This is a genomic window from Hymenobacter sp. B81, assembly GCF_044628455.1.
Lineage (GTDB): Bacteria > Bacteroidota > Bacteroidia > Cytophagales > Hymenobacteraceae > Solirubrum.
Genome location: NZ_JBIYZW010000004.1, coordinates 25,266 through 81,375 on the forward strand (window position 1 = coordinate 25,266; position 56,110 = coordinate 81,375).

Here is a 56,110-nt window from a genome sequence, read left to right on the forward strand (position 1 = left end):
CTTGGGACGTTTGGGGCTGAGGCTGCTCGGCCATGCGGGCCCAGGCGGGGCCGCAGCGGCCCATCTTTTGGCGGAAACGTTCGCGCTCCTCGTCACTCATGCCCTGCATGCGGGCTTCCATTTTATTGCGCCAGTGCTCCTGGGCCCGGGCCTTCCAGCCGCCGGCCGGGCCGCCCCGGAAGCCGCCGAAGAGAATTTTGCAGAGCACGAGCAAGCCCAGCGCCTGCCCGAAGCTGAGCAGCGGCAAGCCGAAAATGGCCGGCATCAGCCAGTTCCACAGGGCCATGACCACGAAGCCAGCCAGGGCCACGCACAACGCCGCGAAGAGTACAAAGCGCAGGCCGCGAAGCAGCCAAAAGTTGCGGTTCATATGGTTGAGTTGTCAGAGTAAAGTTATCGGTTGTCGGCTCGACATGGCAGCCTGGCTGGCAGCAGTTGGCAAGGCGTACCTGCGGGCCGGCACCTAATCCAGAAAAAGGTCGGTGTAGAGAGCTTGCAGCTTGGTGCGCAGCTGCTGCACGGCGTAGTGCTTGCGCGAAATCAGGGTTTTGAGGGGTACGCCGGTTTCTTCGGCCATCTGCCGGAAGGTTTTGCCGTCGAACTCGTGCCACACGAACACCTCCCGCTGGGCCGGGGGCAATTCGTCGAGCGCATCGAGGATGGCCTCCATGATGGTTTCGCGGGCCATGGCCGTTTCGGTGGAGTCGTCGGGAGCGGGCAGCACGTCGGCCAGCAGCAGGGGCTCGTCGGAGTCGGCGGCCGAGTGGTAGGCGGCGGCTTCTTCCAGCGAGGCCGGCTTGGGGCGGCGGTAGCGGTCGATGATCTTGTTGCGGGCCACGCGGAACAGCCAGGCGGCCATCTGCTCCACGGGCTTGACGAGGCGGTAGCTTTGCACCAGCTCGAAGAACACGTCCTGCAGCACGTCCTCGGCGTCTTCCTGGTCGGGAATGCGCCGGCGAATAAACGACAGCAGCTTGCCGCGCTGCTCGCGCACGGCCTGTTGCAGCCGGTCGTCTTGCTCGGTCATGGCCGCGGCGCTGGGGAGCTGTATGGTCATTGCCTGTTCCATTCTGAGTGAGCAGACGCAGGCGGCGGAAAATTACTTTATCGGAAGCGGAAAAAGTTACGCGCGGCGGCTTCCGCTCCCCAAACACCCGCCGCCCGCCCAACCCCGCCGGTGCGGCAGGGGTTATTCAACGGCAGCGGTCCTACGACTTGGAGCTGTAGTGCCCCTTCGCAGGCGGGACCGGCGCGGCCTTTCCTGTACTTTTCCGCGGGAATTTCCCGAGTTTAGGCCTACCTTTGCCCGCTAATTGGCCCCGCGTGAACGGGGCATTTTTCGGCCGCTACCCCGCCCTGAATGGACCAGACGATACCGGAAGTCATCCGCACCATTCCCCTTCAGCACTACCTGTTCTTCGCCACGGCCCTGTTTGCCATCGGCGTCATCGGGGTGCTCACCCGGCGCAATGCCATCATCATCTTTATGTGCGTGGAGCTGATGCTCAACGCCGTCAACGTGCTGCTCGCGGCCTTCTCGGCCTACCGCGCCGACCCCAACGGGCAGGTGTTCGTGTTCTTCATCATGGCCGTGGCCGCGGCAGAAGTAGCCGTGGGCCTGGGCATCATCGTGATGATTTACCGCAACGTGCAGAACACCGACGTCAGCCTGCTCGACCGGCTTAAATGGTAACGGGTTGATGGGGGGCGCTTCGCAAATGTGCGGAATGTGAAAAATGTGCTCATGTGCTACTACCAGACGACCGTTAGCATCTGACCACATTCAACCTATTCTCCCCACATTCTCCCCATTCCTCTCCCTTAGCCCATCAGCCCATTCAATCACATCAGCACATTCTTACACATGGCTGAACAAGCGCCCCTCGCCGTCTTTGCCGGCTCGCCGCTGCTCTACATTCTGATTCCGCTGCTGCCGTTTCTGGGCTTCCTGCTCAACGGCCTGCTCAACCGCCGGCTTTCGGGCACGGTAGCCGGGCTCATCGGCAGCGCCACCGTGCTGGGCTCGTTTATCATCTCGCTCACGCTGTTCCTGCGGTTCCTGGCCAACCCGGTGCCCTACACCGTGCAGCTGTTCGACTGGATTTCGGTGGGCTCGATGCAGATTCCCTTCGCCTACCAGATCGACCAGCTCAGTCTCATCATGCTGCTGCTCGTGACGGGCGTAGGCTTCCTGATCCACGTCTACAGCATCGGCTACATGCACCACGACGCGAACGTGGGCAAGTTCTTTGCCTTCCTGAACTTGTTCGTGTTTTCGATGCTGGTGTTGGTGCTCGGCTCCAACTACGTGATTCTGTTCATCGGCTGGGAAGGCGTGGGGCTGTGCTCCTACCTGCTCATCGGCTTCTGGAACCAGAACCACAACTACAACAACGCCGCCAAGAAGGCCTTCATCATCAACCGCATCGGCGACCTGGGCTTCCTGCTGGGCATCTTCCTGATTTACTTCACCTTCGACTCGGTGCAGTACGGCGAGGTGTTCCAGAAGGCTTCCACCATGCAAGTGGGCGCCGGCGTGATTACGGCCATTACGCTGCTGCTCTTCGTGGGCGCCATGGGTAAGTCGGCCCAGCTGCCGCTCTACACCTGGCTGCCCGACGCTATGGCCGGCCCCACGCCGGTTTCGGCGCTCATCCACGCCGCTACCATGGTCACGGCCGGCATCTACATGGTGCTGCGCTCCAACGTGCTCTACACCCTCTCGCCCGATACCCTGGAAGTAGTGGGCTGGATCGGCGCCCTCACGGCCCTGTTCGCCGCTACCATCGGCCTGGCCCAGAACGACATCAAGAAGGTGCTGGCGTACTCCACCGTCTCGCAGCTGGGCTACATGTTCCTGGCCCTGGGCGTGATGGGCTACAGCTCCTCGCTGTTTCACGTGCTTACCCACGCCTTCTTCAAGGCCCTGATGTTCCTCGGGGCCGGCTCGGTGATTCACGCCATGAGCAACGAGCAGGACATCCGCCGCATGGGTGGCCTGCGCAAAGCCCTGCCCATTACCTTCCTCACGTTCCTGATCGGCTGCATTGCCATCAGCGGCATTCCGCCCTTCGCGGGCTTCTTCTCCAAGGACGAAATACTGGCCCACGCCTACGAGCACAACAAGGCCCTGTGGGCCATTGGCCTGCTCACGGCCTTCCTGACGGCCTTCTACATGTTCCGCCTGCTGTTCCTCACCTTCTTCGGCGAGTTCCGCGGCACGGAGGAGCAGAAGCACCACCTGCACGAGTCGCCGGCCTCGATGACGCTGCCGCTGGTTGTGCTGGCGGTGCTCTCGGCCATCGGCGGCTTCCTGAACGCCCCGCTGGTGCTGGGCCGCGGCTACCTGGCCGACTTCCTGGCGCCGCTGTTCACCTACTCGCGGCAGCTGAACCCGACGGCCTTCAACCACCAGATCGACCACTCGACCGAGTACATGCTCATCGGTCTCTCGGTGGCGGCGGGCGTGCTGGGCATCGTGCTGGCTTACGTGCTGTACGTGGCCAAGCGTAGCCGCCCGGCCGAGGAAACCGCTCCGCGCGGTTTCTTCGAAAACCTGGTGTACCACAAATACTACGTCGACGAGCTCTACGACGCCCTGTTCGTGAAGCCCAGCATGTTCCTCTCGCGCGGCCTGCACGACGTGGTGGAGAAGCGCGTTGTCGACGGCGCCGTGAACGGGGTGGGCCGCGGCGTGATGGGCGGCTCGCAGCTGCTGCGCTTCCTGCAGACCGGCAAGGTGGAAACCTACCTGCTGCTGATGGTGCTGGGCATCGTGGTGGTGCTGGCGCTGAATTTCATCCGACTGTAATCTGTAAGCAGCTTCCCAGTTGCTCCCGAAGTTCGCATTATGCCGAAAGTCTTTTTGCTGATCGTGCTTATCTGGCCCGTGGCCGCCGCGCTGCTGCTGCACTTTGTGCGGGGCAAGGCCGCGCGGGCGCTGGCCCTTGGCGCTTCGCTGATTGAGCTGGCCCTGGTCGTGGCTATGACCACTCAGTTCGTGCCGAACTCCCAGGTTCAGTTCGAGCTCAACTACCCCTGGCTGGAATCGGCCGGCATCAACTTTCACATCGGGGTTGACGGGCTGAGCCTCTTGCTGGTGCTGCTCACCGCCTTCCTGGTGCCGCTCATCCTGCTGGCCTCGTTCCGCCACGACTACGAGAATCCCTCGGCCTTCTACGCGCTGGTGCTGTTCATGCAAACCGGCCTGCTGGGCGTGTTCGTGGCCCTCGACGCCTTCGTGTTCTACTTCTTCTGGGAAGTGGCCCTGATTCCGATTTACTTCCTGGCCGGCGTGTGGGGCGGCGAGCGGCGCGTGCCCGTCACGCTCAAGTTCTTTATCTACACCGTCGTCGGCTCGCTGTTCATGCTGGCCGGCTTCGTGTACCTCTACTACATGACCGGGGCCAACGGCGCCGTGCGCTCCTCCGACCTCGACGCGTTCTACAACCTGAACTTGTCGGCCGCCGAGCAGTCGTGGGTGTTCCTGCTCATTTTCGCGGCCTTCGCCGTGAAGATGCCCATCTTCCCGCTGCACTCCTGGCAGCCCGATACCTACACCGAGGCGCCCACGCCGGCCACCATGCTGCTCTCGGGCATCATGCTGAAAATGGGCATCTACGGCACCATGCGCTGGGTGCTGCCCGTGCTGCCCAAGGGCGTGAGCATCTGGGCCGACTACGTGATGGTGCTGGCCGTTATCGGCATTATCTACGGCGCCATCATTGCCATCCGCCAGCGCGACATGAAGCGCCTGGTGGCCTTCTCCTCACTCTCGCACGTGGGGCTGATGATTGCCGGCATGTTCTCGCTCACGGCCGTGGGTTTGCAGGGCACCACCATTCAGATGCTGGCCCACGGCGTGAACGTAGTGGGCTTGTTCTTTATCATCGACATCATTCAGCGCCGCACCGGCACCCGCCAGATTCCCGAGCTGGGCGGCCTGACGCGCGCCACGCCCCTGCTCTCGGTGACCTTCCTGGTGCTGGTGCTGGGCACCGTGGCCCTGCCGCTCACCAACGGCTTCGTGGGCGAGTTTCTGCTCCTGATGGGCGTATTCCAGTACAACGCCTGGCTGGGCGCCGTCGCCGGCCTCACCATCATCTTCGGGGCGGTGTACCTGCTGCGCATGTTCCAGCGCGTGATGCTCGGCCCCGACACCTCGTTCTCGGCCCTCATCAAAGACCTGACTGCCTCGGAGCTGGCCGTGCTGGTGCCGCTCATCGTGCTCGTGTTCTGGATCGGCCTGTTCCCGGGCACCTTCCTGCACCTGTCGGAGCCGGCCATCAACAAGCTGCTGGTGCTGATCAACCGCTAAGCCTCCCGACTCATGCTCTCGATCATTCTGCTTTCTGTTTCCGGGCTGGCCAACCTGTTCCTGGGCTTCAACCGCTCCAACCGCCTGATTCTGCCCTTCGCGCTGCTGGTACTCACCGGTGTGCTGGCCGTGACCCTCTCGGGCATCGACACCACCGGCGCGCTGGCGGTGTGGAACAGCTCGCCCTACTTCAAGGGCATGCTCACCTTCGACCGCTACGCGCAGGTGTTCACCGCCGTGATGGTGATGACTACGCTGCTGCTGCTGCCCTTCTCGCACAAGTACGTGCGCGAGCAAAACCCCAACCTGGCCGAGTACTACAGCATCCTGCTGTTCTCGCTGGTAGGCGCCATCATGATGGTGAGCTACAACAACCTGATCGTGCTCTTCCTCGGCATCGAGACGCTGAGCATTGCCATGTACGTGCTGGCCGGCTCCGAGAAAAACAACCTGCGCTCCAACGAGGCGGCCCTGAAGTACTTCCTGATGGGCTGTTTTGCCACCGGCGTGCTGCTCTTCGGCATGGCCCTGCTCTACGGCGCCACCGGCACCTTCGACCTGATTCAGATGGGCCTGGTGCTGCAGGCCCTGCCCGCCGCCGACCCCACCCTGCAGCCCATGATGGCCGTGGGCATTCTGCTGGTGCTCATCGGCATCGGCTTCAAGATTTCGGCCGCGCCCTTCCACTTCTGGACGCCCGACGTGTACGAGGGTACGCCCACGGTCTTCAGCGGCTACATGAGCACGGTGGTGAAGACGGCCGGCATTGCGGGCTTCTTCAAGCTGCTGACGTTTGCCTTCGGCGGTGAAACCAACTCGGTGTGGCTGCCCACGCTCACGGCCATGCTGGTGCTCACGCTCATCATTGGCAACGTGGGCGCCGTGGCCCAGACCAACGCCAAGCGCATGCTGGCTTACTCCAGCATCTCGCACGCGGGCTACCTGCTGCTGGCTTTGGTGGCTTTGCGCAGCGGGTTTCTGTCGATGAACGCCATTTTCTTCTACTCGCTGGCGTACTCGGTGGCCACGGTCATTGCCTTCGGCGTGCTCAAGCTCGTGCACGACCAGCGCGAGCGGGACGACTACGAGGGCCTCAACGGCCTGGCCCGCACCAACCCGCTGCTGGCCTTTGCCATGACGGTTTCCATGCTCTCGTTGGCCGGCATTCCGCTCACCGGCGGCTTTTTCGGCAAGTTTTACCTGTTTGCTGCCGCCGCCCAGGAAGGCTACATCGGCCTGGTTGTTTTCGCCGTGGTGATGTCGGCCGTGGGTATTTTCTACTACCTGCGCCCCATCATGGCCATGTACATGAAGCCCGGCGCGGAAGGCGCCGACGCTCCGGTGGCCGTGAGCGGCTTCCAGTCGGCGGTGCTCATGCTGCTGGTGGGCCTGACGCTGCTGCTGGGCGTGTGGCCTGGCATCGTGGAAGGCGCGCTGAAGCTTCAGTAGATTCAGCTTTCATATTCAACAAAAAAGCGGCCCCGTGGGGCCGCTTTTTTGTTTTCCGGAGCGCCCAGCTTTCGGGCAGCGCCGGCCTACTTTTGGGTCACGCGCAGCCCGATGCGCCGGTTCAGGGCGCGGCCCACGGGCGTTTCGTTGCTGGCCACCGCGTGCTTGGGCCCGTAGCCCTTGGCCTCGATGCGCCGGGCCGCAATGCCCATGTCGATGAGCGCGGCCATGGCCGCCGTAGCCCGCTGCTCACTCAGCTTTAGGTTGCTCAGGTAGGCCCCAGTGCTGTCGGTGTAGCCGCCGATTTTGACGCGAGCCGCGGGGAAGCTATGCAGGATACTGGCCACGTTGCGCAGCTGGGCCAGCGACTCGTCGGTGAGCGTGGCCTTGCGGGCGTCGAAGTACACGCGGTCGAAGTTGATCCAGCCCTTGGTGCGGTTCACCGGGTCGACCTGGGCGCTGGCGTCGGCCAGGAAGCGGTACAGCTGATTTTCGGTGGAGTTTTCACCCACGGTCTGGGTGCTGCCGTCCACCAAAGTCAGCCGTACCGGACGGCCGGTGTCGTAGATGTAGTTGTCGGTGGCCGCGTCGTAGCGCCCGCTCAGCACCGTGGGCGGCGCGGTGGGGCGGGCCGCCGTAGAATTCTCCCCAGCATTAGCCGGCACTGCGGACTCACTCCCGCTGCTGCCGGCAACCAGGGCCGCTGCCGGTACCTGCTCGGCCGGCGCTGGTCGGCTCAGCAGCCACCAGAACCCCAAAGCCACGGCCCCCGCCACCACAAACAAGGCCAGCCAGGAACGCCAGAAGCCCGACTCGGCGCGCGGCGCGGCGGTGGCCGGCTCGCTGGGGATTGGTCGCCGCGGGGACGTGCCCGGTTCCGCAGCGCCGTTGATCGGGCCGGGGCGCACCTCGTCGAGCAACAGGCCCGAGATGCTGCTGCGCTGGGTTTGCAGCCAGCGGCTCAGCCCCAGCGCGTCGAGGTGGCGCTCCGACACGTGGCGGCCCAACACGCTCAGCATCACCGGCGCCGTAATGCCCAGCAGATTTTCCACCGCCGTGGGCTGAATGCCGCTGTCGCTGGCCACGGTGGCCACGCGGCTGCGGTAGCTGTCGGCCAGCAGGGACTTCATCAGTTCGCTGCCCCGGCCCGCGCTGCCCCGGCCTACCGCCGCCGCGGCCGCCACGGCGTCGTTGGGCTCGGCGGGCTCGTTGGCGTGGCTGGCCATGGTCCACACCACTTCGGGGCCGCCGATTTGCTCGGTCAGCTTGATCAGACTGCTAAGCACCAGGGGCACCACCTTCGGCAAGGCCTTGCGCACCCCGGCTTCGCTCTCGCCTACCACCGCACTGGCCTGGCTTACGGCCGGAGCCGTAAAGCAAGCCGAAACTTCCTCCAACACGTTCTGCGTCATGATCGTAGGGGTTTGGCATGTTACAATAACCTATAATACAAATAATTACCAACATATGTCAATAATATACTTCCGCTCAAGTGAAGCCCGTCCACGAAAAAAGCAGCCGGTTGGGGCTGCTTGGTTTCGACTGGTAAAGGGAAGACTGCAAGAGCGGCGGCTGCGGTCAGCTTACGCGCAACACGGCCAGGTCGGGCTGGTCGGCGTACACCACGGCTTCGTCGCCGAAGGGCTCGTCGCCGCGGAATTTCTGCAGCACGCGGGCGGTGGTAATGATGTCCTTCTGGCAGTACTTCACGATGCGCGGCAGGTCGCGCTCCTCGTAGAACACCCGGGCCACGTCGGCGCCGGTGATGTCGTCCTTGGGCGTGGGAATGCCGAACATGGCCGCCAGCAAGGCCAGGGAAGTAAACGATTTCCGGTCGCCAAACTTCCACAGCTCCATGGTGTCGAGGTGGTTGATTTCCCAGGGCTTCTTGCCGGCCACGTCGAGCTGCGGGGGCAGGGGCACACCGGTAATGAGCATGCGCCGCGACAGGTAGGGAAAGTCGAACTCCTTGCCGTTGTGGGCGCACAGCACGTGGCCGGGCTTGCGGCTGAGCACCTCGGCAAACTCGCGCAGCAGCGCCGGCTCGTCGTCCGAAGCAAAGCTCTTCACCCGAAAGCGCAGCTGCTCCTGCCGGTCGTAGTAGAAGCAGCCCAGGGAGATGCACACCACCCGCCCGAACTCGGCGTAGATGCCGGCCTGGTCGAACAGCGACGCGGCCGACAGGCGGTCGGGCATGGGCTCGATTTCCTCGGCGCCCCAGCTGGGGTAGCCCTGCTGCCGGCGCAGGCTGTGGGCCTTGTGCTCCCAGAGGTGCCGCAGCATGTCGTCGAGCTCGTCGTGGCAGCCCACGCAGGGCACGGTTTCGATGTCGAGCACGAAGACGTCGGGTAATTTCAGGTTGCGGAGCAGCTGCATGGGCACGACGGCTAAGGGAAGGACCGTAACGAAGATAGCCCCCGGCAGCGCCAACCGGCAAGCCGGCCCGCAATTATTCGCCCGCCCGCTGCCGCCAGCGCGCTTCGGCTGGTAAGCAGTCCAAGCCCCGTGTAGGATATTTTTTTCCGGCCGATAATAACCACACTGCAGGTAGGCTATTTTTTCTTTTCAGGAATATCCTACCTACCGGGCAGGCTGTTTTCCGCTGGCCGCAACGCCCCTACCCTATTCACGACCGGCTTTTCCGTTGCTGAGCCGCCCGCGTGGCCGGCTCAGGCCAGGGCTGGGCGGTTGGTGAGCCACAGGCCCAGCACGCAAATCAACAGCTGGCGACGAGACTTGGTGGCCATAACCAGGGAACAAGAGGTAAAACGACCGTTTCCGCCGGTGCAGCCCGACTCCAACAAAATCGGCCGGCGCCGGCACCCGCACAATCACATGATGATGTGGCCCCAACGACACCGCGGGGCCCGGCCGGCGGCCAGACCCCGCGGCGCGGGAATTTCTCAAATCAGCTCGGTTCTCACCGGCTAGGTCAGGCCCTGGCGCAGGGCCTTGCTCACGGCCTCGGTCATGGAGCGCACGTGCAGCTTTTCGTAGATTTTCTTGATGTGGGAGCGGACCGTGTCGAGCGAGATGCCGCGGTCGTGGGCAATCATCTTGTAGCTGTAGCCTTCCACCAGCAGGCCCAAGATTTCCTGCTCGCGGGCGCTCAGGTTGGCCGGCGAGTCTTCCTGCTGGCGCGGGGCCACGGGCTTGGGAAACAGGCGCAGCACCTGGCGGGCAATGGCGGGCGTCATGGGAGCACCGCCGGCCTTCACCTCGTTGATGGCGTCGAGCAGCTTGGCGGGCGGGGTTTTCTTGAGCAGGTAGCCGTCGGCGCCGGCGCACACGGCCTGAAACACCCGGTCGTTGTCTTCAAACACGGTCAGCATCACCACGCTCACGCCCGGCGACTTGGCCTTGATGCGCTTGAGACCCTCGATGCCATTCAGGCCGGGCATGTCGATGTCCATCAGCACCACGTCGGGCTTGAGGCGCGGAATGTCGGTTTCCACCTGCTGGCAGTTGCCCAGGGCCCCGGCCAGCTCCAGCCCCGGCGTGCCGCCCAGCAGCTGACTCAGGCTGATGCGCAGGTCGGGGTTGTCTTCGTAAATCAGAACGCGGGTGGCAGTTTCCATGGGCTTGAACGGTGGGTAAATGGGTGCGGGTCAGAACGCTGCGAAGGTACGCAATGCCCGCGGGCGCCCGGGTCGCATAATGATGTGAGCGAGGGCCGCAATAGCCAGTGCGCGGCCGGGCTACTTCAGCGGCACGCGCAGCTCCAGGCGGGTGCCCTGGCCCGGGGCCGTGTCGAGGTTGAGTGTGGCCTTGAGCGCGGCCGCGCGGCTGCGCATGTTGGTCATGCCATTGCCGCCGCCCTGGGCCGGGGCCTGGGGGTCGAAGCCCACGCCGTCGTCTTCCACGCGCAGCACCAGCTGGCGCTGCTCGTAGTCGAGGCGGATGGCGGCGAATTCGGCCTGGGCGTACTTGGCCAGGTTGTTCACGGCTTCCTTGAAGAGCAGGAAAAACTCGCGGCGGGCGCGCATGGGCAGGCGCTGCTCCAGCACCTCGGGCGCCACCTTAAAGGTGAAGTCGATGCCGCGGGCTTCGAGCACGTCGGAGGCGAAGGAGCGCATGCGGGCCGCCACGGCGTCCATGCTGTCGTGGGCCGGGTTGATGGCCCACACGATGTCGTCCATGGAGTCGAGCATGCGCCGCGACGAGTCGCCGATCTGCTCGAGCAGGGCCGAGGCCTGTTCCTGGTTGTTGCGCTGCTGGTGGTTGCGGGCCAGCTGGCTCAGAATGGAAATCGAGCTGAGCGTGGAGCCCATGTCGTCGTGCAGGTCGCGGGCAATGTTGTGGCGCACGCGCTCCAGGGCCAGCAGCTGGCTCACGCGCAGGCGGTAGGCGGCAAACAGCAGCCCGAACACCACCCAGCTGGCCAGGATGCGGAACCACCACGTCTGGTACCAGGGCGGCTCCACCACCACCTTCAGGGCCGCGCCGGTGGGGTTCCACACGCCGTCGTTGTTGGCGGCCCGTACCCGGAAGGTGTAGCTGCCGGGGTCGAGGTTGGTGTAGGTGGCCTGGTGCTGGCCGCCGGCCTCAATCCACTCGTCGTCGAAGCCCTCCATCTTGTAGGAAAAACGGTTTTTGTCGGGCAGGCGGTAGTTGAGGGCAGCAAACTCGATGGAGAAGAAGTAGTCGCGCGGGGCCAAGCGCAGAGTGCGGCGCTCGGTGATGCTGGTGTCGAGGCGGGCGGGCTGGTTGAACTTGCGGAAGCCGGTGAACACCACCACCGGCGGGGCGGGGTTGTAGCGCACGGCCGTGGGCTGAAACTCCACCACCCCGTTGCCGCCGCCAAACAGCAATGATCCGTCGCGGCGGCGGCAGAAGGCCCCGGCGTTGAACTCGTCCTGGGGCAGCCCGTCGCGCACGTCGTAGGTGCGGAAGCGGCGGGTGCGGGGCGTGAAGCGGGCAATGCCCTTGTTGGTGGCCAGCCACAGGTCGCCCTGCCCGTCGGGCAGCATGCCGTAGATAACGTCGTTGGGCAGTCCCTGCGGCTCGCGGAAGGTCTGGAAGCGGCCGGCCTCGGGGTCAAGCAGGCAGCTCAGGCCGCCGCCCTCGGTGGCCAGCCACAGCCGGTTCTGCTCGTCTTCGTACATGCAGCGCACGAAGTTGCTGCTCAGGCTGCGCGGGTCGGCGGGGTTGGCCCGAAAGGCGTGGGAAGTGCCGTTGCGCGGGTCGAAGCGGCAGAGGCCGCCGCCGCCCACGCCCACCCACACGTTGCCGCGGTGGTCCTGGTACACGCAGCGCACGAAGTTGCTGCTCAGGCTACGCGGGTCGCGGGGATTGTGGCGGTAGGCGGCGCAGCGCCCGGTTACGGGGTCGAGCAGGTTCAGGCCGCCCTCGGTGCCCACCCACAGCCGCCCCTGCCGGTCCTGGTAAATGCAGCGCACGTTGTCGTCGGAGAGGCTGGTGGGGTCGGCGGGGTTGTGGCGGTAGCGGCGGAAGCGGCCGGTGGCCGGATCGAGGTAGGCCAGGCCGTGGCTTTGCGTGCCCACCCAGATGCGCCCGTCGCGGTCGGGCAGCACGGCGCGCACAAAATCGTCGGGCAAGCTGGTGGGGTCGGCAGGGTCGTGGCGGTAGCGGGTGAGCTGGCGCGTGACGGGGTTGAGGCGCAGCAGGCCCATGTTTTCGGTACCCAGCCACAGCTGGCGGCCCGCGTCTTCGGCCAGGGCCCACACCGGGCCGGTTTCGTGTTGCGGCACGGGCTGCGAAAAGGCGTTGGGCCGGGGCTCGAAGCTGGCCAGGCCCTGCTCGGTGCCGGCCCAAAGCAAGCCCAGGCGGTCTTCGTAGAGCGTGAGCACGGTGTTGTTGGGCAGGGTGCGCCCGGCGCCGGCGCGGTGTTGCCAGTTGGCAAAAGTGCCCGTGCCGGGGTTGAAGCGACACAGCCCGCTCATGGTACCCACCCACAGCCGCTCCTGCCCATCGACCAGCAGGGAGCGAACGGCGTCGGAGGGCAGCGCGCCCGGGGCCGGACCGGGCTGGTAGCTGCGGCGCTGCCCGCTGCGCAAACCCACGAAGTACAGCCCGGCGTTTTCCACGCCCACCCACAGGTCGCCCTGGGGCGTAGCGGCCAGGGCCGTGATGGGCGCCTGCGGCACCCAGTCGGTGAGCGGCACCAGCAGCCCGCGGCGCTCGTCCACGTAGCTGAGGCGGCCCTCGCCGGTGCCCACCCAGATGCGCCCATCGGCGGCCTGCAGAATGGCCCGGATGGAATTGCGGCGCACGTTGCCCAGGTCGGGGTGGCGGAACAGGCGGAAGCGGCCGGTGCGCTGGTCGAGCAGGTGCAGGCCGGTTTCGGCCCCGGCCCACACGCGCCCGCGTCGGTCGCAGAACACGGCCCGCACGAAGTTGTCGGTCAACCCGCTCGAGTCGCTGGCCTGGTAGGTCACGAACCGGTCGGCCAGGGGCTGGTAGCGGCAGAGGCCGCCGCCGCCGGTGCCCACCCACACATTGCCGTGGGCGTCGGCGGCCAGGGCCAGAATGAAGTTGCTGCTCAGGCTGCCGGCCCGCTGCGGGTCGTTGCGAAACACGCGGAAGCCGGCCCCGTCGTAGCGGTTGAGGCCGTCCTGGGTGCCCAGCCACAGAAAGCCGCGGCGGTCCTGCACGGCGCTCAGCACGCTGTTTTCCGACAAACCCTGGGCGGTGGTGAGCGGATGAAACGTAAGGTTTTCGGGCGGCGGAGCGGCTCCCGCCAGCGTCCAGCTCAGGCAGCACAACAGCCAGCTCAGCCAGGCCGGGGGAGAAAGGGAAATGCGCGTCATTTCGTGCAAGAAAGCGGGTCGGCGGCAGCTTGGCAAACCCGCCCCGGCGGCGTCGCCCTAGCTGGCCACGGGGGCCGGCCCATTTTCCCGGCGGAAGTACACGAAGGAAGCGGCGGCAGCCGTCAGAGCTGCGCCTGCTACCAGACCGGTTACCGCCGGCGTAGCCCAGGCCGCAGGCAGCAGGGCCGTGAGCAGCAAGCCCAGCAAACCGGCGCCCACAAACAGGCGCCCGCCCAGCCGGTGGGCGCGCGTCCACACCGCGGGACTTTCCAGCGTCCAAGGCGTGCGGATGCCTACGAAGTAGTTGGGCGGCACGGTGGTCAGGTAGTTGCCCAGCAGCACGAAGAAGCCGCTCAGCGTGTAGCCCAGCAGTTCGGGCGCCAGCCGGCCACGAGTGTTGGCGTAGAGCATTTCGCAGGCCAGCACGGCCAAAAACATCACCAGGAAAAACGTCAGCTTCTGGTAGTTGAGGCTGTCGGCCAGCAGGCGGCGCTTGGGGTCGAAGCGCGGCAGCCAGCTCATCAGCAGCCAGCAGCCCAGCGGCAAGCCCAGGCACAAGAGCAGCAGCGCCTCGCGCCCGCCGTAGCGGCTGGGCTGGCCGTCGAGGTCGAACTGCACCGGCACCTGCGCCGGCAGCGCCGACCACTCCCGGACCAGGTACAAGGCCGGCACCAGGGCCACGAGCAGGGCGGACAGGTACCAGAAAGAAAGCTTGCGGTTCATAGCGGATAAGGGGAAGAGGGTGAAGAAATCAGGCGGAGTCGTTGGGCGCCGGGCGGAACTGCAGCAGCCAGCCGATGACTTCGTCGAACACGGTCATGTTCAGCGAGTAGGTGATGAACTGCCCCTGCCGGACGCTGCTCACCAGGTCGGCCTGGCGCAGCAAGTCGAGGTGGTGCGAGATGCTGGGCTTGGAGAAGTTGAACTGCTCGGCTATTTCCCCCGCCGTGAGCGGCCGCGCGCGCAGCAGCTCCAGGATGGCACGGCGGGTAGGGTCGTTGAGCGCTTTGAAGAGTGAGTTCACCGTTATTAGGCATTTAGGCAAATGTCTAAATATACGGCAAACAAGCAAAGTCTGGCCAAACAAAAGCGGCACCCGAGGTTTCAGGTGCCGCTTTTGTTTAATCCGCAGAAAATACCCGAGGCTGCTTCAATCCGAGGTATGCTTCTTAAGCAATGCTTGCAGGTCCCGGAAGTCGATGGCCAGATCGTCCACGTTCAGGCGGCAGGTTTCAGCGGACGAGCGAGGCCTCTTGGGCACCACAACCAAACACATATTGGCGCCAGTATTGGTAGAACTGGCTTCAAACCTTACCCAAACCTGACGCCAGGTGCGGAAGCCCGTCGGAGCAGTCCATAGTCCTGCCTGTCCAATTTTTAAAGCCGGTCCAGAGCGACGCGCCCGCTTCACTCCTTGCAAAACCAAGAGCACCGCAACGCCAGCCCCCAAGGCCGCGCTCCAATAGTTCTGCAAGGCAATCGGCAGCGCCGTTAAAACCAAGATGAGTACCGCCAAGAGAAAATTACGTGCGCTATAGCCCGCCGAGTAATTGATTTCATACTCGAAATTAACGGCTTTACCTGGCTCTGTACTCATTTATTTCGACTGTGCACCAACAACACATTTGTTGCCAATTACGAATTTATAGCTATTGCCTTGTTGCTTTTGGCTGCAACATAACGTTCAGTTTCTGCGGGTCCACTGCCATATATTTGAGATTTGCGCTGGCTATTATTTTTTCCTTGTCTAATGCTCTTCTTCTGTGCCACGCCATTTTATTCTTATTGGGCTCATACAAAAAAAGCTGATGATAATGCGACAACCTGCCTTGCTCAATTCTTTTGACCCTGGCAGTGAAATCTTCCCACTGAAAAAAACCATATCCGGCCAGCCAGATACCTGTTTCTGCAATTTTAATTTGCGGCTTATTTATATTAAGCAAGGGATTAACTATCGGTAATACGCCTCCTATCAAGCCAAAAAAGCAGAACAAGGAAAAGCCAAGCCAGTCTTCTATTATTCCGTCCTTGCTTAGAAAAGCATAGTTTAAGGCAGGAGGTAAAAGCCAGCGCAGATTCCAAATTATCTTCTTAGGAGAATAATAAACCACCGTCCGCCATTCTACTGACGTACGGTGGTCATTATTTACGGCAGACCCTGATTGGGCTTGCATGATCTGAAACCGAAATTACTTCCCTTCCTCCACCTTCGTTTCGATGCTCAGCTCCTTGAGCTGGGCGCCCGAAATCGGGGAAGGCGAGTCAATCATCACGTCGCGGCCCGAGTTGTTTTTGGGGAAGGCAATGAAGTCGCGGATGCTGTCGGCGCCGCCGAACAGGGAGCAGAGGCGGTCGAAGCCCAGGGCGATGCCGCCGTGGGGCGGGGCACCGTACTCGAAGGCGTCGAGCAGGAAGCCGAACTGGGCCTGCGCTTCCTCCTCGGAAAAGCCCAGCAGCTTGAACATGCGGGCCTGCACGGCGCGGTCGTGAATGCGGATGGAGCCGCCGCCGATTTCCACGCCGTTGATGACCAGGTCGTAGGCATTGGCGCGCACCTGGCCGGGCGCGGTGTCGAGCAAAGCCAGGTCTTCGGGCTTGGGCGAGGTGAAGGGGTGGTGCATGGCGTAGTAGCGGCCGTCGTCCTCGTTGAACTCCAGCAGCGGGAAGTCGAGCACCCACAGCGGGCGGAAGTCCTCCTTGTTGCGCAGCCCCAGGCGCTGGCCCAGCTCCAGGCGCAGCTCGCTCAGGGCCTTGCGGGTTTTGTCGGCCGGGCCGGCCAGCATCAGCAGCAGGTCGCCGGGCTGCGCGCCGAAGGCTTCCTTCCAGCGCTGCAGGGCCTCCTGCGAGTAAAACTTATCCACCGACGATTTTACCGTGCCGTCGGGCTCGACGCGGGCGTACACCAGGCCGGTGGCGCCCACCTGCGGGCGGCGCACGAAGTCGGTCAGTTCGTCGAGCTGCTTGCGGGTGAAGGAGGCGCAGGTGTTGGCGTTGATGCCCACCACCAGTTCGGCCGCGTCGAACACCGGGAAGCCCTGGCCCTGGGCCACCTCGTTGAGCTCCACAAACTGCATGGCGAAGCGCGTGTCGGGCTTGTCGGAGCCGTACAGGCGCATGGCGTCGGCGTAGGTCATGCGCGGAAATTCGCCGATTTCCAGGTTTTTCACCTCGCGGAACAGGTGGCGCGTCATGCCCTCGAAGATGTTCAGGATGTCTTCCTGCTCCACAAACGACAGCTCGCAGTCGATCTGGGTGAATTCGGGCTGGCGGTCGGCGCGCAAATCCTCGTCGCGGAAGCACTTCACGATCTGGAAGTACTTGTCGAAGCCCGACACCATCAGCAGCTGCTTGAAGGTTTGGGGCGACTGGGGCAGGGCGTAGAACTGGCCGGGGTTCATGCGCGAGGGCACCACGAAGTCGCGGGCGCCTTCGGGCGTGCTCTTGATGAGCACCGGGGTTTCCACCTCAATGAAGTTCTGCTCGTCGAGGTAGCGGCGCACCTGCTGGGCCAGCTTGGAGCGCAGCTCCAGGTTGCGGCGCACGGCGTTGCGGCGCAAATCGAGGTAGCGGTACTTCATGCGCAGGTCGTCGCCGCCATCGGTTTCGTCCTCGATCAGGAAGGGCGGCAGCTTGGCCGGGTTGAGCACCCGCAGGCTCTCGACGCGGATTTCCACCTCGCCGGTGGGCATGTTCGGGTTTTTGGAGTAGCGCTCGGCCACCGTGCCCGTTACCTGCAGCACAAACTCGCGGCCCAGGTTGCGGGCGGCTTCGCGCAGCTCCTGGGTTTCCACGCCTTCTTCCAGGGCCAGCTGCGTAATGCCGTACCGGTCGCGCAGGTCAATCCAGCTGATGCCGCCCTTGTCGCGGGTGCGCTGCACCCAGCCGCAGAGCGTGACGGTTTGGCCGATGTGGTCGGGGCGAAGTTCGCCGCAGGTATGGGTACGGAGCATGAGCAGGCAGTGAGCGGCGCGCCGGCAAGGCGCGGCAAGCGGGAAATCGGGTTCAGGAGCCGGCAAAGATAGGCAAGCCCGGCGCCCGCCCGGCACGTAAAGCGTGGGGAATCCAAATTGGCCCGGAATGTGCAAAGGGCCGCCCCAACACCCCTACCCGGCTTTCCTCCCCTACCATTGCTCATCATGAAACGCTCCGCCCTGCTGCTCGCCGCCACCGCCCTGCTCGCCGTATCGACCGCCCAGGCCCAGACCAAGGTCAAAACCAAAACCAAGTCGGAAACCACCGGCACCGAAATCAAAACCAAGTCCCAGGCCGAGCCGGTGGTGCTCGACGGCGCCATCAAGCGCGTGGAAACCCTCTCGGGCATCGACATCTTCCCCAAGCCCAATTCCGACGCCGTGCTGCTGAGCTTCACCCAGCAGTTTACCAAGCCCGGCACGCTCACCATGACCAACTACAAAAAGGCCGTGGTGTACTCGCAGGAGCTGGACCCGGCTACCCACACCGGCGCCCCCGTCGACCTGGGCCACCTGCCGGCCGGCACCTACCTGGTCGAGGCCAAAATCGACAACTACCTGTACTGGAAGAAAGTCAACATCAAGTACCCCTCGAAGCCGGTAGCTTCCAAGAAAAAGAAAAACCGCCGCTAAGCCCGGGTTTTCCGGCTTGAGACCCGCTGCCCTGGTGCCGCCGCTTTCGGGTTGCGGCACCAGCTGCCTTTCCCCCGAACACCCGCGAAATTTTCCCGCCCGCCCCGGCGTTACTTTGCCGCCGAACTATGAAAACCTTCCTCTCCCGTTTCCCCGCGCGCCTGCTGTGGCTGCTGCCGCTGGTGCTGCTGCTGGCCATGGCCGGCCCCAAGCTCAAGAAGGCCCAGGTAGCCAAAAATCTGACCGTGGGCGTGCCCGAAGACTTCCAGGCCCTGCCCGACGACGCCATTGCGGTGAAGTACCCCGCCCCGCGCAAGCCCCTGGCCGTGTTCAGCAACCCGGCCGGACGGGTCGATTTCAGCGTGGCCAGCAAGCAAACCACCTTCAGCAACAAGGATTACGCCCTGCTGCTGAAGATTTACGAGTCGACACTCAAGAACACCTACAGCAAGGTTGACTTCCTGACCAAGGACATCCGCACCATCAACAAGCGCGACTTCATCGTGCTGGAGTTCGTCTCGACCCTGTCGGACAACCGCCGCGGGCGCGAGATGATGGCCCCGCTCAAGCGCTACCAGCTGATGCAGTACGCCATTGAGGGCAACCAGCTGTACGTGTTCCACTTCAACTGCCCCATCGAGGAGCAGGCCAAGTACCAGCCCGTGGCCCAGGAAATGTCGCAGGCCATTCAGCTGAAGTAGTCCGGTTTATACCCGTTTTGTTTTGGAGCCCCGCCCGGCCTGCGCCGGACGGGGCTTTTTGGTGCCCGGCGCGGGCGCTAGAGCAGGTTGTGGGTGCGAATCAGGCCCATGAAGGCGTCGCGGTAGGCGTCGCCCACGGGCAGCAGGCGGCCGGCGACCTGCACCTTGCCGCGCTCCACGTGCTCGATGCGGCCCAGGGCCACGATGAAGGACTTGTGGATGCGGGCGAAGCGTTCGGGCGGCAGCACCTCCTCCACCCGCCGAAACGACTGCAGGGTGAGGATCTTGCTCCCGTCGGCGGTGTAAATCATCAAGTAGTCCTTCATGCCCTCGATGTAGAGGATGTCGGCGAAGGCCACTCGCTGCAGCCGGTGCTCGTTTTTCACGAACATCGCGTCCGCTGCTGCCCCGGCCGCTGGCGGCGGAGCCGGCTCGGCAGCAGGGGGCGGGGCCGCGGGCGCGGCAGGCAAACCCACGGGCGCGCCGAAGCTCTGGTAGAGGCGGTTGACGGCCTGCACGAAGCGCTGGAAAGCAATGGGTTTGAGCAGGTAGTCGGCCACGCCCAGCTCGTAGCCCTGCACGGCGTACTGGTCGTAGGCGGTGGTGAGGATGATGCGCGGGCCGGTGCCGGGGGGCAGAATGCGGGCCAGCTGCATGCCGGTAAGCCCGGGCATTTCGATGTCGAGGAACAGCACGTCTACCGGCGTGGTCTGCAGGAAGGCCAGCGCCGACAGCGCCTCGTGGAAGGTGCCCACCAGGTTCAAAAACGGCAGCTGGGCGCAGTAGCGCTGAATGACGGCCGTGGCCAGCGGCTCATCGTCGACGGCGACGCAGGTGAGAATGCGGGGAGGCGGGGCCAGGGAGTCGTCCATGAGCAGCGGGCTAGTCGGCGGAAGGCAGCAAGGTAAGCTGCACGAAGTAGCTGTCGGCGGTTTGCTCGACCTGCAGGCGGTGGCGCCCGGGGTAGAGCAGCTGCAGGCGGCGGCGCAGGTTGGCCAGCCCCACCCCGCCGGGCCGGCGCGGCTCGTGGGGGCGGGCGGCGCGCACGCGGTTGCGCACCGAAAACTCCAGCCGGCCCTCGGGCAGAGCCAGGGCCAGCTCCACGGCGTGGGGCCGCACCGTGAGGTCGCCGTGCTTGAAGGCGTTTTCGACCAGGGGCAGCAGCAGCATGGGCGCAATGGGATAGGTGCAGGGCTCGGCTACTTCGGGCGCCACCCCAAAGCGCAGGCAGTCGGGCGCGGCCCCGGGCAGGCGCAGCAGCTGCAAACTCAGGAAGCTGCGCAGGTGGTCGATTTCCTTGGCCAGGGGCACGGTGTCGGCGCTGCTTTCGTAGAGCAGGTAGCGCATCAAATCCGAGAGCTGCAGCACGGCCGTGGCGGCGGGCGCCTCGGGGTCGGCTTCGCTGGCCAGGGAGTAGATGTTGTTGAGCGTGTTAAACAAAAAGTGCGGGTTGATCTGGGCCTTGAGCAAGCTCAGCTCGGCCGCGAGGTGCTGCTTTTCCAGCTCCTGGCGCTGGCGCTCCAGCTCGCGGCGGCGGCGCACGTCGTGCTGGTGGTCGTTGGAGAGGCGCAAATACACGCTCAGCAGCAGCACCAGCAGGGCCGAGGGCAGGATGTTGCGCCCGGTAGTGTCGCCCGTGCGGTGCACCTCCGCCTCGCGCTGCTTGCCCGCCGCTATGCCGGCCTTCAGCCCGTCCATAAACGAGCCCGAAACCGAGTTGGGGTGCTCCAGCTCCATATGCTGCGGCCAGGGCGAGGGCGTGCGGCCCAAGGCCAGGTTGGAGCCGTAGCGCAGCAGGGCCGTGGTGGCAATGGCCAGCAGCATCACCAGCAAAAAGCTCCAGGGCCGGTTGCGGCTCAGGTGGCGCGGAATGATGACAAACCAGCTCAGGTAGAACAGCCCGGCGTAGGCAGCCACGGTCAGCACCACGTCGGTGAGTACCAGCGGCAAGTCCCAGGCGGCCGGCTCGATGGCGCGGCGGACCAGCCAGTAAAACGCGTTGCTGCCCAGCAGCAGCGCCCACAGCACCGTGTGCACCCGCCAGGGCACCGTGCTGGGGCCCGCCGGCCGCAGCCACCACGAAGGCGCGGGCGTGGTAGCCGCCGCAGTAGGTATCGTCAGATCGGTCATGAGTCGGGCCCGGAAAAAGCCACCGAACGGCGCCGGCAGTTGGAGAACGGCTACGAAAATAGGGCGGTGGCCGCAACGCCGCGCCCGCGAATCGACTACCCGGCCGCGGCGCCCGGCCAACGCCCGCCCGCGCCCGGCCAACGCCGACCGCTGCGTTGTGGGCAGCCCGCCCGCCATTGGCGGCCCCGGCCGGGGCGTTGGTCGAAAAACGCGGCGGCGCGGCCTGCTACCGGATAGGTTTGTAGCCAAGCTCCCGGCCCAGCCGAGTTCGGCCCGCCCGCTCACGGCCCTGGCCGATAGTGCTATCTTATCGGCCATTTCTGGCACTGCTCCTCCACTCCTAACGCTTACTGTTCTATGGAACTGGTCATCGAACACCTTTCCAAAACTTACCCCAACGGCACCAAGGCCCTCAACGACGTGAGTTTGCGCATTGCCCCGGGCATGTTCGGGCTGCTGGGACCCAACGGCGCGGGCAAATCCTCGCTGATGCGCACCATCTCCACCCTGCAGGAAGCCGACCAGGGCTCCATCCGGCTGGGCGACATCGACGTGCTGCGCCAGCCCGAGCAGGTGCGCCGGGTGCTGGGCTACCTGCCGCAGGAGTTTGGCGTGTACCCCAAGGTGACGGCGGCCGAGCTGCTCGACCACTTCGCCGTGCTCAAGGGCATCAGCCACAAGGGCGAGCGGAAGCAGGTGGTCGACGGCCTGCTGCAGCAAACCAACCTCTACAACGTGCGCAACAAGAACCTGGGCGGCTACTCCGGCGGCATGAAGCAGCGCTTCGGCATTGCGCAGGCGCTGCTGGGCAACCCGCGCCTGATCATCGTAGACGAGCCCACGGCCGGCCTCGACCCCACCGAGCGTAACCGCTTCCACAACCTGCTGGCCGAAATCGGGGAAGACCGCATCGTGATTCTCTCCACCCACATCGTGTCCGATGTGTCGGACTTGTGCCGGCAGTTTGCCATCATCAACAAGGGGCAGGTGCTGTACACCGGCGACCCGCTGGTGGCCATCGAGGAAATGCGTGGGCAGATCTGGCGGCGCACTATTGCGAAGCAGGAGCTGGAAGCCTACCAGCAGCAGTTTGCGGTGATTTCCTCGCGCCTGTTCGCGGGCCAGACCATCATTCACGTGCACAGCCTGGCCCAGCCCGGCAACGGCTTCGAGGGCATCGAGCCCACGCTGGAGGACGTGTACTTCGCCCGCATTCACGCCGCCGAGCAGGTAGCCGCCAGCGCAGTGAAAGCCTGATTCCAGTAACCACCAAGAACGTCATGCCGAATCGGCCCTGAGCGTCCTGCTGAGCGCAGCCGAAGCATCCCGCCCGCTTATACCAAGGCTTACTACCTGGCGTCAGCACGCGGGATTCCTCGACTTCGCTCGGAATGACGTTTCTGAGAGCAGCGACTTGTCATGACGGTTAACGAAACCGACGACCATGTTCCTGGAAATATTCCTTTTTGAGCTCCGCTACCGGCTGAAGCGGCCGGCCACGTACATCTACTTCGGGCTGATGGCCCTGATGGCCTTTTTGTTCATGCTGGCTGTGGGCGGCGTGTTTGGCGCCAACGTGAGCATCGGCGGGGGCGGCGGCAAGGTGCTGGCCAACTCGCCCTACCAGCTCAACACCATTCTCACCGTGCTGAGCCTGTTTGGGGTGTTCATCACGTCTTCGATGATGGGCACGCCGGTGTACCGCGACTTCGACCACCGCACCCACTCGCTGTACTACACGGCCCCCATCAGCAAGGCCGGCTACCTCGGCGGCCGCTTTCTGGGCTCGTTCGTGATTACGGCGCTGGTGTTTCTGGGCGGGGCGCTGGGCGCCTGGCTGGCTACCTTCTGGCCCACCATGCTGGCCGACAAGCTGGGCCCCAACACGCTGGGGGCCTACCTGCAGCCCTACCTCACCCACGTGCTGCCCAACCTGTTTCTGACGGGCGCCATCTTCTTCACCGCCGCCACCCTCTCGCGCTCGGCCCTGTCCATCTACCTCGGCGGGGTGCTGTTTCTGGTGCTGTACTCCATTGCCGGCAGCCTGCAGCAAGACCTCGACAACGACACGCTCAGCAACCTGCTCGACCCGCTGGGCGGCAGCGCCATCGACCTGACCCAGCGCTACTGGACCACGGCCGAGAAAAACACCCTGCTGCTGCCCTGGAGCAGCTTCGTGCTGCAGAACCGCCTGCTGTGGCTGGGCGTGGGCGCGCTCACGCTGCTGGCCTGCTACGGCTTCTTCCGCTTTTCCTTCGCCAACAAGGCCGACTCGGGCCCGCGCCCCAAAGCCTCGGCCCTGGGCGTGGCCGAAACGCCCAAGCTCGGCAAACTGGTCACCGTCACGCCGCGCTTCACGGCGGCGCTGGCCTGGGCGCAGCTGGGCCGGCTGGTGCGGCTGGAGTTTTTCAGCACCGTGCGCAGCGTGTACTTCATCGGCATTGCCGGCGCGGGCATACTGTTCCTGCTGATTTCGGGACTGCAGGTGGGCAAGCTCTACGGCACCAACACCTTCCCCGTCACGCCGGTAGTGGTGCAGTTGCTGGCCGGTACGTTTGCTTTGTTCCAGCTCATCATCATCATCTTCTACGCCGGCGAGCTGGTGTGGCGCGAGCGGGACTCCAAGGTCAACCAGATCTACGACGCCATGCCCATGCCTTCGTGGGTGCCCTTCACGGCCAAGCTGCTGGCGCTGATGCTGATTCAGGTGGTGCTGCTGGCCGTGGTGATGCTCTGCGGGCTGCTGCTGCAAACCGGCATGGGCTACTTCACCTACGAGCTGGACGTGTACGTGAAGGAGCTGTTCGGCTTCCGCCTCATCGGCATGCTGCTGATGTGCGTGCTGGCCATGCTGGTGCAGGTGCTGTGCAACAACAAGTACATGGGCCACTTCATCATGGTGCTCTACTACCTGTTCAACATCTTTAAGGGCCAGCTGGGTCTCGAGCACAACCTGTACTCCTTCAACGGCGCCCCGGGCACGCCCTACTCGGCCATGAACGGCTACGGCCACTTCGCCCTGCCCTTCTTCGCCTTCAAGTTCTACTGGGCCGCGTTTGCCGTGCTGCTGGCGCTGGCCAGCAGCCTGCTCTGGCCGCGCGGCACCGAAACGCGCTTTTCTTGGCGCTGGCAGCAGGCCCGCTTCGGCCTCTCGCCCGCGCTGCGCGTGGTGGCCGGCCTGGCGTTGCTGGCCTTCGTGGGGCTGGGCGGCTACATCTACTACAACACCAACGTGCTGAATCAGTACCGCACCTCCGACGAGCAGGAGCAGCTTTCGGCCGACTTTGAGAAGAAGTACAAGCGCTTCGACGGCCGCCCGCAGCCGCGTATCGTGGCCGCCAACGTGCAGGCCGACATCTTCCCCGCCGAGCGCGACGTGCGCCTGCGCGGCTACTACTGGCTGCTGAACCGCACCCCGCAGCCCCTCGACTCGGTGCTGCTGACCGGCGACGCCACGGCCGAGTATAAGCAGCTGCGCCTGGGCCGCCCCGCCCAGCAGGTGCTCCACGACCGGGTGGGCGACGTGGACTTCCGCATTCTGCGCCTGCAGCAGCCCCTGCAACCCGGCGACTCGGTGCAGCTGCACTTCGACCTGGCCTACACCAACCCGGGCTTCCGCAACTCGGGCTCCAACACCAGCATGGTTTACAACGGCACCTTCGTCAACAACGCCGAGCTGCTGCCCCACATCGGCTACCAGGAGGGCGTGGAGCTCAGCGACGACGACCTGCGCAAGGAGTACGACCTGAAGCCCAAGCCCCGCATGGCCTCGGTGCGCGACTCGGCGGCCCGCCAGAACACCTACCTGGGCAACGACGCCGACTGGATTCGCTTCGAGGCCACGGTGAGCACCTCGGCCGACCAGATTGCCATTGCCCCCGGCTACCTGCAGAAGGAATGGACCAAGGACGGCCGCCGCTACTTCCACTACAAAATGGACGCGCCCATCCTGAACTTCTACTCCTTTCTCTCGGCCCGCTACGCCGTGTACAAGGACCAGTGGAAGAACGTGCCCATCGAGATTTACTACCAGCCCGGCCACGAGTACAACCTCAAGCGCATGGCCCGCGGCGTGAAGGAAGGCCTCGACTACTACACCGCTCACTTCGGCCCCTACCAGCACCGGCAGGTGCGCATTCTGGAATTCCCGGGCTATAGTTCCTTTGCCCAGTCGTTCCCGAACACCATTCCGTTCTCGGAAAGCATCGGCTTCATTGCCGATGTGGACTCGACCGACCCCAAGGACATCGACTACCCGCTCTACATCACGGCCCACGAGGTGGCCCACCAGTGGTTTGCTCACCAGATCATCGGCGGCAACGTGCAGGGCTCCACGCTCATGTCGGAAACCCTGAGCCAGTACGCCGCCCTGATGGTGATGCGCAAGCTCTACGGCGAGGCCAAGATGAAGAAGTTCCTGCGCTTTGAGCTCGACAGCTACCTCTCGGGCCGCAGCATGGAGCGCAAAAAGGAAGTGCCCTTGTACCTGGTCGAAAACCAGCCCTACATCCACTACCGCAAGGGCTCATTGGCCATGTACGCCCTGCAGGACTACATCGGCGAGCAGAACGTGAACCGCGCCATCCGCGAGTACCGCGACCGGGTAGCCTACCAGCGCGCCCCGTTCACCAACTCGCTGGAGTTCATCGCTGCCCTGCGCAAGCACACGCCCGACTCGCTGCAGTACGTGGTTACCGACCTGTTTGAGAAGATTACCCTCTACGAAAACAAGGTCGACTCGGCCTCCTACCGCAAGCTGCCCAACGGCCAGTACCGCGTCAGCTTCACCGTCGATACCAAGAAGCTCTACGCCGACTCGCTGGGCAACGAAACGCCCGACCTGAAAGCGCGCGACCTGATTGACGTGAGCGTGACCACCCGCCAGAAAGGCAAGGGCGGCAGCTACGAGGAAGTGCCGCTGGTGCAACAGAAGCGCCGCCTCAAGCCCGGCCGCAACCGCCTCGAGTTTGTGGTGCCCAGCAAGCCCGAGCGCGTGGGCATCGACCCGCAAAACAAGCTGGTCGACCGCAACCCCGACGACAACACCAAGACGCCCGAGGAAAAGAAGGCGTAGCTGGTCTTGGCGCCATTTAAGCAAAAGCCCCCGCATGGTGCGGGGGCTTTTGTCTGTTACTTAACTGCAAGGTTAACGTCGTCGGCTTCGCGCAGTATTTCGAGTAGATTTTCGTACCACTGACGGCCCATTGTTGCCGCTAACTTACGACCGTTTCTAATCACCACTTTGCACCGGCCAGGGCAGCCTGGGCCGCCCCAAAGAGAATCGTTTAAGGCATCCAAGTTCCGCCCAAATCCAGGCTCCGCTTCAGGATCAGTCTGGGCTTCGTACGCATCCCCAAACGCCTCTTTACTGGCCAGGGAGTTGCCATCGAATACGATAATTCGCATGGAGCGAGGTTGAAAATGCGGCGGTCATCCAATGATACGCAGCCATCCTAGATTCTCATCTACCACCCTCCCTCGCCTCCGCCTACTTTTGTGCCCATGCCCGCCACTGCCCAAGACGAACGCCTGATGCGCCAGGCCCTGCGCGAAGCCGAGCGCGCCTATGCCCTCGGCGAAATTCCCATCGGCGCCGTGGTGGCCTTCACCGCCACCGGCCAGGTCATCGGCCGGGGCCACAACCAGACCGAGCAGCTGCGCGACGTGACGGCCCACGCCGAGATGCTGGCTCTCACGGCCGCCGCCAACACCCTCGGCAACAAGTACCTGCACGAGTGCACCCTCTACGTGACGGTGGAGCCCTGCGTGATGTGCGCCGGCGCCGCGGCCTGGGCGCAATTGCCGCGGGTGGTGTTCGGCGCGGCCGAGGAGAAGTTTGGCTACCGCCGCCACGGCCAGCTGCTGCACCCGCGCTGCGAGCTGCTCACCGGCGTGCTGGCCGCCGACTGCGCCGCCCTCATGCAGCGCTTCTTTGCCGAGCGGCGGAAATAGCTACTTTTGGCCGCTTCCGCCGGCTCCGCGTAACCCGCAGCCCGGTTCGGCGGTTATTCCCTGACATTTCTTTCCGTCCCACCTCCCAACCCCCCTAGCACTATGGCTTTCGAACTGCCCCCGCTGCCCTACGCCTACGACGCCCTCGAGCCCCACATCGACGCCAAGACGATGGAGATTCACCACACCAAGCACCACCAGGCTTACGTGACGAACCTCAACAACGCCATTGCCGGCACCGACATGGAAAGCCAGTCGCTGGAGGAAATCATGCACAACATTGCCAAGGCCCCGGCCGCGGTGCGCAACAACGGCGGCGGCCACTGGAACCACTCGCTGTTCTGGCAGATCATGGGCCCCAACGGCGGCGGCCAGCCCTCCGGCCCCGTAGCCGACGCCATCAACCAGGCTTTCGGCAGCTACGATAAGTTCAAGGAAGAATTCACCAAGGCTGCCACTACGCGCTTCGGCTCGGGCTGGGCCTGGCTGTGCAAGCAGGCCGACGGCTCGGTGAAAATCTGCTCGACGCCCAACCAGGACAACCCGCTGATGCCCGACGCGGGCTGCACCGGCATTCCCGTGCTGGGCCTCGACGTGTGGGAGCACGCCTACTACCTCAACTACCAGAACCGCCGTCCCGACTACATCCAGGCGTTCTACAACGTCATTAACTGGGACGAGGTAAACCGCCGCTTCCAGGAAGCCACCCCCATGTAAGTTAGCTGCCCGGCCCGCCATCGGCCGCGGCACTTTTGCTTGAATCGGCCGGTTCCCCACGGGACCGGCCGATTTGCTTACCTTTCTTCTACCATGATGACTGCCCAACTCGTTGAGAAAACCGCCGGTGCCCTGGCCGACAAGTACCGCCTGGCCATTGTGCTGGAGCTGGGCAAGCGTGAGCAGCTGGCCTTTGCCGACGTGCAGGAGCTTACCGGTCTTTCCCAGCCCTGCACCTCGCACCACCTGAAGGTCCTCACCGACAGCGGGCTGGTTTCCACGCAGAAAACCGGTCGCCGCGTGCAGATCAGCCTGAACCGGGAGGCTCTGCGGGGGTTGTCGGCTTTTTTGGGGGAGCTGGGCTAAAAAAATTTCCCGTAATCAATTCAAACATTTAAATGTGTTGTTTCTTTTAGACAGTGACTTTTCGCCCATTCATCTCTTCGACTCCCATGAGCCAGCAACTCTTTTCGCCTGCCCAGCTAGGTACTTTTACCCTCCAGAATCACGTGGTAATGGCCCCCATGACGCGCAGCCGCGCCCTGGGCAACGTGCCCAACGCCCTCATGGCCGAATACTACGCCCAGCGCGCCTCGGCCGGCCTTATCATCACCGAAGGCACCTCGCCCGCGCCCAATGGCCTGGGCTACGCCCGCATTCCGGGCTTGTTCAACCAGGCGCAGGTAGCCGGCTGGCGCCTCAGCACCGACGCCGTGCACGCCCAGGGCGGCCACATTTTCGTGCAGCTGATGCACACCGGCCGCATTGGCCACCAGCTTAACCTGCCCGAGGGCGCCGAAGTCATTGCCCCCTCGGCCGTAACGGCCGCCGGCGAGATGTGGACCGACCAGCAGCAGATGCAGGCCCACCCGCAGCCCCGCGCCCTGCGCCCCGACGAGCTGCCGGCCCTCAAGCAGGAGTTCGTGCGCAGCGCCCAGCTGGCCATCGAAGCCGGCTTCGACGGCGTGGAGCTGCACGGCGCCAACGGCTACCTGTTGGAGCAGTTTCTGAACCCCGTGGCCAACCAGCGCACCGACTCCTACGGCGGCTCGGTGGAAAACCGGGCGCGCTTCGTGCTGGAGGTAGCCGCCGCCGTGGCCGCCGCCATCGGGCCCGAGCGCACCGGCATCCGCCTCTCGCCCTGGGGCGTGGCCTCCGACATGCCGCACTACCCCGAAATCGACGCCACCTACGCTTACCTGGCCACCGAGCTGCAGCGCCTGAACCTGGTGTACGTGCACCTCGTGGACCACAGCGCCATGGGTGCCCCGGCCGTGCCGGCCGAAACCGTGGCCGCCTTCCGCGAGCGTTTCACCAACAGCCTCATCCTGAGCGGCGGCTACGATGCTCCGCGCGCCGAAGAAGCCCTGCAAAGCGGCCGGGCCGATCTGGTGGCCTTTGGCCGCCCCTTCATTGCCAACCCCGACCTGGTGGAGCGCCTGCGCACCGGCGCGCCGCTGGCCCAACCCGACCCGGCCACGTTTTACGCCCCCGGCCCCGAAGGCTTCCAGCAGGGCTATACCGACTACCCGGCGCTGCGCCTGGCCGAAGCCGCCCGCTAGCCAACCAACCCATTATTCGTGCAAAAAAGCCGACTCTGGAGCAGAGTCGGCTTTTTTTGGGCCCCAGCCCCTGCCGGCAATCGGCTCCCGCCTGCCACCGCGCCCCGGGCCGATTTCGGTGGCAGCAGCCTGCCGCCTCCGCCCCTCGCCCCGGTCTCTGGCCCTGAATTCCAATCACCATAGCAAGTCCGGGCGCCGGCCCGGCGCTGCCGTCGCCGATGTTTTGCCCGGTGCCAGGCCCTTCAGGCGCCCTTCACCCGGGGAGAAATCGTGTATATTTATGGGCTAAATTCTTTCCCCTTATCCTCTGCACCTGCATGAGTACTAAGCTTCGCCTCACCATCCTGAGCTTTCTCCAGTTCTTTATCTGGGGCTCGTGGCTGATAACGATTGGGGCGTACTGGTTTCAAACCAAAGAGTGGTCGGGGGCCCAGTTCGGGGCCATCTTCTCCACCATGGGCATTGCCTCCATCTTCATGCCCTCGCTCATGGGCATTGTGGCCGACAAATGGGTGAATGCCGAGAAGCTCTACGGCCTGTTGCACATTCTGGGCGGCGCAGTGCTGCTGACCATTCCCCTGGTCGACGACCCCGGCATGTTCTTCTGGGTGATTCTGCTGAACATGATTTTCTACATGCCCACGCTGGCCCTGAGCATTGCCGTGTCGTACTCGGTGCTCAAGCGCGAGGGTTTCGACGTGGTGAAAGACTACCCGCCCATCCGGGTTTGGGGCACTGTTGGATTCGTAGTAGCTATGTGGACGGTGAGTTTGCTCGGCTTCGAGACTTCGGCCAATCAGTTCTACGTAGCGGCTGCGGCGGCTATCTTATTAGGCCTGTACTCGTTTACCCTTCCCAAGTGCCCACCTACAGCCGCAGGCACCCCGAGCCGTTCCCTGGTCGACGTGCTGGGTTTAAAGTCTTTCGCCCTGTTGCGCGACACGAAGATGCTCACCTTCTTTTTGTTTGCCATGCTGCTGGGCGCCGCACTACAGCTAACTAATGCTTACGGAGACACCTTTCTGCACGATGTTAGCGAAAGTGTAAAACCAATCAATATCGAGTCCTGGTCTCAACTGTTGTCGCAGCTAGCGTCTCAGCCGCTTGATACTTTGAGTGGTTTAGCTGCAAAATATCCGGCCATCATCATGTCCATCTCGCAGATTTCCGAGACACTATTCATTTTGGCCATTCCTTTCTTCCTGCGTCGTTTTGGCATCAAGCAGGTGATGTTTTTCAGCATGGTTGCCTGGGTGCTCCGCTTTGGCTTGTTCGCGTTTGGCAATCTAGAATCTGGGCTCTGGATGATCATCCTCTCGTGCATCGTCTACGGCATGGCCTTCGACTTCTTCAACATCTCGGGTTCCTTGTTCGTGGAGACGCAAACGGCGCCTTCCATCCGTGCCTCGGCCCAGGGCTTGTTCATGATGATGACCAACGGCTTCGGCGCAGTGCTGGGCAGCCTGGTCAGCGGCGTGGTCATCGAGCAGTACTTCACCCTGTCCGACGGCGTTACCAAGGACTGGCATGGCATCTGGCTGGCCTTTGCGGGCTACGCCCTGGCCATTGCCGTGCTGTTCGTCATCCTATTCAAGCACAAGCACACCCCCCAGGAGGTGCAGAACGCCGAGCACACCGAGCCGGTGCCGTCGGTCGAGCAGGCGTAGCGGCGCTGAATGTCGGTAAACCCGGGCCGCGCCCGTGGCAGCTTTGGCCGCCGCGGGCGCGGCTTTTTTCGGCCTTGCCGACGACTACGCCTGCTATGGCCGGACCATCCTTGCCATTGCTCTGCTGGCATCCTGATCGGCGCCAAAGCTCTTGCCACGCGTGAACGGACCGTCGTTGCAGTAGGCACAGCCCGGAAAGCGCCCTAGAGCAGCACTAGCTAAGGCAGTAGCCGGTTACGCCGGTGGCAGGAAGCAGGCTAGTCCAACCTCCTAAGGCACAAGTGGGGTATAAAACCAGCACAAAACCAGCACAAACAAAAACCCACCCTGCGCAGCGCAGAGTGGGTTTTCAACCTGTTTCAGCGGCAAGATAGCTCGCCGGCCCGAATTAGAACTGCTCGTTGGCCGGGAAGTAGAAGTCGCCTTCGATCTGGGCGTTTTCGTCAGAGTCGGAGCCGTGTACGGCGTTGGCTTCGATGCTCTTGGCGTACTTCTTCCGGATGGTGCCCTCGGCGGCCTGGGCCGGGTTGGTGGCGCCGATCAGCTCACGGAAAGCGGCCACGGCGTTGTCTTTCTCCAGAATGGCGGCGTAGATGGGGCCCGACGACATGTACTTCACCAGGTCGCCGTAGAAGGGGCGCTCCTTGTGCACGGCGTAGAACTCGCCGGCGCGCTCGGGGGTCAGCAGGGTTTTCTTCAGCGCAACGATGCGGAAGCCGGCCTTTTCGATGTCGGCGAGGATGGCCCCGGCGTGACCGTCCTGAACGGCGTCGGGCTTAATCATGGTGAACGTGCGGTTCGTGGCCATGGCAAGAGGGGGTTTATGTGAAGACTACCGGAGGTGGTGAGTCGCTCAATGAAAAAAAGTTTTGCGGCCGCAAAAGTAGCAGCCAGCCCCCAAAGCGCCGCACGCTGACGCAAATAGCCCCCGCGGCGGGGCGGCGGCTGAACCAAGCGCGGCGGCGCCGGTGTTCATCCGGCACAAGTTTGCGAATCATTCCCGAAATTTGCCCCCTTGCGCGCCTTTTAAGGGCCGCGTAGTCAGTCACCTATCAGCCGGCAATGCACGACGTCACGGCGCTGAAAGAGCTCCTCCGGGAGCCGCGGCACATTTTCATCACCACCCACCACAAGCCCGACGCCGACGCGCTGGGCTCGTCGCTGGGCCTGGCGGGCTACCTGCGCGCCAAAGGCCACCACGTGACGGTGGTCACGCCCTCCGACTACCCCGACTTCCTGAGCTGGATGCCCGGCAACGACGAGGTTATCGTGTACGACCCGCGCCGCAACGACCGGCAGGTGCGCGAAATCATCGGTACGGCCGAGGTGCTGTTCTGCCTCGACTTTTCCTCGCTGGGCCGCATTCACGAGCTGGGCGAGTACGTGCGCCAGGCCCCGGGCCAGAAAGTGCTCGTTGACCACCACGAGCAGCCTGAGCCCTTCGCCGACATTGCCTTTTCCTTTCCCAGCGCCGCGGCTACGGCCGAGCTGGTGTTTGAAATCATCCGCGACTTAGGCGACCAGCACCTCATCACCCCGGCCATCGGCGAGTGTCTCTACGCGGGCATCATGACCGATACCGGCTCGTTCCGCCACCCCAGCACCTCGCGCAACGTTCACCTGATCATTGCCGAGCTGCTCGACGCGGGCATCAACCTCTCGTCGGTGCACCGGCGCATCTACGACTCGCACTCCGAGGAGCGGCTGCGCTTTTTGGGCTTCGTGCTCAAGGACAAGCTGCGGGTGCTGCGCGAGTACAACACGGCCTACATTGCCATTACCAACGAAGAGCTGAAGCAGTACCACTCCAAAACCGGTGACACGGAAGGCCTGGTCAACTTCGCCCTCAGCATTGAGGGCATCGTGTTTGCCGCCATCCTCATCGACCGCGTGCAGGCCGTGAAAATCTCCTTCCGCTCGGTAGGCGACTTCTCGGTCAGCGAGTTTTCGCGCCGCCACTTCAACGGCGGTGGCCACCACAACGCGGCCGGCGGCATCAGCCACGAGCCGCTCGACGCAACGGTGGAGAAGTTTCTGAGTCTGCTGCCCGACTACCAAACCCAACTGGTTACGGCGCCACTGGCCATTGCCCCGCCACAGTAAGTACTGGGTAGTAGGTAGTCAGTAATAAGTATTGAGTAGTTGATAGTGAGAGACCGGAACGTAACATTGGTACTCCTTTGCTCTTGCTACCAACTACTCAATACCTAATACTCAGGACTCCCGCCCTACCTTCGCCCCGCATTCTTTTTCATCCTTTCTCTTTCATGCTTCGCACTTCCTTTCTGTTCTGGCCTGCCCTGGCGGCTGGTGCCCTCGGCCTTGCCTCCTGCGACAAAACCAGCGGCGGCGGCGACTTCGCCAAAACGCCCTCGGGCATCGAATACCAGGTATTTAAAAACGAAGGCGGCAAGTACAGCAGCCGCGAAATCGCAGCGGGCGGCGACTCGGCCGCGTACCGCAAGCGCCTGGGTCAGATCATTGCCCTGCACGTGGAGTACCGCACGGCCAAGGACTCGGTGCTGTTCCAGTCGCGCAAGCAGCAGATGGGCTACCCCGTGCGCGTGCCGCTGCAACCGGTAAAAGCCAAGGGGGGCCTGGAAGAGGCCATTTCCATGCTGCAGCCCGGCGACTCGGCCGTGTTCCGCTTCAACGCCGACTCGCTCTCGATCAAGACCACCGGCCAGCCCGCGCCGCCGCCCATCAAGAAGCATGGCAACACCATGATTCTGTACGTGAAGGTCGACGCCATTCAGAGCCAGGCCGACGCCATGGTGGCCCAGCAGAAGGCCATGCAGGAAATGCAGGTGAAGCAGCAGCAGCACGCCGAGGCGCAGAAGCCCAAGGATGAGGCCATCATCCAGGCGTACGTGCAGAAAAACAACCTGAAAACCCAGAAAACGGCCAGCGGCCTGCACTACGTGGTGACGCAGCCCGGCGCGGGCGCCAAGCCCAGCCAGGGTCAGGTGGTTTCCGTAAACTACCGCGGCACCCTGCTCGACGGCAAGGAGTTCGACTCGTCGGCCCGCAACGGCGGCAAGCCGATTGAGTTTCCGCTGGGCGTGGGCGCCGTGATTCCCGGCTGGGACGAGGGCATTGCCCTGCTCGGCAAGGGCGCCAAGGGCGTGTTTTTGATTCCCTCCAGCCTGGCCTACGGCCAGCGCGGGGCCGGCAACGACATTCCCGCCGACGCCGTGCTGCGCTTCGACGTGGAGCTGGTCGACGTGAAGGCCGCGCCGCCCCAGCCGTCCATGCCCATGGGTATGCCGCAGGGCCAGTAATCGGCTTGAATGCAACCAATCGGCGGGCGGCCGGCTCTTCTGGCCAGCCGCCCGCTTCTTTTCTTCTTACCATGCGTACGCTTTCCCCTTCCCTGTTTTCTGACCGCCGCTGGTGGTACACCCTGCTGCTGCCGTTGCTGCTGCTGGGCGCCTGCAAAAGAGACGACTCCTACGCGGAGTTCATCGAGGCCCAGAAAAAACGCGACGACGCCGCCATTCAGGCCTACATCACCCAGGCCGGTATTCCGGCCGCCAGCATCGAGCGCCGCGAGTCGGGCCTGTACATCGTGCGCAAAGTAGCCGGTACGGGTCCGCAGGTACTCAACGGCAAAAACGTGCAGGCCAAGTACATCGGCAAGTTCCTCGACGGCCGCCGCTTCGACTCGTCCTACGAAAACGCTCCCGCGCCGCTGTGCCAGTGCTTTGGCTTTCAGGTGGGCGCCGGCAGCGTGATTAAGGCATGGGACGAAGCCTTTCTGCTGCTGCGCAAGGGCGACGAGGTGGAGCTGCTGGTACCCTCGCACCTGGGCTACGGCATGAACGCTACCAGAAGCATTCCCGCCAACACGCCCCTGCGCTTCGAAATCATCGTCACCGAAGTCGAGCAGTAAACCCGTGCCGCGCCTTCTGCTGCTCGCGCTGCTGCTGATTCTGCTGCCGCCGGCCGTCGGCGCCCCGCTGCCGGCCGACACCCTGCGCACTCCCGGCGGCGTGCGCTACGTGCTGCGCCAGCCCGGTCACGGTCCTGCCCCTGGCCCCGCGGGCCGCGTCACGGTACACTACTCGGTGTTTCTGCCCGATGGCCGGCTGTTTGAGTCGTCGGCCACCGAGGCGCGGCCGCTGCGCCTGCGCCTGGGCCGCCAGGAAGTGATTCCCGGCTGGGAAGAGCTGCTGCCCCTGCTGCCGGCCGGCAGCCGCGTGTGGGCCCGCGTGCCGGCCGCTTTGGCCTACGGCGCGGCCGGGCAGCGCGACCCCGACGACGAAACGCGCTACCGCGTGCCGCCCAACACCGATCTGCTGTTTGAACTGGAGATTGTGCGGGTGAACTGATACCGGCCGGAATGCTGCCCCGCATTCCGGCCGGCGCTTTTTCAGGCCCTCACCCTCAGCGGCCCAGCCGGTGGGCCACCGGGTTGCGGCGGGCAGAGTTGCCAAAACCAGCCGGCCGGGCGTAACTTGGGACGTTGAACCCGCCCCGGATTTCCTGCTTTTCATGTTTATAGAACCCCGCGTCGGCAACGGCCGCGACGCCGCCCGCCGCGGCTGGATAGAAGTAGTGGTCGGCTCGATGTTCTCGGGCAAGACCGAGGAGCTGATTCGCCGGCTCAACCGCGCCCGCATTGCCCGCCAGCGGGTGGAAATCTTCAAGCCCGCCCTCGACACGCGCTACCACGAGCACGACGTGGTGTCGCACAACGCCACCAGCATCCGCTCTACGCCCATTCAGCTGCCCGACGAGATGCTGCTGCTGGCCAGCGGCTGCGACGTGGTGGGCATCGACGAGGCCCAGTTTTTCGACGCTTCCCTGGTGGAAGTGTGCAACCAGCTGGCCGACCACGGCGTGCGCGTCATCGTGGCCGGGCTCGACATGGACTACCGCGGCCAGCCTTTCGGGCCGGTGCCGGCGCTGATGGCCGTGGCCGAGTACGTGACCAAGGTGCACGCCGTGTGCGTGTGCTGCGGCGAAATTGCCACCTATTCGTTTCGCAAGGCCGCCTCGGCCGAGCAGGTGCTGCTGGGCGAAACCGATTCCTACGAGGCCCGCTGCCGCCACTGCTTTCTGGAAGGCCGGCAGGAAAAATCGGCCAGCGCGGCGGCCGAGTTCAAGCACTAACCGCGCCCCGGCGGCGTTATGGCCACGCCTTTCCGGCCGTTTTTTCCCTGGTTCATGACTCACTTGCTACGCGCCTTCCTGCTGCTGACTGCCGGGCTACTCACGCTGCCCGCCCTGGGCCAGCGCACCGCCGGCCTGGGCGACTGGCAGCTGCACCTGCCCACCACCAACAGCCGCGTGATGGCCGACGCCGGCGACCGGCTGTACGTGGCCGCCAACAGCTCCTTCTACGTGTTCGACAAGGACCTGAAAACGGTTCAGCTGCTCTCGCGCCGCGACGGACTCAGCGACGTGGGCGTAAGCACCGTGGCCTACGACTCGGTGAGCCGGCAGGTGCTGGTGGGCTACCGCAGCGGCACCATCGACATTCTGCGCGCCGACGGCCAGCGGGTGGCCACCATCTCCGACATTCAGCGCCGGGCCATTCAGGGGGGCAAGGAAATAGCCGCGGTGAGCTTCGGCGGCCGCTACGCCTACCTCACCACGCCGTTCGGCATCGTGGTGCTCGACCTGCAGCGCCGCGAAATCCGCGACACCTACATCAACATCGGGCCCGGCGGCACCACGCCCCGGGTGCTGGCCACTACCGTGCTGCGCGACTCGCTCTACGCCGCCACCGAAGTGGGCGTGCTGGTGGGTGCGCTCAACACCAACCTGCTCGACTTCAACCGCTGGCGCATGGCCCTGCGCCTGACGGCCTACGCCCTAGTCACCCACGCCGGGCAGGTGTACGCGGGCGTCGACGGCTCGGACCTGTACCGCAACAGCGGCAACGGGCGCTGGCAGAACCTCAACTACGGCGTGGGGCCCTACCGGGCGCTGCGCTCGTCGGCCGCTGGCCTGGTAGTGGCCGAGTACAACCGCGTAACGGTGCTCGACGGCGTTACCGGGCAGGTGCGCAGCCGCCTGCAGAATTCCCTGCTGGCCGACGTGTACGATGCCGTGCGCGCCCGCAGCGGGCCGCTGTACGTGGCCGATAACCGCAACGGGCTGCTGGCCGTGAGCCTCGACGCCCCGGCGCAGGCTACGCCCTACCGCGCCAACGCCCCCGACACGGCCAGCGCCTTTGGCCTGCTGGCCCACGCGGCCAGCAACACCGTAACCGTATTCTCGGGTGGCTTCCGCCAGAGCTACGAGCAGCTGGGCCAGCGCAGCGGGTTTTTCCAGTACGACGCGGAAGGCCGCTGGACCAACGTCACCGCCAAAGAGCTGGCGGCCAACCAGTACCCCAACCCCGCAGACGTTGTGCGGGGTACGCGCACGCCCGACGGCACGCTGTACGTGGCCAGCTACGGCGGCGGGCTGCTCGAGTGGAAGGGCCCCGGCGAATTCCGGCAGTTTGTGCAGGGTACGCCCGGCTCGCCCCTGCTCAGCGCCATTCCCACCGACCCGCGCTACACCCGCCTCACCGACGTGGCCAGCGACTCCGAGGGCAACGTGTGGGTGCTGAACCGCCACCAGCTGGGCGGCGGCCGCTCGGGTTTGTTCGTGTTTACGCCTGGCACGGCGCAGTGGCGCACGGTGCCCTACTTCCCGGGCTCCGAAGACCTGGGCCGCATCGTGCTCGACGACGAAAACCACGCCTGGGTTATCAGTACCCGCCGCGGCGTGCCGCCCCGCGTCACGGTCACCGACCTCGACGGGCGGGCGCGCTCCTTCGGGGAAAGCGAGGGACTGCCCAGCACCACCTTCTATAGCATTGCCAAGGACCGCAACGGCGCCATCTGGGTGGCCACCGAGGCGGGCGTAGCCGTGCTCAGCACCCCGGCCAACGCCTTCGACCCGCAGGAGGTATTCACCACGCCCTTTGTGCAGCGCGGCGCGGGCTCGGGCTTTGCCACCCTCTACTCCGACGTGGTGCGGGCCGTGGCCGTGGACGGGGCCAACCGCAAGTGGTTTGGCACCGACAACGGCCTGTGGCTGTTCAACGAGGGCGCCGACGAGGCCCTGCAGCACTTCACCACCGCCAACAGCCCCCTGCCCTCCAACCGCATCGTGGACGTGGCCGTGAACGACCGCACCGGCGAGGTGTGGGTGGCCACTGAGGCCGGCGTGGTGGCCTACCGCGGCTCGGCCACCGTGACGGAGGGCAAGCCCGAGTGCGTGAAGGTGTTTCCCAACCCCGTGCGCCCGGACTTCGCGGGCCGGGTGGGCATTTCGGGCATTGCCAACAACGCCGAAGTCAAAATCACCGACATCACCGGCACGCTGGTGTACCAGACCCGCGCTACCGGCGGCACCGTGGAGTGGAACCTGGCCGATTACAACGGCCGCCGGGTGCAGTCGGGCGTATACCTGGTGCTGACCTCCGACGCCCAGGGCGAGAACGGCTGCATTGCTAAGGTGGCCGTGGTCAACGGCCGCTAAGGCGCCCGCCGCCAGTAAAAGCGCCGGCAAGGGATTTTGCCGGCGCTTTTTGGCGTGGTCCGTTGTTGTTTCCGTTTCGCTACCCGAACTCCCTTCTATGCTGATCAAGACCCGCGGCATTGTGCTGAACTACCTGAAATACCGCGAAACCAGCATTATTGCGCGCATTTACACCGAGCAGCGCGGGGTGCAGTCCTACATCGTGAACGGGGTGCGCCGGGCCAAGCCGCCGGGGCGCATTGCCCTGTTTCAGCCCTTCACCCTGCTCGATCTGGTGGCCTACGTTTCGCCCCGGGGCGGCCTCACCCGCCTCTCCGAATTTCGCTGCGCCTACCCCTTCCGCACCATTCCCTACGACATCCGCAAAAGCAGCGTGCTGCTGTTTCTGTCCGAAGTCGTGAGCCGCTCGGTGCGCGAGGAAGAGCCCAATCCCGAGCTGTTCGCCTTCCTGCACGACTCACTGCTGACCTACGACGCCCAGACCGAGCAGCACGAAAACTTCGCCCTGCTGTTTCTGCTGCACCTGGCCGGCTACCTGGGCTTCGGCCCCGAGTCGGGCCGGGAAATTACCGAGCAGGTGGCCTTCGCCACCGACGTGAACCAGGCCAGCACCGCGCGCCCCACGGTGCTGCGCTTTCAGGAGTTCGAGCACCACTTCGGCGAGCTGCTGCACCAGCCGGCCCAGCCTACCATTCCCAACGGCCGGGTGCGCCGCGAGCTGCTGGGCATTCTGCTGCGCTACTACCAGCTGCACGTCGAAGGCCTGGGCGACATCCGCTCCCTCGACGTATTGTCGGAAGTGCTGTCGGAGTGAGTTTTGGGTGACAGGTAATTTGGGTGACAGGTAACACGTGACACGTAACACGTAACAGCAGGTGGGACAGTGGGAGCGAGGTAGTCGGGTTGCTGGGCGCCGCGGCCACTCGCGCGCCGCTGCTAGAGAGGCACCACGCTTCTACTAGAAGCCCACGCGGAACCGCTAGAAGCCCACACGCTTCTGCTAGAGAGGCACACCGAACTGCTAGAAGGCCATACGGAACTGCTATACCCCCACAAGGAACTACTAGAAGGCTACACCGAACTGCTAGAGGAGCACACGCTTCTACTAGAAGGCCATGCGCAACAGCTAGAAAGCCACGCCTTGCCGCCGGCTCGGGCTTCCTTTTCACCTGTTACGTGTCACATGTTACCTGTCACCTCATCACCTAAATAAGTTACGTGCGGCAACTTGGTGGCTTCGGGCACGCGGCCGGTTACCTCGCCCGCGGGCAGCTGGGCCTGGCAGGTAAGGCGGGCCGTCAGGGCGAGGCGGCCGCGGGCGTGGTAGCGCTGCTCGGCGGCGGTGGGCGGCGCCAGGTGCTCGGCCCCGCTCAGCACCTCGAGGCGGCAGGTGGTGCAGCGGCCGCGGGCCCCGCAGGCGTGCATCCAATCGTGGCCGGCTGCGTGTAAGGCTTGCAGCAAGGTTTGCCCGGGCAGTACCGTTACGGGCCCGCCGGGCAGATTCAGGACCGTCAGTAAAGGCATTTTAAGCGTAAATTGCCTGCTTAACGCAGGTTTTCCAGAGGTGATGCAAGATACGTACAGCAGCGCGCAGCTGCAGGAATACGGCCGCCGGTTGGCCGCCCGCGTCTGTGACGCTCATTTTTCCACTCAGCCCGTAGGCGCTACCCTCGACGGCCCGGCCGTGCTGCGCCTCACGCCCGTGCGCCAGCTCAACCTGTTCGTGGTGCAGCAGCTGCTCACCCAGTGGACCCAGGAAATGGCCCGGCTGCGCAGCCCCTACTTCGATTTTGAGGACGCCACCGTGCGCCAGGCCCTGACGCAGCTCATGAACCTGCTCTCGCGCCGCATCCGCCTCACGCGCGCCACCTACGAGCCCCTGCTGGCCCAGGCCGCCACCGACACGCTGCGCGCCGTGCTCGAGCCGGCCGCCATCTTCGCCGACAAGCTGTTCCCCGCCGACCAGACCTCGGCCACCCCGGCCCAGCTGCGCGACGCACTGCGCTACGTGGACGTGAACAAGCCCCTGTTTCAGTCGTTTGTCGACAGCCTGCCGGCCGACGTGCCCCAGGAGCGGGAGTACCTGCTCAACCGCTTCCGCCTGCACACCGAGGCCCACTACAAGGAGCTGCAGCCCGCCGAGCAGGTGATGCACGAGCTCAGCGTTCTGCTGCCCGTGTACGCCGCCGACCTGCGCGAGCCGGCTGCCCAGCCGGCCGACAAGCCCAGCGTCCAAATGCCAGCTGCCGCCCCGCACCCCGAGCCGGTGCGCCCGGTAGAAGCCGCCGCTCCCGCCGTAGCGGCGCCAGAACCGGCCCCCACGGTTTCGGCCACGGTGCAGCAGCCCGCGGCAGCAGTGCCCGCGCAACCCGAGCCGGCCGCGCCCGCGCCCGTAGTGCAGCCGCTGGAAGCAGTAGCCGAAGCCCCGGTCGTTGAGCCGACCCCGGCCGTCGCGGCCCCAGCCGCACCCGCTCCGGTGCGCGCGGCCGAGGTATTCACGCCCGAGCGCAACCCGCTGGCCGAAACGGTGAGCCCCGGTGGCACGCTGCACGAGAAGCTGGCTTCCAGCAACGGCAAAACCGGCAGCCTCTACGAAAAGCTGGCCCCGGCCCCGGCGGCCACGCTGGCCGAGATTCAGCCCAAGGTGGAGTCGCTGCGCAACGCCATTTCCATCAACCAGCGCTTCAGCTTCATCAACGAGCTGTTCAACGGCGAGAACATGGAGTACCACGCCGCCATCGAGCACCTCGACGCCCTGCCCGACGCCGAATCGGCCCGGCGCTACGTGCAGCAGGACCTGAGCCAGCGCTACCAGTGGGTGCGCAAGGACGAGCACGTGAACAAGCTGCTGCGGCTTATCGACCGCAAATTTGCCTGACCCGCGGCGGGGCTTCTACCCAGGAGCCCCGCCGCTTTTTTCAGCGGCCCCACGGCGCGGCGGCCCACTGAGCCGGGGCCAACGGGCCAGCGCGAAGGGCACGGCTACCAGCAGCAGCGGCAGCACGGGCACGGCAAAGCGGGCGGCGCCCAGCGGCCCGGTGAGCACGGCCACGTAGCCCAGCAGGCCGGCCACCAGCACCCGCAGGTGCAGGGGAGCCAGCCGGTCCAGCAGAAACCGCAGCAGCAGCAGCAGGCGCAACGCGTTGGCCGCGGCCACCAGCAGCAGACCGGCAATCAGCCCGACGGGCAGGGTACGCACGTAGGCCCAGACGGCGCGGTAGCCGCCCGCGGTGCTGAAGCGCGCCAGCAGCCCCGCGCCCGGCGGCTCGGGCAGCCCCAGAAAGTGCACCACGTCGAAGCGGCCGGGGTCGAGAAAAAAGTTGACGCTGCCCTGGGCGTGAATCAGGGCGTAGGCCCCCAGGTGCTGGCGCAGCAGCCGGCTGCTTTCGGCCTTGATGTAGCGCTGCTCGGCGGCGTAACCGGGCTGCTGCCCGGCGCGGGCAATGATGGCGTCGAGGTGGCGGTCGGCGGCTTCGGGGCCTTCTACCTTGCGCAGCACGGCCCGCACGTTGTAGCGCAGCAGGTTGATTTCGGCGATGCTGGAAAAGTGGAAGTAGCCCGTGCGCTGGGCATTCCAGCCCTGATAGAGCAGGGCCAGCACCAGCGGCAGCGCCCCGAGGGCTGCCAGCACCGCCCGCCGCTGCCGCCACGCCGCCCACAGCCCGGCCGCCAGCACCAGCGCGCTGAAGGGGTAGAACACGGGCTTGACGAACATGGCCAGCGTGGCCCAGCCCGCCAGGGCCGCGAAGTGCCGGGCCCGCGGCCTTTCCCAGCAGGCCACGGCGCTGGCAAAAATGCCCACCACGGCGGTTTGCAGCAGCAGCTCACTCATCAGCACGTTGGCGTAGATGATTTGCCCGGGGAAGGTCACCGTCAGCAGCAGCCACCAGCCCCAGGCCGGGGGCGCGTAGCGGCCCACGAGGCGGGTTATCCAGGCCAGGTTGAGCAGGCTGAGGACGTTCTGCGCCAGCAAAGCCCACGCTACGTAGCCGGCCGGTGTGCCCAGCGCCGCCAGCCACAGGGGGTAGCCCGGCGGCCGCATGGTGTACTCCTGCGGGTGCCGGGGCTCGGCGGGCGGCCGGGCGTAGAACTCGCCGTGGTGCACGATGTTTTCGGCCTCGGTCAGGTAGCGGTCGGAATCGGGAAACAGGTAGTAGCGCTGCTGCAGCTGAAACAGCAGGGCCGCCAGGTGCAGCAGCACCAGCGCGCCCCAGAACCAGCGCGGCGCCGGGGCCGGCGACTGGATTGTGACCGAAAGGCCGGCGGAAGCTACGGGCAGAGGCATGCGCGAAGGTAGCAAGCCGGCCGGCGGCTCAGCGCACCAAATCCTGTTTGCGGTAGGCGTCGATGCCCAGCAGGATGAACAGCAGAATGGTAAACGACCAGAGCGAGGAGCCGCCGTAGCTGAAGAAGGGCAGCGGAATGCCCACCACGGGGGCCAGCCCGATGGTCATGCCCACGTTCACCACGAAGTGAAAGAAGATGATGCTGGCCACGCAGTAGCCGTAGGTGCGCCCGAACACCGACTTCTGCCGCTCAGCCACGAAAATGACCCGCCAGAGCAGGGCCATGAACAGGATGATGAGCGTCATGGTGCCCAACCAGCCCCACTCCTCGCCCACGGTGCAGAAAATGAAGTCGGTGCTTTGCTCGGGCACGAAGTCGAAGCGCGTCTGGGTGCCTTCGAGGAAACCCTTGCCGGTGAGCCCGCCCGAGCCGATGGCAATCTTGCTCTGCGTCACGTTCCAGCCCACGCCCAGCGGGTCGGCCGAGGGGTTGAGCAGCACCTCGATGCGCTTGCGCTGGTGGGGCTGCAGCACGCTGGTATAGAAGAAGTCGACGCCGAACACCATGCCCAGCACCACGGCCCATACCGACAAGGACAGCGGCAGGTGGTGGCGCAGCACCCGGGTGTTGAACACGAACACCAGCACCAGAATCAGGGTGAAGGCCCCGACCAGCCAGATTTTGGGCACCAGCAGCGAAAGGATGAGCACGATGCCAGCGGCGGCCAGAATCAGCAGGATGAGCGGCGACATACCCTCGCGGAAGTAGGCCAGCAGAAAGGCGCCGAACACCAGGGCCTGCCCGGTTTCGTTGGACGCCAGGATGAGCAGCGGCGGCAGCAGGGTGAGGCCCGCCAGCACCAGCTGCTGTTGGAAGTTCTGCTGCCTGAGGTTGATGCCCGCCATGAAGCGCGAGGCCGCCAGGGCAGTGGTAAACTTGGCAAACTCGGCCGGCTGCAGGCGCACCGGCCCCAGCTCCAGCCAGGAGCGCGAGCCGGCAATGGGGCGCGCCACCACCAGCGTCACCAGCAGCAGGGCAATCATGCCCCCGTAGAGCACGTAGGCAAAGGTGTCGTAGGCCTTGTACTCGATGACCAGCAGCACGCCGATGAGCACCACGGCCGCCCCGATCCAGACCAGCTGCTTAAACCAGTTGAAGGCCATCAGCCCGCTCCAGTCGGCGGCAAACACGCGCGAGAACGGCACCTCGGGCGTGTAGGAAGCCGCGTACACGTTGAGCAGGCCCAGGCTCACCATCAGGGCGTACAGCCCCACGGTAATCCAGTCGACGCTGCGGCTGTAACGGGCGGGGGAAGCGGGCATGGCAGGAGAAAAGCAGGAGGATGGGCGGCTAGTGCCGGCGGCGGGTAATGAAGCGGTGCGCGGGGCCGGGCAGCCAGTTTTCCCAGCGCTTGCGCCAGGGGGCAATGTCGCCGCGCAGGTATTTTTCCATCATCAGGCCGGCCAGCGGGGCAGCCGAGGCGCCGCCGAAGCCAGCGTTTTCGATGAACACGGCAATGGCAATCTGGGGGTCTTCGGCCGGGGCAAAGGCGGCGAAGGTGGCGTGGTCGTCGCCGTGGGCGTTCTGCACGGTGCCGGTTTTGCCCGCCACCGAAATGCCCACGTCGAGCAGGCTGGCAAACTCGGCGGTGCCGCCGCGCCCGTCCACCACCGCCTGCATACCGGGTACGATGGCGTCGAAGTGCCGGGCGTCGATTGAGGTGTAGTGCTTTTGCAGGTACTCGGGCCGTGGGCCGCCGTTGCCGATGCTGCGCACGAAGTGCGGGGGGTAGTACCAGCCGCGGTTGGCGAAAATGGCCATCAGGTTGGCCATCTGCAGGCCCGTGATGCCGATTTCGCCCTGCCCGATGCTCAGCGAGTAGATGGTCTTGTAGCTCCAGCGGTTCACGCCGTAGCGCTTGTCGTAGAAGTTGGGCGAGGGGATCAGCCCCATCCGCTCGCCCGGCAGATCAACGCCCAGGTGCTGGGCCAGCCCAAACGACACCACGTGCTGGCGCCAGTCAGCCAAACCCAGGGCCACGTCGCGGAACTTGCTTTTGGAGCGCCCGCGCCGCACGGTGGCAAACATGACCTGGTAGAAGTAGGGGTTGCAGCTGTTCTTGATGGCAATGGTGGAGGTGGCCGGGTACTCGTGGCGGTGGGTGCAGCGCACCAGCTTCCAGTTGCAGGGAAAGCCGGTGTAGGGCGTCACCACGCCTTCCTGCAGGGCAATGGCTTCGTTGACGAGCTTGAACACCGAGCCCGGCGGGTAGGTGGCGGCCAGCGGGCGGTCGAACAGGGGCTTGGTGGTGTCGTTGAGCAGGGCCATGTAGCGGTTGCCCGAGCCCTTACCCGTGAGCTTGGAGGGGTCGAAGGTGGGGGCCGAGATAAACGCCAGGATTTCGCCGGTCTTCGGGTCGAGGGCTACTACCGAGCCGCGCTTGCCCTGCATCAGGTACTCGCCGTACTTCTGCAGCTCGGTGTCGATGCTCAGGTGCAGGTCTTTGCCGGCCACCGAGAGCGTGTCGAACTCCCCGTCGCGAAACGCGCCCTTCTCGATGCCGCGCACGTTCACCATGCGGTACTGCACCCCGCGGCGGCCCATCAGCTCCTTCTCGTAGAACGACTCGAGGCCGGTGATGCCCAGAAAGTCGCCGGCCACGTACTTGGCGTACTTCTCCTTTTCGAGCATGGAAGGCGTGATGGAGCCCACGTAGCCCAGGGCGTGGGCCAGCTGCTGGGTGCGGTAGGCCCGGGCCATGCGGGCCTTGATGCTGAAGCCGGGAAAGTCCACCAGGTTGTCCTGAATGGCGGCCAGCTCGGGCGTGCTCAGGTTCTGCACCAGCGGCGAGGCTTTCACGCGCGAGTACACCTTGGCCAGGCGCAGGCCCTCGCGCAGCTCTTCAATGGGCATCTGCAGCAGCTGGCAGAAGCGGGTGGAGTCGAGGTTTTTCACTTCGCGGGGCACCACCATCAAATCGTACACCGGCGTGTTCTGCACCAGCAGCTGGCCCTTGCGGTCGTAGATCAGCCCGCGGTAGGGCACCTGCACGATGCGCTGCAGGGTGTTCTTGTCGGCGGCCAGCTTGTAGCTGCCGTCGAGCACCTGAATGTGGAAAAGCCGCACCGCAAACACCAACGCCACCGCCAGGAAAATGCCCTGCACCACGTATTTGCGACCTTCGAGGTATTGCAACGGAGGGTAAGAACTGAAAGTGAACCACTAACCGGCCGTCACCGGACCAGCAAAGGTACAACAGCCGGGACGAGTTGCGAGTTGCCGGTTGTCAGCTGGGAGTTTTCAGTTGTTCGTTGCTGGTTTTTCGTTTTTCGCGGCAATGCACCAGCAACGAAAAACCAAAAACGAACACGCCCCGGCGTTTTTGCTTTCGGATTTTGGCGGCCCTCAAAACCCGAGAGCAGATTGACGGCGTGTTTTGCTTTAGGTTTTTGAACAAGCCGAAAAACCTAAAGCAAATCGACGATGCGTTCTGCTTTAGGTTTTTGACGAAGCTGAAAAACCTAAAGCAGAAGCTACCCGAGCGGGCCGGGCGGTTGGTTTCAGCCCGCGCACGCCCCCCCGTCATGCGGTCTTGGCCAGCTCGCAACTGACAACTCACCCCTGACAACTGGCAACTGGCAACTACCGTCGGCGGCGGGCGGGGAAAAAGATGAGCTGGATGATGAGCAGCGTGAGGCCGGTGAACAGGGTGCTCACCAGCACTTTCAGCAGCGTGATGCCCACCACGCGCAGGCTGCCCAGCTCCAGGAAAAAGAAGGCCGCGTGGTGAATAGCAATGAGCAGAGCCGTGTACACCAGGTACCACTGCCAGCCCATCTGGTGAATGTTCACCGAGTCCTGGGCGTCGTAGCCGTCGCGGGGCGTGAGCAGGCGCAGCACCCAGGGGCGCAGGTAGCCCAGCAGCACGGCGCTGGCCGCGTGCACCCCGCCGGTATCGTAGAACACGTCCATGGCAAAGCCGGTCACGAAGCTCAGCAGCAGCAGGGCCACCACGGGCGTGGCAATGGGCAGGAACAGCAGGAAGCCCAAGTAAAAAAAGCACCAGCCCACGCCAAACAGCGAAGGCAGCCGGCTCACCACCAGCATGTGCACCAGCACATACCCCACGAAGCGCAGCAGCTGCACCGCCACGTTGCCCAGGCCCTGCATCATGGCTGCTCCTCCTCTCCCCGGCCGCCCACATCGGGGCGCAGGCCCGAACGGGCTTCCAGCGTGTCGCGCTCGGCCGCCCGCGGCTGCGGCCCGATGACGTACACGTAGGTCAGGTTGGCAAAATTCACGGCCAGGCGCACGTCCACGGTCCAGAAGTTCTTATCGGGCTCCTTCACGTAGCGGTCGATGGTGCCGATGAGAATGCCCTCGGGGAAAATGGCGTTGTAGCCCGACGTCACCACGGAGTCGCCGCGCACCAGCACGTTCTGGCGCGGAATGTAGTCGAGCGAGGCGTGGGTGGGGTCGTCGCCCAGCCAGCGGATGGTGCCGAAGGTGTTGTCGCGCTTGATCTTGGCCGAGAGCGTGGTTTTGGAGTGCAGCACCGAGGTGACGGTGGCGTAATGCTCGCTCACCTGCCGCACCCGGCCCACCACGCCGGCCGCCGTGAGCACGCCCATGCCCGGCCGCACGCCCTGCCGGCTGCCCACGTTCAGGGTCAGGTAGTTGTCCACGCGGCGCAGGCTTTGGTTGATGACGCGGGCCGGCACCAGCGGAAACTCCGCCGCCCGGGTGGGCAGCGCCCGCGTGCCCAGCAACACCGAGTCGGGGCGCAGCTGCACGCCGCTGCTGTCGCCGGCCACGGCCAGGCTGTCGGGTTGGCGCTGACTCAGGTCGGAGCGGTACAGTTGCTGGCGCAGGCGGGCGTTTTCGGCCACCAGCGCCTGGTTCACGTCGGCCAGACGGAAGTAGTCGTAAATCCGGGTGCGCACCTCCAGCACCTGGCCGGCGTAGGTGTTGGCCGAGTTGAAGAAGGCCGCCCGCTGGTAGGCGCTGTTGCGAATCAGCAGCACCAGGCTCACGATTTCCAGCACCACGAATACCAGGATGCCCCGGTAGCGGAAAAGGAAGGTGAGCAGGTTTCTCATTTAATTATGAATTAATAATTATGAATTATCAATTTTCGGGCACTCTATTTCGTCCCGGCATATCGACAATTCCTAATTATTAATTATCAATCCATAATTAAGTAAGCAGCACGCTGCGGAAGCCGACGATGTTCTTGATGGCGGCGCCGGTGCCGCGCACCACGGCGCGCAGCGGGTCTTCGGCCACGTGAATCGGCAGCTTGGTTTTCACGGCCAGGCGCTTGTCGAGGCCGCGCAGCAGGGCCCCGCCGCCGGTCAGGTGAATGCCGTTGTCGTAGATGTCGGCCGACAGCTCGGGCGGGGCAATTTCCAGGGCCTTGAGCACGGCTTCCTCGATTTTGGCCACCGACTTGTCGAGGGCAATGGCAATTTCGGCCGAGGTGACCTTGATAACCTTGGGAATGCCGGTCATCAGGTCGCGGCCGCGCACTTCGTAGTCGGGCGGGGTTACTTCCAGCTCCGTCAGGGCCGCGCCCACTTCAATCTTGATTTTCTCGGCGCTCCGCTCACCAATCAGCAGGTTGTGCTGGCGGCGCATGTAGTCGAGAATGTCCTGGTTGAACACGTCGCCGGCCGTCTTGATGGACTGGTCGCAAACGATGCCCGAGAGGGCAATAACCGCAATTTCGGTGGTGCCGCCGCCGATGTCGATGATCATCGAGCCTACGGGCTGCTCCACGTCGATGCCGATGCCGATGGCCGCGGCCATGGGCTCCTGAATCATCCACACTTCCTTGGCGCCGGCGTGCTCGGCCGAGTCGCGCACGGCGCGCTTCTCCACCTCCGTAATGCCCGAGGGTATGCAGATAACCATGCGGTGCGAGGGCTGAAACAGGCGCGTGCGGGTGTCAATCATCCGAATCAGGCCCTTGATCATTTCCTCGGCGGCGTGGAAGTCGGCAATGACGCCGTCCTTCAGCGGACGAATGGTTTTGATGTTGTCGTGGGTCTTTTCGTGCATCTGCTGCGCTTGCCGGCCCACGGCAATGATTTTATTGGTCGTACGGTCCTTGGCGATGATGCTCGGCTCGTCCACCACAATCTTGTCGTTGTGGATGATGAGCGTGTTGGCCGTGCCCAGGTCAATGGCGATGTCGCTGGTCAGGAAATTGAAGAATCCCATTGAGTTGCGGCGAGTTGGAAAGGGGGCGCGGGTGGCGCCGGAAAAAGTCCGGCAAAGGTAAGCAAGCTTTCCGGTAAGGCCCCAACCGGCCGAAGTGCCGCAGCGGACGGCTCTGCTCCCAAGCTCCGACATCAGGCAGGCCGCGTGGCGGGGCCGACGGCCAAGGCTTACTTCGACCGCAGCTCTTCCAAGCGCTTGCGGCGCTGTTGCAGGCCGCTGTCGATGGTAGCGCCGGTGGCGCCGTCTTCAGCGCCCAGGCGGTAGGCCAACCAGATGGACAACCCGCCGCCAATGCCGCCAATCCACAATAGCCAGGTACCGAGTCCAGCAAGCCTCACCGAAGCCAACCGCACCACGGCCCCAATCAGGAACACCACAATGCCAATTACCGTGGCAGCCCGCAACAATAGCAAGACGGCAATTTCCAGCTTGGTCAGGCCGTAATCGACTTTGCGGCGAGCCTTGGACAGCGGGTTGAACAGATCGGGCATGATGGGGACCAAAAAAACGGACGCCCGAAGTTGCCTTCAAGCGTCCGTTTTCGCAAACCGTAACCGTTTAGTGCTTGAAGTGGCGCACGCCGGTCAGTACCATGGCCATACCGAGGCGGTTGCAGGCGGCTATGCTGTCCTGGTCTTTGATGGAGCCGCCGGGCTGCACCACGGCGCGGATGCCCGCCTCGGCGGCAATTTCCACGCAGTCGGGGAAGGGAAAGAACGCGTCGGAGGCCATGACGGCGCCCCGCAAATCGAAGCCGAAGGCCCGGGCCTTCTCGATGGCCTGCCGCAGCGCGTCGACCCGCGAGGTCTGGCCCACGCCCGAGGCCAGCAGCTGCCCGGCCCGCGCCAGCACAATGGTGTTGCTCTTGGTGTGCTTGCACACTTTCAGGGCAAACTCCAGCGCCGCCGTTTCCTCGGCCGTCGGGGCCGATTCGGTGACCGGGCGGAACTCGGCGCGGCCTTCGATGGCGCGGTCGAAATCCTGCTCAATCACGCCGTTGAGCAGGGTCTTGATTTGCTTCTGCGGAAAGCTCACCGGCTTTTGGCGCAGCAGAATGCGGTTTTTCTTGCTCTGCAGCGTGGGCAGGGCATCGGCGGCGAAGCCCGGGGCGATGAGCACCTCGAAGAACAGCTTGTTTAATTCCTCCGCCGTGGCTGCATCCACCTCCTGGTTCACGATAATCACGCCGCCGAAGGCCGAGACCGGGTCGCAGGCCAGCGCGTTCAGGTAGGCCGCGCGCAGCGTATCGGCCTGGGCCACGCCGCAGGCGTTGGTGTGCTTGAGAATGGCGCAGGCCGCCGGGCCGCCCTGAAATTCCTGCATCAGCAGCACCGCCGCGTCCACGTCCACCAGGTTGTTGTAGCTGAGCTGCTTGCCGTGGAGCTGGTCGAACAGGGCCGCCAGGTCACCGTAGAATGTGCCCTGCTGGTGGGGGTTTTCGCCGTAGCGCAGCGGCGTGGCCTGGCGCTGACTGACTTTCAGCGTGCCGCCGGCCAGCTCGGTGCCCTGGCTGAGGTAGCCGAAGATAGCCGTGTCGTAGTGCGAGGTTTGCTCGAAGGCGGCGGCGGCGTAGTGCCGGCGCTGCGCCAGGGTGCTGGCTCCCTGCTGGGCCGCGAGCAGCTCGGTTACGGCCGCGTACTGCTCGCGCGAGCTGACCACCAGCACGTCGCGGTAGTTTTTGGCGGCGGCGCGCAGCAGGGAAATGCCGCCGATATCGATTTTTTCGATGACGTCGGCCTCGTCGGCGCCACTGGCCACGGTTTCCTCGAAGGGGTACAGATCCACCACCACCAGGTCGATGGGCGGAATCTGGTGCTGCTCGGCCTCGCGCAGGTCGCCGGCCTCGTGGCGGCGGTGCAGAATGCCGCCAAACACCTTGGGGTGCAGGGTTTTCACGCGGCCGCCAAACACCTCCGGAAAGCCCGTGAGCGACTCCACGGCGGTGACTTCGGCCCCCAGATCCTGGATGAACTTGAGCGTGCCGCCAGTGGAGTACAGCTGCACGCCCTGCTGCTGCAGCAGGCGCACCAGCGGCTCGAGCCGGTCTTTGTAATACACCGAAACAAGGGCGGCGCGGATGGGTTGGGCGGGCGTGGTTTCGGCCGCGTGGGAGGCCGGAGCGGGGGTAAGTGACATGGGCAACGAAGTGGGTGAAATGCGGGACGAAGGTAGCGCGCCCAACTCAGCCCCGCGGCCCGGCCCATGTTACCGAATTGTTACGCGCCCTGAACCTGTGGTCCTGATTTCCCCTAAAATGCCTCGTTGAAGGCAAAATACAGCCCGCTCGACTGCCCCGAGCCCACCGCGTAGTCGATGCGGATGCCCAGGCGGTCCTGGCGGTTGACGGCAATGCGCAGGCCCGCCCCGCCGGCCACGTTGAAGGCGCCGGGCCGAAAGTCGCCCAGCTGGTCGCGCACCTGCCCGGCGGCCCCGAAGGCTACCCCGCTCAGGCGCCAGAACAGCTGCTGGCGCAGCTCCAGCTGGGCGGCCACCATCTGCCGGTCGCGGAAGCGGCCCTCGTAGATGCCGCGCAGCATTCGTTCGCCGCCCAGGTTGGCCAGCTCGCGGAAGGGCACCCGGCCGGCGTGAAACTGCGCCTGCACCTGCCCCGCCACGATGGTGCGCGGGTTGCCGCGGCACAGGGGCCGAAAATGGCGGGCATCGAGCAGCAGGCGGGTGAAGCGGTAGTCGCTGCCCAGGTAGCGGCCCATCAGCAGGGCGCTGGCCTCAAGGTAGCTCCCGCGCCAGGTGCTGAGCACGTTGTCGCGGCTGTCGTAGAGCAACGTGGGGCCCAGGCCCGACACCACGGTGGTTTGCCGCTCGCGCGGGTCGCGCAGCAGCAGCAGGTTGGGCTTCTGGCCGTCGTCGGTCAGCGGATCGTCGAGGCGGATGTGGTGCAGGTCGGTGAGGCGGAAGCCCAGGCCGGCGAAGGTGTGCGGGCGCACCTTGCGCAGCACCCGCTGGGTGACGATGACGACCTTGTAGGAAATGTCGCTTTTCTCGGCCTTGCGGGTGTCGTTGCCCACGCCGTAGAAGTAGTAAGGAAAGTTGAAGTAAAACGCCTCGCCGCCCAGAATCCACCGCTCGCCCGGGGTAAACAGGTTGTAGGTGAGCGACAGACTGGACTGCTTGCGCTGGGTGTAGTAGCCCAGCAGGCGGGCGTTGGAGCTGCGCGTAGCTGTATCAGCGCCGAAGCGCCAGACCGGCAGCACCGCCGCGCCGTAGGCCAGACCGGTTTCGGGCTGCGAAAACACGATGGGCAACGCGGCCACCTTCACCCGGCGCACCTTACGGGCGGGGGCCGCTGAATCGGCGGGCAGCGTCTGGGCAACGGCGGCGGTAGAAAAGACGGTGGCCAGCAGCCCGCTCAGGGCCAGTAGCAAACGGTGGCTACGCATAGAAACGAAAAAGCAGCCACCCGACTTGGATGGCTGCTCAATCTACTGAAAGCAACGCGGCGCCGGACAGTTGCGGGGCAGAAATACCTGCCGGCGGCCCCGGTTTCCCCAAGCCAGCTTAGAAGGCCTCGTTCACGCCGAAGTACAGGCCGCTGGAGCCGCCCGAGCCCACGCCGTAGTCGAATCGGATGTTGATTCGGTCGCGGCGGTTGAACTGAAAGCGCAGGCCGCCGCCGGCCGCGTAGTTGAACTCGCCCAGGCCCATATCGCGCAGGCGGGGGGCCACCTGGCCGGCGCCGGCAAATACGGCCGCGTTGAGGCGCCAGAACAAGTGGTGGCGCAGCTCCACCTGGCCCATCAGCAGCTGCCGGTCGCGGAAACGGCCCTCGTAGATGCCGCGCAGCACGCTGATGCCGCCCAGCCCAGCCAGCTCGCGGAAGGGCACGTTGCCGCGGTTGAACTGCCCCAGCAGCTGCCCGGCCAGGATGGTGCGGTTGGAGCCCGGGCGCAGGGGCCGGAAGTGGCGGGCGTCGAGCTGGTAGCGGGTGAACTTGTAGTCGCTGCCCAGGCCCGCGCGGTTGAACAGGGCCTGCAGGTCGAGGTAGTTGCCGCCGAAAGTGCTCAGCACGTTGTCGCGGGTGTCGTAAATTACCGACGGCCCCAGGCCCGAGATGCGCGTGTCGCGCCGCTGCTCGGCGGGCACCTGGGTCAGCAGCAGGTTGGGCTGGTCGCCGTCGGTTACGGTGGGAAAGTCGGCCTGAATGTCGCGCGTGTCGGTGTAGCGGTAGGTCAGGCCCGCAAACAAGCCCGGCACCAGCAGCTGCTTGAGGCCGCGCTGGTTGAAGGTGAGCACCTTGTAGGAAATTTCGCTTTCGTCGGCCAGGCGGGTGTCGTTGCCGATGCCGTAGAAAAAGATGGGGTAGTCGTAGAACAGCAGGTCGCCGGTAATCAGCCAGGCTTCGCGGCGGGTGAAGATGGTGTGGCTGAGCTGCAGGTTGAGCTGCTTTTTCTGCGAGTACCAGCCCCCGATGCGGCCGTTGGACTTGCGCACGGTGGTGTCGCGGCCGTGGCGCCAGGTGGGCAGGAAAGTCACGCCGCCGGCAATGCCGGTTTCGGGCTCGTAGAATATCACCGGCGCCGGAATAAAGCTGGGCCGGTCGTCGGGGTTTTTGGCGGGCTGGCCCAGGCGCAGGTCGCGCTCGGTACGGGCTGGGGCAGCGGTAGAGTCAGGTTGCTGGGCGTGCGCCACCGACGCACAGGTGCTCAACCAGAGCAGCAGGGTATAGAAACGCATGGGCAGAGGGAGGTGGGCAGCGGCATGGTGCCCCGAATACCGCCTTATACGGCGCCGCCCGAGAATGGCTGACTGCGGCCGGCCCGGGGCCACCTCCTAGGCTCTGCTCCCCAACCACCAGGCTTTTCCTCATCTCACCCGACTGATAACCGCGGGTTGGGATAAAATTTCGAGGAAGCCAAAAAAGTATCCCAGATCCTGGCTGCAGCGCCTTGGGATAATTTTTAAAGGGGGTCAAAAAATTATCCCAAGGTTTCGTTGAAGAGAGGTTGGGTAAAATTTAGAGGGAGTCAAATTTTTACCCCTCCCCAGCTGCACGCCGCGAGAGTGGGTAAGATTTCGATGAGGTCAGAATTTTACTCCCCCTTGCCTTCCCCGAACGCCGGGCGCTTAAAGCCACCCACCGGAGAAGCAGGGGCCCTTTCCAGCACAGACCGGAAGCACGGCCAACGCGGCGGGCCGGGGCCGAAACGGGCCGGAGCTTTAGCGCCCTACCACCAGCATGGAGAGCACGCCGCCCAGCATCACCAGCTTGCACAGGGTGCTGAGGCGGGCAAAGTCGCGGCGGCGGTCGGCACGCAGCAGGCGCTGGGCCAGCAGCAGCAGCGGCCCGAGCACCGTGCCCAGCAGCCACGAAGCCAGGCGCCACTGCCCGCCGGCAAAGCCCTGCCCGATGGCCGCGGCCACCAGCCACAGCAGGCTTACCAGAAACAGCGCCGCCACCCACTTGCTGCGGGCCACGCCCAGCACAATGGGCAGGGTGCGGCAGTCGTGCTGGGCATCGCCGCGCATGTCTTCCACGTCCTTGACGATTTCGCGCACCACCGTGAGCAGAAAGGCGGCCAGCGCATAGGCCCACACGGCCGGGTGCCCGGTGCGGTGCAGCAGCTCGGGCAGCAGCACCAGCGCGGCCGTGAGCAGCCCAATGCTGAGGTTGCCCACCAGCGGCAGCCGCTTAAACCGCGCCGAGTAGCCCCACAGCAGCAGCGCCGCCCCCACCGTAACGGCCCCCACGGCCCGGCCCAGGGTAGCGGCCACCACCACGCCCTCGAAGCTGAGCAGCAGGTGGGCCAGCATGGCGGGGCGGCGGCCCACCACGGGGCCCACCACCAGCTGCCCCGGCCGGTTGATGGTATCGATTTTGACGTCGTAGTAGTCGTTGATGATGTAGCCGGCCGCCGCCACGCACACGGTGGCCAGCACCAGCAACCCGAAGCGCGGCTCGAGCAGGGCCTGCAGGGGCCGGGCCGGGGCCAGCAGGCAGGTCTGCGTCAGGGCCATGCACAGGACCATGATAAGCAGGTTGGGCAGACGCACCAGCCGGGCCAGGTGCAGCCCGGCCCGGCTGCCCGGGGCGGGTACGGACGACTGGAAGCCGGGAGAAACCATGAGCAGCGGAAAAAAGGCCGACGGCGAAAGTACGTACCCGCCCGCCCCCCGCCCCGCCCAGGCGCAAAAAAACCCTTTTCAGAGAACTGAAAAGGGTTTCAGGCAAGTGACTTACAATGCTATCGAAGGCGTGCTTCCCCTAGAGCTTTTTGATGTTGACGGCATTGATTCCTTTGCGGCCTTCCCGCGTATCGAACTCGACGCGGTCGTGCTGCTGGATTTGGAGACCACCCAGGCCGGTAATGTGCACGAAGAAGTCTTCCTTCGTGGCATCTTCCGTAATGAAGCCGAAGCCCTTCGACTCATTATAGAATTTGACGGTTCCTGTTTTCATGGCAAGCAAAGAAGGGGGTGAAAGGTGAATGGATGTCCCGGTAAAAGTATCGGAATATCTAACACCTGCAACCCCGGCCCGGCGGTCCGGGCCAGCCGCTCGGGCTACCAGGTACCCTGGGTTTTCATCACGGCTTCCACCAGCTCGCGCACGGCGCCGTGCCCACCGGGCCGGGCCGCCACGTAGCTGCTGATGGCCTGCACATCGGGTGTGGCATCGGCGGGGCAGGCCGCCACGGCGCAGCGGCGCATCACCTCCATGTCGGGCACGTCGTCGCCCATGTAGGCAATGTGGGCCGGGTCGAGGCGGTGCAGGTTGATGTAGGTGTTGAAGATTTTCATCTTGTCGTCGACGCCCAGGTAGATGTCGCGCACGTCGAGCGACTCCAGGCGCTTGCGCACCCCGGTTTCTTCGCGCCCCGAGATGATGACCACCCGGTAGCCCTTGCGCAGGGCGTGGCGGATGGCAAACCCGTCGTGAATGTGGAAGCTGCGGGCCTGCTCGCCGGTGTTCAGCGCCAGCAGGGTGCCATCGGTGAGCACGCCGTCAACATCGAAGATAAAAGCCTGGATAGCGGAAAGATCAACCATTTACAAAGCCACGGTAAAACGGGAGGGAGTGAAGCCGGGGCGCGGGCCCCGGCCGCGGGCGACTAGCCTTTCTGGTTGTCGCGCCACTCGTACACCCACTTGGCTTGAATCTGCTCCAGGTGGCCTTCGTTGGCCTGCTCGCGGGTACCCGCGAAGTTGGGCAGGCTCAGCACCCAGTCGAGCAGGTCGGTAAAGCGGATGCGGTAGATGCGGGCTTCGCCGAATTCATCACCAAACTTCTCGTA

The 56,110-nt window shown here is 64.6% G+C and carries 51 protein-coding genes (1 of these 51 running past the window's edge); 21 read left to right on the forward strand and 30 right to left on the reverse strand.

The genetic code is table 11. From position 1 onward, the window contains the following. Positions 1-370: hypothetical protein (locus ACE191_RS20620; RefSeq protein ID WP_400194145.1), on the reverse strand; the 370-nt coding region annotated here is incomplete at its 3' end. A gap of 93 nt (positions 371-463) precedes the next feature. Further along, positions 464-1,069, reverse strand: coding sequence for an RNA polymerase sigma factor (locus ACE191_RS20625; protein WP_400194146.1), 606 nt, complete (start codon positions 1,067-1,069; stop codon positions 464-466). Positions 1,070-1,360: 291 nt separating this feature from the next. Here ACE191_RS20625 and nuoK point away from each other — a divergent pair, with 291 nt between their 5' ends. From nuoK to ACE191_RS20645, 4 genes are all read left to right on the forward strand, one after another. Beyond that, positions 1,361-1,693 carry an NADH-quinone oxidoreductase subunit NuoK gene (gene nuoK / locus ACE191_RS20630; RefSeq protein WP_400194147.1) on the forward strand — a complete coding sequence of 111 codons (333 nt, stop codon included), beginning with the start codon at positions 1,361-1,363 and terminating at the stop codon, positions 1,691-1,693. 171 nt (positions 1,694-1,864) lie between these two features. Then, complete coding sequence (nuoL, locus tag ACE191_RS20635) at positions 1,865-3,811, forward strand: NADH-quinone oxidoreductase subunit L (protein ID WP_400194148.1); 1,947 nt, start codon at positions 1,865-1,867, stop codon at positions 3,809-3,811. Between the two features lie 39 nt (positions 3,812-3,850). Continuing rightward, on the forward strand, positions 3,851-5,317 hold the full coding sequence (locus tag ACE191_RS20640) for a NuoM family protein (protein WP_400194149.1): 1,467 nt from the start codon (positions 3,851-3,853) through the stop codon (positions 5,315-5,317). Between the two features lie 12 nt (positions 5,318-5,329). Then, positions 5,330-6,766, forward strand: a complete 1,437-nt coding sequence (locus ACE191_RS20645; RefSeq protein ID WP_400194150.1) for an NADH-quinone oxidoreductase subunit N — start codon at positions 5,330-5,332, stop codon at positions 6,764-6,766. A gap of 86 nt (positions 6,767-6,852) precedes the next feature. Here the strand turns inward: ACE191_RS20645 and ACE191_RS20650 are convergent, their stop codons facing one another. From ACE191_RS20650 to aspS, 9 genes are all read right to left on the reverse strand, one after another. After that, entirely contained in the window at positions 6,853-8,178 is a 1,326-nt protein-coding gene (locus ACE191_RS20650) for an OmpA family protein (RefSeq protein WP_400194151.1), read from the reverse strand. A gap of 166 nt (positions 8,179-8,344) precedes the next feature. Further along, positions 8,345-9,142: a 3'-5' exonuclease gene (locus ACE191_RS20655; protein ID WP_400194152.1), complete on the reverse strand. Its 798-nt coding sequence runs from the start codon at positions 9,140-9,142 to the stop codon at positions 8,345-8,347. Positions 9,143-9,693: 551 nt separating this feature from the next. Next, positions 9,694-10,344, reverse strand: coding sequence for a response regulator (locus ACE191_RS20660; RefSeq protein ID WP_400194153.1), 651 nt, complete (start codon positions 10,342-10,344; stop codon positions 9,694-9,696). Between the two features lie 120 nt (positions 10,345-10,464). Then, positions 10,465-13,536 (reverse strand): two-component regulator propeller domain-containing protein, encoded by a 3,072-nt coding sequence (locus ACE191_RS20665; protein WP_400194154.1) that lies wholly within the window; start codon positions 13,534-13,536, stop codon positions 10,465-10,467. Between the two features lie 57 nt (positions 13,537-13,593). Beyond that, complete coding sequence (locus tag ACE191_RS20670; RefSeq protein WP_400194155.1) at positions 13,594-14,259, reverse strand: SdpI family protein; 666 nt, start codon at positions 14,257-14,259, stop codon at positions 13,594-13,596. 28 nt (positions 14,260-14,287) lie between these two features. After that, on the reverse strand, positions 14,288-14,560 hold the full coding sequence (locus ACE191_RS20675) for an autorepressor SdpR family transcription factor (protein ID WP_400194156.1): 273 nt from the start codon (positions 14,558-14,560) through the stop codon (positions 14,288-14,290). Between the two features lie 126 nt (positions 14,561-14,686). Beyond that, entirely contained in the window at positions 14,687-15,133 is a 447-nt protein-coding gene (locus ACE191_RS20680; protein WP_400194157.1) for a hypothetical protein, read from the reverse strand. A 52-nt stretch (positions 15,134-15,185) separates the two neighbouring features. Beyond that, positions 15,186-15,710 (reverse strand): hypothetical protein, encoded by a 525-nt coding sequence (locus ACE191_RS20685; RefSeq protein WP_400194158.1) that lies wholly within the window; start codon positions 15,708-15,710, stop codon positions 15,186-15,188. Positions 15,711-15,725: 15 nt separating this feature from the next. Continuing rightward, positions 15,726-17,486 carry an aspartate--tRNA ligase gene (gene aspS, locus ACE191_RS20690; protein ID WP_400194159.1) on the reverse strand — a complete coding sequence of 587 codons (1,761 nt, stop codon included), beginning with the start codon at positions 17,484-17,486 and terminating at the stop codon, positions 15,726-15,728. A 186-nt stretch (positions 17,487-17,672) separates the two neighbouring features. Between aspS and ACE191_RS20695 the strand changes: the two genes are divergently transcribed. Both ACE191_RS20695 and ACE191_RS20700 read left to right on the forward strand, forming a co-directional pair. Continuing rightward, entirely contained in the window at positions 17,673-18,140 is a 468-nt protein-coding gene (locus tag ACE191_RS20695) for a hypothetical protein (RefSeq protein WP_400194160.1), read from the forward strand. Positions 18,141-18,268: 128 nt separating this feature from the next. Beyond that, complete coding sequence (locus ACE191_RS20700; protein ID WP_400194161.1) at positions 18,269-18,841, forward strand: hypothetical protein; 573 nt, start codon at positions 18,269-18,271, stop codon at positions 18,839-18,841. A 77-nt stretch (positions 18,842-18,918) separates the two neighbouring features. Here ACE191_RS20700 and ACE191_RS20705 read toward each other — a convergent pair whose 3' ends face one another. Together ACE191_RS20705 and ACE191_RS20710 are read right to left on the reverse strand one after the other, a co-directional pair. Beyond that, entirely contained in the window at positions 18,919-19,713 is a 795-nt protein-coding gene (locus ACE191_RS20705; RefSeq protein WP_400194162.1) for a LytR/AlgR family response regulator transcription factor, read from the reverse strand. Between the two features lie 10 nt (positions 19,714-19,723). Then, complete coding sequence (locus tag ACE191_RS20710) at positions 19,724-20,971, reverse strand: sensor histidine kinase (protein ID WP_400194163.1); 1,248 nt, start codon at positions 20,969-20,971, stop codon at positions 19,724-19,726. 357 nt (positions 20,972-21,328) lie between these two features. Here ACE191_RS20710 and ACE191_RS20715 point away from each other — a divergent pair, with 357 nt between their 5' ends. Further along, on the forward strand, positions 21,329-22,228 hold the full coding sequence (locus tag ACE191_RS20715; protein WP_400194164.1) for an ABC transporter ATP-binding protein: 900 nt from the start codon (positions 21,329-21,331) through the stop codon (positions 22,226-22,228). A 187-nt stretch (positions 22,229-22,415) separates the two neighbouring features. Next, positions 22,416-26,045 carry an ABC transporter permease/M1 family aminopeptidase gene (locus ACE191_RS20720; RefSeq protein WP_400194165.1) on the forward strand — a complete coding sequence of 1,210 codons (3,630 nt, stop codon included), beginning with the start codon at positions 22,416-22,418 and terminating at the stop codon, positions 26,043-26,045. 56 nt (positions 26,046-26,101) lie between these two features. Here ACE191_RS20720 and ACE191_RS20725 read toward each other — a convergent pair whose 3' ends face one another. Next, positions 26,102-26,377, reverse strand: a complete 276-nt coding sequence (locus ACE191_RS20725) for a barstar family protein (RefSeq protein ID WP_400194166.1) — start codon at positions 26,375-26,377, stop codon at positions 26,102-26,104. Positions 26,378-26,473: 96 nt separating this feature from the next. Here ACE191_RS20725 and ACE191_RS20730 point away from each other — a divergent pair, with 96 nt between their 5' ends. From ACE191_RS20730 to ACE191_RS20750, 5 genes are all read left to right on the forward strand, one after another. Continuing rightward, entirely contained in the window at positions 26,474-26,923 is a 450-nt protein-coding gene (locus ACE191_RS20730; RefSeq protein ID WP_400194167.1) for a nucleoside deaminase, read from the forward strand. A 102-nt stretch (positions 26,924-27,025) separates the two neighbouring features. Then, positions 27,026-27,640 (forward strand): superoxide dismutase, encoded by a 615-nt coding sequence (locus ACE191_RS20735; protein ID WP_400194168.1) that lies wholly within the window; start codon positions 27,026-27,028, stop codon positions 27,638-27,640. A gap of 93 nt (positions 27,641-27,733) precedes the next feature. Then, positions 27,734-28,006, forward strand: a complete 273-nt coding sequence (locus tag ACE191_RS20740) for an ArsR/SmtB family transcription factor (RefSeq protein ID WP_400194169.1) — start codon at positions 27,734-27,736, stop codon at positions 28,004-28,006. 86 nt (positions 28,007-28,092) lie between these two features. Further along, on the forward strand, positions 28,093-29,202 hold the full coding sequence (locus ACE191_RS20745; RefSeq protein ID WP_400194170.1) for an alkene reductase: 1,110 nt from the start codon (positions 28,093-28,095) through the stop codon (positions 29,200-29,202). Positions 29,203-29,519: 317 nt separating this feature from the next. After that, positions 29,520-30,869: a nucleoside permease gene (locus ACE191_RS20750; protein WP_400194171.1), complete on the forward strand. Its 1,350-nt coding sequence runs from the start codon at positions 29,520-29,522 to the stop codon at positions 30,867-30,869. Positions 30,870-31,257: 388 nt separating this feature from the next. Here the strand turns inward: ACE191_RS20750 and ACE191_RS20755 are convergent, their stop codons facing one another. Then, positions 31,258-31,677 (reverse strand): nucleoside-diphosphate kinase, encoded by a 420-nt coding sequence (locus tag ACE191_RS20755; RefSeq protein WP_151080793.1) that lies wholly within the window; start codon positions 31,675-31,677, stop codon positions 31,258-31,260. 254 nt (positions 31,678-31,931) lie between these two features. Between ACE191_RS20755 and ACE191_RS20760 the strand changes: the two genes are divergently transcribed. The 7 genes from ACE191_RS20760 (at position 31,932) to recO (ending at position 39,165) form a co-directional block, all read left to right on the forward strand. Further along, positions 31,932-32,972: a bifunctional oligoribonuclease/PAP phosphatase NrnA gene (locus ACE191_RS20760; protein WP_400194172.1), complete on the forward strand. Its 1,041-nt coding sequence runs from the start codon at positions 31,932-31,934 to the stop codon at positions 32,970-32,972. A gap of 164 nt (positions 32,973-33,136) precedes the next feature. Then, positions 33,137-34,150, forward strand: a complete 1,014-nt coding sequence (locus ACE191_RS20765; RefSeq protein WP_400194173.1) for an FKBP-type peptidyl-prolyl cis-trans isomerase — start codon at positions 33,137-33,139, stop codon at positions 34,148-34,150. Positions 34,151-34,221: 71 nt separating this feature from the next. Further along, the gene (locus tag ACE191_RS20770; protein ID WP_400194174.1) at positions 34,222-34,761 is read left to right on the forward strand and encodes an FKBP-type peptidyl-prolyl cis-trans isomerase; all 540 of its coding nucleotides are present in this window, start codon (positions 34,222-34,224) and stop codon (positions 34,759-34,761) included. Positions 34,762-34,765: 4 nt separating this feature from the next. After that, entirely contained in the window at positions 34,766-35,200 is a 435-nt protein-coding gene (locus ACE191_RS20775) for an FKBP-type peptidyl-prolyl cis-trans isomerase (protein WP_400194175.1), read from the forward strand. Positions 35,201-35,363: 163 nt separating this feature from the next. Continuing rightward, positions 35,364-35,984 (forward strand): thymidine kinase, encoded by a 621-nt coding sequence (locus ACE191_RS20780; protein ID WP_400194176.1) that lies wholly within the window; start codon positions 35,364-35,366, stop codon positions 35,982-35,984. A 54-nt stretch (positions 35,985-36,038) separates the two neighbouring features. Further along, positions 36,039-38,351, forward strand: coding sequence for a two-component regulator propeller domain-containing protein (locus ACE191_RS20785; RefSeq protein ID WP_400194177.1), 2,313 nt, complete (start codon positions 36,039-36,041; stop codon positions 38,349-38,351). A 97-nt stretch (positions 38,352-38,448) separates the two neighbouring features. After that, positions 38,449-39,165: a DNA repair protein RecO gene (recO, locus tag ACE191_RS20790; protein WP_400194178.1), complete on the forward strand. Its 717-nt coding sequence runs from the start codon at positions 38,449-38,451 to the stop codon at positions 39,163-39,165. Positions 39,166-39,530: 365 nt separating this feature from the next. Here the strand turns inward: recO and ACE191_RS20795 are convergent, their stop codons facing one another. Then, a complete protein-coding gene (locus ACE191_RS20795; RefSeq protein ID WP_400194179.1) occupies positions 39,531-39,875 on the reverse strand; it encodes a 2Fe-2S iron-sulfur cluster-binding protein in 345 nt (114 codons plus the stop codon). A 43-nt stretch (positions 39,876-39,918) separates the two neighbouring features. Here ACE191_RS20795 and ACE191_RS20800 point away from each other — a divergent pair, with 43 nt between their 5' ends. Next, a complete protein-coding gene (locus ACE191_RS20800; protein ID WP_400194180.1) occupies positions 39,919-41,229 on the forward strand; it encodes a hypothetical protein in 1,311 nt (436 codons plus the stop codon). A gap of 15 nt (positions 41,230-41,244) precedes the next feature. Here the strand turns inward: ACE191_RS20800 and ACE191_RS20805 are convergent, their stop codons facing one another. From ACE191_RS20805 to iscX, 14 genes are all read right to left on the reverse strand, one after another. Next, on the reverse strand, positions 41,245-42,636 hold the full coding sequence (locus ACE191_RS20805) for a hypothetical protein (protein WP_400194181.1): 1,392 nt from the start codon (positions 42,634-42,636) through the stop codon (positions 41,245-41,247). Between the two features lie 28 nt (positions 42,637-42,664). Further along, a complete protein-coding gene (gene rodA / locus ACE191_RS20810) occupies positions 42,665-43,960 on the reverse strand; it encodes a rod shape-determining protein RodA (RefSeq protein ID WP_400194182.1) in 1,296 nt (431 codons plus the stop codon). Positions 43,961-43,988: 28 nt separating this feature from the next. Next, a complete protein-coding gene (gene mrdA / locus ACE191_RS20815; RefSeq protein ID WP_400194183.1) occupies positions 43,989-45,833 on the reverse strand; it encodes a penicillin-binding protein 2 in 1,845 nt (614 codons plus the stop codon). 447 nt (positions 45,834-46,280) lie between these two features. Then, positions 46,281-46,811: a hypothetical protein gene (locus ACE191_RS20820; protein WP_400194184.1), complete on the reverse strand. Its 531-nt coding sequence runs from the start codon at positions 46,809-46,811 to the stop codon at positions 46,281-46,283. Next, positions 46,808-47,737, reverse strand: coding sequence for a rod shape-determining protein MreC (gene mreC / locus ACE191_RS20825; RefSeq protein ID WP_400194185.1), 930 nt, complete (start codon positions 47,735-47,737; stop codon positions 46,808-46,810). The genes ACE191_RS20820 and mreC overlap by 4 nt, the downstream gene beginning before the upstream one ends. Before the next feature lie 97 nt (positions 47,738-47,834). Next, the gene (locus ACE191_RS20830) at positions 47,835-48,860 is read right to left on the reverse strand and encodes a rod shape-determining protein (RefSeq protein WP_400194186.1); all 1,026 of its coding nucleotides are present in this window, start codon (positions 48,858-48,860) and stop codon (positions 47,835-47,837) included. A 167-nt stretch (positions 48,861-49,027) separates the two neighbouring features. Further along, positions 49,028-49,351 (reverse strand): hypothetical protein, encoded by a 324-nt coding sequence (locus tag ACE191_RS20835; protein WP_400194187.1) that lies wholly within the window; start codon positions 49,349-49,351, stop codon positions 49,028-49,030. Between the two features lie 67 nt (positions 49,352-49,418). Then, positions 49,419-50,996: a bifunctional phosphoribosylaminoimidazolecarboxamide formyltransferase/IMP cyclohydrolase gene (purH, locus tag ACE191_RS20840; RefSeq protein WP_400194188.1), complete on the reverse strand. Its 1,578-nt coding sequence runs from the start codon at positions 50,994-50,996 to the stop codon at positions 49,419-49,421. 113 nt (positions 50,997-51,109) lie between these two features. Beyond that, complete coding sequence (locus tag ACE191_RS20845) at positions 51,110-52,258, reverse strand: BamA/TamA family outer membrane protein (protein ID WP_400194189.1); 1,149 nt, start codon at positions 52,256-52,258, stop codon at positions 51,110-51,112. Positions 52,259-52,376: 118 nt separating this feature from the next. After that, a complete protein-coding gene (locus ACE191_RS20850) occupies positions 52,377-53,552 on the reverse strand; it encodes a BamA/TamA family outer membrane protein (protein ID WP_400194190.1) in 1,176 nt (391 codons plus the stop codon). Positions 53,553-54,035: 483 nt separating this feature from the next. Further along, the gene (locus tag ACE191_RS20855; RefSeq protein WP_400194191.1) at positions 54,036-54,941 is read right to left on the reverse strand and encodes a geranylgeranylglycerol-phosphate geranylgeranyltransferase; all 906 of its coding nucleotides are present in this window, start codon (positions 54,939-54,941) and stop codon (positions 54,036-54,038) included. Positions 54,942-55,080: 139 nt separating this feature from the next. After that, positions 55,081-55,275, reverse strand: a complete 195-nt coding sequence (locus tag ACE191_RS20860) for a cold-shock protein (protein ID WP_400194192.1) — start codon at positions 55,273-55,275, stop codon at positions 55,081-55,083. A 104-nt stretch (positions 55,276-55,379) separates the two neighbouring features. Further along, positions 55,380-55,865, reverse strand: coding sequence for a KdsC family phosphatase (locus ACE191_RS20865; RefSeq protein ID WP_400194193.1), 486 nt, complete (start codon positions 55,863-55,865; stop codon positions 55,380-55,382). Between the two features lie 62 nt (positions 55,866-55,927). Next, on the reverse strand, positions 55,928-56,110 hold the 3' portion of the coding sequence (iscX, locus tag ACE191_RS20870; RefSeq protein ID WP_400194194.1) for a Fe-S cluster assembly protein IscX. The gene runs 60 nt beyond the window's last position; the window shows 183 of its 243 coding nt (coding positions 61-243); its start codon lies off the right edge, out of view; the stop codon is at positions 55,928-55,930.

Bases quoted from the DNA above. Each gene is read 5' to 3' on its own strand.
- ACE191_RS20625 (WP_400194146.1), bottom strand. From the start codon at position 1,069: ATGGAACAGGCAATGACCATACAGCTCCCCAGCGCCGCGGCCATGACC.
- nuoK (WP_400194147.1), top strand. From the start codon at position 1,361: ATGGACCAGACGATACCGGAAGTCATCCGCACCATTCCCCTTCAGCAC.
- nuoL (WP_400194148.1), top strand. From the start codon at position 1,865: ATGGCTGAACAAGCGCCCCTCGCCGTCTTTGCCGGCTCGCCGCTGCTC.
- ACE191_RS20640 (WP_400194149.1), top strand. From the start codon at position 3,851: ATGCCGAAAGTCTTTTTGCTGATCGTGCTTATCTGGCCCGTGGCCGCC.
- ACE191_RS20645 (WP_400194150.1), top strand. From the start codon at position 5,330: ATGCTCTCGATCATTCTGCTTTCTGTTTCCGGGCTGGCCAACCTGTTC.
- ACE191_RS20650 (WP_400194151.1), bottom strand. From the start codon at position 8,178: ATGACGCAGAACGTGTTGGAGGAAGTTTCGGCTTGCTTTACGGCTCCG.
- ACE191_RS20655 (WP_400194152.1), bottom strand. From the start codon at position 9,142: ATGCAGCTGCTCCGCAACCTGAAATTACCCGACGTCTTCGTGCTCGAC.
- ACE191_RS20660 (WP_400194153.1), bottom strand. From the start codon at position 10,344: ATGGAAACTGCCACCCGCGTTCTGATTTACGAAGACAACCCCGACCTG.
- ACE191_RS20665 (WP_400194154.1), bottom strand. From the start codon at position 13,536: ATGACGCGCATTTCCCTTTCTCCCCCGGCCTGGCTGAGCTGGCTGTTG.
- ACE191_RS20670 (WP_400194155.1), bottom strand. From the start codon at position 14,259: ATGAACCGCAAGCTTTCTTTCTGGTACCTGTCCGCCCTGCTCGTGGCC.
- ACE191_RS20680 (WP_400194157.1), bottom strand. From the start codon at position 15,133: ATGAGTACAGAGCCAGGTAAAGCCGTTAATTTCGAGTATGAAATCAAT.
- ACE191_RS20685 (WP_400194158.1), bottom strand. From the start codon at position 15,710: ATGCAAGCCCAATCAGGGTCTGCCGTAAATAATGACCACCGTACGTCA.
- aspS (WP_400194159.1), bottom strand. From the start codon at position 17,486: ATGCTCCGTACCCATACCTGCGGCGAACTTCGCCCCGACCACATCGGC.
- ACE191_RS20695 (WP_400194160.1), top strand. From the start codon at position 17,673: ATGAAACGCTCCGCCCTGCTGCTCGCCGCCACCGCCCTGCTCGCCGTA.
- ACE191_RS20700 (WP_400194161.1), top strand. From the start codon at position 18,269: ATGAAAACCTTCCTCTCCCGTTTCCCCGCGCGCCTGCTGTGGCTGCTG.
- ACE191_RS20705 (WP_400194162.1), bottom strand. From the start codon at position 19,713: ATGGACGACTCCCTGGCCCCGCCTCCCCGCATTCTCACCTGCGTCGCC.
- ACE191_RS20710 (WP_400194163.1), bottom strand. From the start codon at position 20,971: ATGACCGATCTGACGATACCTACTGCGGCGGCTACCACGCCCGCGCCT.
- ACE191_RS20715 (WP_400194164.1), top strand. From the start codon at position 21,329: ATGGAACTGGTCATCGAACACCTTTCCAAAACTTACCCCAACGGCACC.
- ACE191_RS20720 (WP_400194165.1), top strand. From the start codon at position 22,416: ATGTTCCTGGAAATATTCCTTTTTGAGCTCCGCTACCGGCTGAAGCGG.
- ACE191_RS20725 (WP_400194166.1), bottom strand. From the start codon at position 26,377: ATGCGAATTATCGTATTCGATGGCAACTCCCTGGCCAGTAAAGAGGCG.
- ACE191_RS20730 (WP_400194167.1), top strand. From the start codon at position 26,474: ATGCCCGCCACTGCCCAAGACGAACGCCTGATGCGCCAGGCCCTGCGC.
- ACE191_RS20735 (WP_400194168.1), top strand. From the start codon at position 27,026: ATGGCTTTCGAACTGCCCCCGCTGCCCTACGCCTACGACGCCCTCGAG.
- ACE191_RS20740 (WP_400194169.1), top strand. From the start codon at position 27,734: ATGATGACTGCCCAACTCGTTGAGAAAACCGCCGGTGCCCTGGCCGAC.
- ACE191_RS20745 (WP_400194170.1), top strand. From the start codon at position 28,093: ATGAGCCAGCAACTCTTTTCGCCTGCCCAGCTAGGTACTTTTACCCTC.
- ACE191_RS20750 (WP_400194171.1), top strand. From the start codon at position 29,520: ATGAGTACTAAGCTTCGCCTCACCATCCTGAGCTTTCTCCAGTTCTTT.
- ACE191_RS20755 (WP_151080793.1), bottom strand. From the start codon at position 31,677: ATGGCCACGAACCGCACGTTCACCATGATTAAGCCCGACGCCGTTCAG.
- ACE191_RS20760 (WP_400194172.1), top strand. From the start codon at position 31,932: ATGCACGACGTCACGGCGCTGAAAGAGCTCCTCCGGGAGCCGCGGCAC.
- ACE191_RS20765 (WP_400194173.1), top strand. From the start codon at position 33,137: ATGCTTCGCACTTCCTTTCTGTTCTGGCCTGCCCTGGCGGCTGGTGCC.
- ACE191_RS20770 (WP_400194174.1), top strand. From the start codon at position 34,222: ATGCGTACGCTTTCCCCTTCCCTGTTTTCTGACCGCCGCTGGTGGTAC.
- ACE191_RS20780 (WP_400194176.1), top strand. From the start codon at position 35,364: ATGTTTATAGAACCCCGCGTCGGCAACGGCCGCGACGCCGCCCGCCGC.
- ACE191_RS20785 (WP_400194177.1), top strand. From the start codon at position 36,039: ATGACTCACTTGCTACGCGCCTTCCTGCTGCTGACTGCCGGGCTACTC.
- recO (WP_400194178.1), top strand. From the start codon at position 38,449: ATGCTGATCAAGACCCGCGGCATTGTGCTGAACTACCTGAAATACCGC.
- ACE191_RS20795 (WP_400194179.1), bottom strand. From the start codon at position 39,875: ATGCCTTTACTGACGGTCCTGAATCTGCCCGGCGGGCCCGTAACGGTA.
- ACE191_RS20800 (WP_400194180.1), top strand. From the start codon at position 39,919: ATGCAAGATACGTACAGCAGCGCGCAGCTGCAGGAATACGGCCGCCGG.
- ACE191_RS20805 (WP_400194181.1), bottom strand. From the start codon at position 42,636: ATGCCTCTGCCCGTAGCTTCCGCCGGCCTTTCGGTCACAATCCAGTCG.
- rodA (WP_400194182.1), bottom strand. From the start codon at position 43,960: ATGCCCGCTTCCCCCGCCCGTTACAGCCGCAGCGTCGACTGGATTACC.
- ACE191_RS20820 (WP_400194184.1), bottom strand. From the start codon at position 46,811: ATGATGCAGGGCCTGGGCAACGTGGCGGTGCAGCTGCTGCGCTTCGTG.
- mreC (WP_400194185.1), bottom strand. From the start codon at position 47,737: ATGAGAAACCTGCTCACCTTCCTTTTCCGCTACCGGGGCATCCTGGTA.
- ACE191_RS20830 (WP_400194186.1), bottom strand. From the start codon at position 48,860: ATGGGATTCTTCAATTTCCTGACCAGCGACATCGCCATTGACCTGGGC.
- ACE191_RS20835 (WP_400194187.1), bottom strand. From the start codon at position 49,351: ATGCCCGATCTGTTCAACCCGCTGTCCAAGGCTCGCCGCAAAGTCGAT.
- purH (WP_400194188.1), bottom strand. From the start codon at position 50,996: ATGTCACTTACCCCCGCTCCGGCCTCCCACGCGGCCGAAACCACGCCC.
- ACE191_RS20845 (WP_400194189.1), bottom strand. From the start codon at position 52,258: ATGCGTAGCCACCGTTTGCTACTGGCCCTGAGCGGGCTGCTGGCCACC.
- ACE191_RS20850 (WP_400194190.1), bottom strand. From the start codon at position 53,552: ATGCGTTTCTATACCCTGCTGCTCTGGTTGAGCACCTGTGCGTCGGTG.
- ACE191_RS20855 (WP_400194191.1), bottom strand. From the start codon at position 54,941: ATGGTTTCTCCCGGCTTCCAGTCGTCCGTACCCGCCCCGGGCAGCCGG.
- ACE191_RS20860 (WP_400194192.1), bottom strand. From the start codon at position 55,275: ATGAAAACAGGAACCGTCAAATTCTATAATGAGTCGAAGGGCTTCGGC.
- ACE191_RS20865 (WP_400194193.1), bottom strand. From the start codon at position 55,865: ATGGTTGATCTTTCCGCTATCCAGGCTTTTATCTTCGATGTTGACGGC.